Source organism: Tenacibaculum sp. TB-53, assembly GCF_059716285.2.
In genome coordinates this window covers 954,215-1,011,885 of the sequence record NZ_CM202790.1, presented here as the reverse complement: position 1 = coordinate 1,011,885, position 57,671 = coordinate 954,215, and the positions used below count along the sequence as shown (strand labels likewise).

Below are 57,671 nucleotides of genomic sequence, written 5' to 3'. Positions count from 1 at the left end.
AACGATAGGTTAAAGGAAACTTTTAACGAGTTTACTTTGAGTAAGCAAAGAGAGTTTATCAATTATATTTCTGAAGCAAAAAGAGTAGCGACCAAAGAAAAACGGCTTGAAAAAATAATTCCGATGATACTAAACGGTATAGGACTGTATGATAAGTATAAAAATTGTTAGTTAATTGTAATCTTATCAATTGTAGCAGTTGAGTCACAACGTATAACATATAAGTCAATGTGACTTAAGCTATCTTTTCCAATTATAAAGTACTCTGCACAAGGTTTTAAACGAGGTTTGCTTTTTCCAAAATCTACATCTCCATTATTTAAAATAGTAGAAATGGTAGTAGTATCAATCTTTGAAGTAGCTAATATTTGCTGAGCGTTATCAGAAAACAAACGCTTTTTTATTCTAATAGTCTTTAAAGTACGAGCATCCATTCCATAATCGAAAGAAACATCTTTACCTTTCCAAATAAAAAGAACGACTAAACTACCTAAGGCAATCCCTATTAAATAATAACCAACACGTTTTAACCACTGCATAATTTAAAAATTGAAGTGCAAAAGTAAGTAAAATTGAACTATAAAATCAATAAATTAATATCTCTATAAGGAAGGTCAAACCAGTCCGCTACAGTTTTATTAGTTAAGATTCCATGGTAAAAATACATGCCATTACGTAAACTTTTATCAAAGCGAGCCGCATTTTCAAAACCTCCTTCTTCAGCTATTTCTAGGAGGTAAGGAGTGAAAATATTACTAATAGATACAGAAGCTGTTCTAGAATATCTAGAAGGAATATTAGGCACACAATAATGTATTACCCCATGGTTGGAAAAAGTGGGTTTACTATGTGTGGTAACTTGAGAAGTTTCAAAACAGCCACCTCTATCAATGCTAACATCAACAATAACAGCACCATCTTTCATTTGTTCAATCATTTCTTCAGTAACAACCACAGGAGAGCGGTCTTTTCCTCTAATAGCTCCTATAGCAACATCACAGCGCATTAAAGCTTTTTGTAGGGTTTTAGGCTGAATTGTTGACGTATAAATAGGTGCTTGTACACATGATTGCAAATTACGAAGTTTTGTTATTGAGTTGTCAAAAACTTTAACTCTTGCACCCAGTCCAATTGCTGTTTTAGCTGCAAATTCTCCAACAGTTCCTGCACCTAAAATAACTACATCAGTTGGAGGAACTCCTCCTATATTTCCTAGTAATAAACCATTTCCTCCATTAGAAGCAGTCATAAGCTCAGCTGCAATGTGCATAGAGGCAATTCCGGCAATTTCACTTAGTGATTTTACTATAGGAAATACACCGTGTTCATCTTTAATATAGTCAAAAGCAATTGCTGTTACTCTTTTTTTAGCAAGAGCTTCAAAGTATTTTTTGTTTTGTGTTTTTAATTGTAGAGCAGAAATTAAAACCGTTTGAGGGTTTAACATCTGAATTTCTTCTAAAGACGGTGGTTCTACTTTTAGTACAATATTACAAGCAAAAGCTTCTTTGATATCGTAGGATATTTTTGCACCAGCATCAGAATATTCTTGGTCACTATAATTAGCTCCTTCACCAGCACCAGTTTCAATTACAATTCTATGTCCGTGAGCTACTAATGCAGCTACAGCATCAGGAGATAAACTAATTCTTTTTTCTTCAAAATGAGTTTCTTTTGGTAACCCTATAAATAAATCTCCTTTCTGCTTTTTAATTTCAAGCATTTCGGTTTGTGGCATTAACTGCTCTTTGGTAAAAGGTGAAATAGAACCCATCTAAATTTAGTTAGTTTTTAATTGAATGTTTCGTTGCCCGTTTTCTAGCAAGCTAATTGATATTGAAACAGTATCTAAAGGTAGTAAATTTTTAACATTTTCAGGCCATTCAACTAAACACCAGTTATTGCTGTATAAATAGTCTTCAACCCCCATATCATAAGCTTCTTCTTCGTCTTCAATACGGTAAAAATCAAAATGATATACTGTTTCGTTTGAGTTGGTTTTATACTCGTTTACCAAAGAAAAAGTAGGAGAATGGGCAATGTCTTCTACACCCAAAACTTTACATATTTCTTTAATTAATGTCGTTTTACCAACTCCCATTTCTCCATAAAAAAGTAATATTTTATGTTGGGAAGTAGCAATGATTTCTTTAGCTACAGCTGTCAACTCGCTAAGTGAATAATTTCTGTTCATAAGTAGCAAAAATAATGAAGTAATGTTTGTTAATAAAATTTACTTTTTCACTATTTTGGATTATAAACAGCACAAGGAATAATCATTTCTTCGAGTGAAACTCCTCCATGTTGATAAGTATTTTTATAATACTTTACAAAGTGATTATAATTGTTTGGATAAGCAAAAAACAGATCTTCTTTTGTAAATATAAAAGGGCTATTAATAGCTATTGAGGGTAAGAAAATATCTTTTGGATTTTTAACCGCATATACATCTTTATCTTCATAGCTCAAACTTCTACCAGTTTTATATCGTAAGTTAGAACTGATGTTTTTATCACCAATAACTTTGGTAGGATGTTTACAATTTATAGTACCATGATCGGTTGTAATTATTAACTTTTGTCCTAATTTTTGTGCTTTTTGAATAATCTCATAAAGAGGCGAGTTTTTAAACCAGCTCACTGTTAAAGAACGATACGCTTTATCATCACCAGCAAGTTCTTTAATAACTTCCATTTCAGTTTTGGCATGCGAAAGCATATCAACAAAGTTATAAACTACAGTAGTAAGATCATTTTGTCGTGTTCCATTGTAGCTGTCAGCTAAGTCCTTCCCACTTTTTAAAGAAACTATTTTGTAATATTCATGTGTAATATTTAGACCTAAACGTTTTATTTGTTCATCTAAAAAATTAGCCTCAAATAAATTTTTTCCCCCATCATCAGTATCATTTTTCCAATAGTTTGGATGTCTTTTTTCCATTTCAGAAGGCATTAACCCAGAAAATATAGCATTACGTGCATATTGAGTCGCTGTGGGTAATATACTATAATAAGAGTATTCTTCTTCTTTCTTGAAATAATTATTAATAAAAGGTTCTAAAACTCTGTATTGGTCATAACGGAGGTTATCAATCACTACCCATAAAACTCCCTGGCTTTTGGATAAATTAGGGACTATATAATCTTTAAATAAAGTGTGCGAAAATGTGGGTTTATCATCTCCTGTTAACCAATGTTGGTAATGCTTTTTAATGAACTTAAAAAATTGTGAGTTGGCTTCAGATTTCTGAGATTCTAAAATCTCTAACATCCCCGTGTCGTTGATGTTTTCCAGCTCAAGTTCCCAATGAACTAATTTTTTATAAAGTTCAGCCCATTCCTCATAAGAATTAACCATAGCTAAATCCATCGAAATTTTTCTAAACTCTTGTTGGTAACTAGATGTTGTTTTTTCTGAAACTAAGCGAGAGTGGTCTAAATTCTTTTTTAAACTCAATAGTATTTGATTTGGGTTTACTGGCTTGATTAAGTAATCAGCAATTTTTGAACCAATAGCTTCTTCCATAAGATACTCTTCTTCACTTTTAGTAATCATAACAATAGGAAGGTTTGTATTCTTCTGTTTGATTTCTGAAAGTGCTTCTAATCCAGTAATACCTGGCATGTTTTCATCTAAAAAAACAATATCAAAATTATTTTCACTAACCAAGTCAATAGCGTCTGTACCATTGGTGCAGGTTGTAACTTTGTAATCTTTTTTTTCTAAAAAAAGTATATGTGGTTTTAATAAATCTATTTCATCATCTACCCAAAGAATATGTATGTTTCTCATCATAATTTTCAATTTATTTACTACCTAAATAACGCCTAAAAGCTGTTTTGTTGTGTTTTTAAAAGCTAAAAATACGTTAATTAAACGCTGGTTAATTTGGTTTTGTAGATAAATTATGATTTTTTTGTTTAAAATTCAAGGATTTATACATTTTGAAGAAATCAAAAACCAACAAACTAAAGATAATTAACGATCCTATTTATGGGTTTATCTCCATACCAAATTCTCTAATATTTGATATTATCGAGCACAAATATTTTCAAAGGCTACGTAGAGTTACACAAATGGGCTTGTCAAACTTGGTTTATCCTGGAGCTAACCACACACGTTTTCATCACGCAATAGGCTGCATGCATTTAATGCAAAAAGCGGTACATGTATTGCGAATGAAGAACGTTGAAATTTCAGAAGAAGAAGCAAATGCTTTATATATAGCTATTTTGTTACATGATATAGGTCATGGAGCATACTCACATGCCTTAGAGCATAGCATTGTGAATGGAATAACTCACGAAGAAATTTCATTAAAATTTATGAAAGTCTTGAATGATGAGTTTGATGGGAAGTTAAGTTTAGCTATTCAAGTATTTGAAGGGAAACACCCACGTAAGTTTTTATACCAATTAATATCAAGTCAATTAGATATTGACCGATTGGATTATTTAAAAAGAGATAGTTTTTTTACCGGAGTAGCAGAAGGAAACATTTCATCAGATCGTTTAATAGCAATGATGAATGTGGTGGATAATGAATTGGTTATTGAACAAAAAGGAATTTATTCGGTAGAAAAATTTGTTATTGCGCGACGCCTAATGTATTGGCAAGTTTATTTACATAAAACAGGTTTAGTAGCTGAAAACCTTTTGGTAAGCATATTAAAGAGAGCAAAGGAGTTAGCAACAAAAGGAGTAGAGTTACCTTCTAGTAGAGCACTCAAGTACTTCTTGTATAATCCGATAAATAAAGAAAATTTCTCAAATGCAACATTAGAAATATTTTCAGAGTTAGACGATTATGATGTTTTATCAGCAATAAAAGAATGGAAGAATCATGAAGATTTTATATTATCTACATTAGCAACAAAAATTATAGACAGAAGTTTGTTAAAGATTGAAATTCAGGAAAAACCATTTACTGAGGAGCATATTGAAAAGAGGCGTAGAAAGCTCAGAAAATTTGTAGACTTAAGTGAACAAGAGCTCGAATATTTTGTTTTTTCAAATGAAATAAAACATCAAGCATATAATACAAAGAAACCAATTAAAATTTATACAAAAAAAGGGAAGTTAAAAGACATAGCAAAGGCTTCTGATCAGCTAAATCTTAAAGCATTAACAAAACCTGTAGTAAAATATTACCTGTGCTATCCTAAGAAAATAAAGTAGGTGAATACATAGAAACAAACTCTAATCAAGAAGTATTTGAACAAAAATAATTACTTTTGCAGATAATGAAATTTACAGCAAAACAAATAGCCGATATTTTAGAAGGAGAGATTGATGGAAATCCAGGAGCTGAAGTATCCACACTTTCTAAGATAGAAGAAGGCAAGCAAGGTTCTTTAACCTTTTTATCAAACCCAAAATATAACTCATATATATATACAACCAAAGCATCGGTAGCTATTGTAAATAAAAGTTTTATTCCTGAAAAGGAAATAGAAACTACTTTGATTAAAGTAGAAGATGCGTATAAAGCATTTTCAAAACTTCTGGAGTTTTACAATGAGGTAAAGAATAATAAGCAAGGAAGAGAAAATCCTCATTTTATTGCTGAATCAGCTACTATTGGAGATAACGAGTACATTGGAGCTTATGCTTATGTTGGAGAAAATGTGGTTTTAGGTAATAATGTTAAAATTTATCCTAATTCTTATATAGGCGATAATGTTACTATTGGCGATAATACAGTTGTTTTTGCAGGAGTAAAAATTTACTCTGAAACCGTTGTAGGTGATAATTGTAAGATACATTCAGGAACAGTTATTGGAGCAGATGGTTTTGGATTTGTACCAGATGAAAATGGAGAATATAAAGCAATTCCACAAATAGGAAACGTTATTATAGAAGATAATGTAGATGTTGGGTCTAATTCAACTATTGATAGAGCTACTCTTGGATCTACAATAATTAGAAAAGGAGTAAAATTAGATAACCAAATTCAGATAGCTCATAATGTAGAGATTGGTAAAAATACCGTGATAGCTTCTCAAACAGGGATTGCAGGATCAACTAAAATAGGAGAAAACTGTATGATTGGAGGTCAAGTAGGTATTGTTGGTCATATCACTATTGGAAACAATGTGAAGATCCAAGCCCAATCAGGGATAGGAAAAAGTTTAAAAGATGAAGAAGTAGTACAAGGTTCTCCAGCATTTGGATATTCAGACTACAGTAAGTCATATGTACACTTTAAAAACTTACCAAAATTAGCAACTACAATACATAAAATAGAAAAAGAGTTGAATGCTCAAAAAATAAAAAATGAGTAAGAAACAAAAAACAATACAAAACGAAGTTACGTTATCAGGTGTTGGATTGCACACTGGTAATGAAGTTACAATGGTTTTTAAACCAGCTCCAGAAAATCATGGATTTGCTTTTAAGCGAGTAGATTTAGAAGGGGAACCCGTGATAGAAGCAAAAGCTGATTATGTAACAAATACGCAAAGAGGAACAAACCTTGAAAAAAATGGCGTTCAAATACAAACATCTGAACACGTTTTAGCTGCTGCTGTTGGTTTAGACATCGATAATTTGCTTATTGAAATTAATGCTTCTGAACCTCCAATAATGGACGGATCGTCTAAATTTTTTATAGAAGCTCTAGAAGAAGCTGGAATTGTTGAGCAAGAAGCAGAAATTGAAGAGTATGTGGTAAAAGAAGTTATTTCATATAAAGATGAAGTAACAGGAAGTGAAATTATTTTAATGCCTTCAGATGAATACCAAGTAACTACTATGGTAGATTTTGGAACTAAGATTTTAGGTACTCAAAATGCCACATTAAATACAATTTCAGACTTTAAAGAAGAAATTTCAGCGGCAAGAACATTTAGCTTCTTACACGAAATTGAAATGTTGTTAGAAAATGATTTAATTAAAGGTGGAGATTTGAATAACGCTATTGTCTATGTTGACAAAGAGTTGTCTGACAGTACAATGGAAAAGTTAAAAAAAGCCTTTAATAAAGACAACATAACAGTAAAGCCTAACGGAGTTTTAGACAACTTAACATTACATTGGGCTAATGAAGCTGCACGTCATAAATTGTTAGACGTTATTGGTGATTTAGCTTTAACAGGTACTCGAATTAAAGGTAAAGTAATTGCTAACAAACCAGGACATTCCGTAAACACTGCTTTTGCTAAGAAATTAGCTAAAATCATTAAAAAGGAAAAAAGAAACAATGTTCCTTCTTATGATTTAAACCAACCACCATTAATGGATATCCATAAAATAATGGATATTTTACCTCACAGACCACCATTTTTATTGATTGATAGAATTATTGAATTATCAGACAAGCATGTGGTAGGTATGAAAAATGTAACAATGAATGAAAATTTTTTTGTTGGACATTTCCCTGGAGCACCAGTTATGCCAGGAGTTCTTCAAGTGGAGGCTATGGCACAATGTGGAGGAGTTTTAGTATTAAATACAGTTCCTGACCCAGAAAACTATTTAACATACTTCATGAAAATGGATAATGTTAAATTCAAGCAAAAAGTATTACCAGGAGATACATTAATATTTAAAAGTGAATTAATAACTCCAATAAGAAGAGGTATTGCTCATATGCAAGCTTATGCATACGCTAATGGAAAATTAGTATGTGAAGCAGAGCTTATGGCACAAATTTCAAAAGTAAAATAATATGAATCAACCACTTGCGTACGTTCACCCTCAAGCAAAAATAGCTAGGAATGTAGTTATTGAACCTTTTACAACTATTCATGCAAATGTAGAAATTGGATCAGGAACATGGATAGGTTCTAATGTAACTATCATGGAAGGTGCACGCATCGGTAAAAATTGTCGAATTTTTCCAGGAGCTGTAATTTCAGCAATCCCTCAAGATTTAAAGTATAATGATGAGGATACGACTGTAGAAATAGGAGATAATGTAACCATAAGAGAGTGTGTAACCATTAATAGAGGAACACTTGATAGAATGAGAACAGTTATTGGTGATAACTGTTTAATAATGGCTTACTGTCATATTGCGCACGATTGTAAAGTGGGAGATAATTGTATCTTTTCAAATAATTCAACATTAGCAGGACATGTAACTGTTGGTGATAATGTAGTGTTAGCAGGTATGGTGGCAGTACATCAATTTGCTTCTGTAGGTAATCATGCCTTTGTAACAGGTGGATCCTTGGTACGTAAAGATGTTCCTCCTTATGTAAAAGCAGCAAGAGAACCTTTATCATACGTGGGGATCAATTCTGTAGGATTAAGAAGAAGAGGATTTAGCACTGAAAAAATAAGAGAAATTCAAGACGTTTACCGTATATTGTTTCAAAAAAATTATAATAATACTCAGGCTATAGATATTATAGAGGCTGAAATGGAAGCAACTTCAGAAAGAGATGAGATTATTCAGTTTATCAAAGATTCGCATCGTGGAATCATGAAAGGATATTTTAAAGCAAATTAATTATTAAAATTGCACTTAAAGAGCAATACTATAAAGATCAAAATAAATGGCATCAACATCAGATATTAAAAAAGGTTTATGTATAAAGTATAATCACGACATATTCAAAATTATTGAGTTTTTACATGTAAAGCCAGGAAAAGGACCTGCTTTTGTTCGTACGAAACTTAAAAGCGTTACCTCCGGAAAAGTAATTGATAATACCTTTTCTGCAGGACATAAAATTGATGACGTTCGTGTAGAAACACATAAGTTTCAGTATTTATACCCTGAAGGAGATCTATATCACTTCATGAATACGGAAGATTATAACCAAATTACACTTCAAAAATCAGTATTAGATGCTCCAGATTTAATGAAAGAAGGAGAAGTTGTTACTGTTTTGATTAATACTGAAGATGGAATGCCGTTATCAGTAGAAATGCCTTCTCATGTTATTTTAGAGGTAACTCATACTGAACCAGGTGTAAAAGGTAATACTGCAACAAATGCAACTAAACCAGCAACTGTTGAAACAGGAGCAAGAATTAATGTTCCTTTATTTATAAATGAAGGAGATAAAATAAAAATAGATACAGAAAAAGGAGCTTACACAGAGCGTATCAAAGAATAAATATACTATTATTATTCCCGCTTTGGCGGGAATTTCTTTTTAAAGATGAAATTTAAACAGCCTCAAACCTTAGAGCAGATTGCTACTTTACTAAATGTAAAGTTTGTAGGAAAAAATAGTTTACCTATAACAGGAATTAATGAAATTCATGTAGTAGAAAAAGGAGATATAGTCTTTGTAGATCATCCAAAATACTACGATAAAGCATTAAATTCAGCTGCTACAACAATACTAATAAATAAAAAAGTAGATTGCCCTGAAGGTAAATCATTATTAATCTCTGAAGATCCTTTTAGAGATTTTAATAAAATAACAAAATATTTCAACCCTTTTATAGCTTCAAAAAGTAGTATTGCTGAATCTGCTATTATAGGAGAAAAAACTGTTATACAACCAAACGTTTTCATAGGAGAAAACGTAAAAATTGGAAAAAATTGTTTAATACATGCAAATGTGTCAATTAACAATAACTGTATAATAGGAGATAATGTAACAATCCATGCCAATACAGTTTTAGGAGCAGATGCATTCTATTATAAAAACAGACCAGAAGGTTTTGATAAACTAATTTCTGGAGGTAGAGTAGTACTTGAAGATAATGTAGATTTAGGAGCTTCTTGTACAATTGATAGAGGTGTAACCGGAGATACTTTAATAGGTGCTGGATCAAAAATAGATAATCAAGTTCATATAGGTCATGATACAGTAATAGGTAAAAAGTGTTTAATAGCAGCTCAAACAGGTATTGCAGGATGTACTGTTATTGAAGATGAAGTAACTATTTGGGGACAAGTAGGAATTGTTAGTGGCTTAACTATAGAAAAAGGAACCGTTTTAATGGCACAAACAGGTGTGATGAAATCTTTAAAAAAGGGAGTCTATTTTGGTACACCTCAAAAAGAATACCGTCAAAAAATGCGTGAAGTAATTTATTTAAAAAACGAAACTAATAAACAAAAAAAGTAACGTAAAATTAATTGTGAAAACACAATTAAAAAGTTATTTTTGTCTGTCTTAAAAAAATAATAAAAAGCAAACCAATGAGTGTTTTAGTAAATAAAGATTCAAAAATTATAGTTCAAGGTTTTACAGGTAGCGAAGGAACTTTCCACGCTGGCCAAATGATCGATTACGGAACAAACGTAGTTGGAGGTGTAACACCAGGTAAAGGAGGTCAAGAGCATTTAGGAAAGCCAGTTTTTAATACAGTTGATGAGGCTGTACAAAAAGCAGGAGCTGATACCTCTATTATTTTTGTACCACCAGCATTTGCTGCTGATGCTATTATGGAAGCTGCTGAAGCAGGAATTAAAGTAATTATTTGTATTACTGAAGGAATTCCTACTGCTGACATGGTAAAAGTAAAAGCTTACATTGATAAGTTAGATTGTACTTTAGTAGGACCTAACTGTCCAGGAGTAATTACTCCAGAAGAAGCTAAAGTAGGAATTATGCCAGGATTTATCTTCAAAAAAGGTAAAGTAGGTATTGTTTCTAAATCAGGAACTTTAACGTATGAAGCTGCTGATCAAGTTGTAAAACAAGGTTACGGAATTACTACAGCTATTGGTATTGGTGGAGATCCAATTATTGGAACTACTACTAAAGAAGCTGTTGAGTTATTAATGAATGATGATGAAACTGAAGCAATCGTAATGATTGGTGAGATTGGAGGTAATTTAGAAGCGGAAGCTGCTAGATGGATTAAGGCTGATGGAAATCGTAAACCAGTTGTTGGTTTCATCGCAGGTCAAACTGCTCCAGCTGGTAGAACAATGGGACATGCAGGTGCTATTGTTGGTGGTGCAGATGATACAGCACAAGCTAAAATGAAGATTTTAGCTGAAAATGGAGTACACGTTGTAGAGTCTCCTGCTAAAATTGGAGAAATGGTAGCTAAGGTTTTAGCTTAATAAACATATACATATTAGAATAGATTCCCGTTTATAACGGGAATTTATTTTTATATTTGACCCTATTAAAACAACTAATAAATGAAACTTTTAGAAAATAAAACAGCAATTATTACAGGAGCTACTAGAGGAATTGGTAGAGGAATTGCATTAGAGTTTGCAAACCAAGGGTGTAATGTTGCATTTACTTATAGTTCTTCTGTGGAAGCAGCAACTGCTTTAGAAAATGAATTAAAAGAATTAGGGGTAAACGCTAAAGGATATCAATCTAATGCGGCAAAGTTTGATGCAGCTCAAGAGTTGGCAAAAAATGTTTTAGCAGAATTCGGAACTATTGATGTATTAGTAAACAACGCAGGTATTACAAAAGATAATTTATTAATGCGTATTTCTGAAGAAGATTTTGATAAAGTAATCGAAGTAAATTTAAAATCAGTTTTCAATTTAACAAAAGCAGTGATTCGTCCGATGATGAAGCAACGTGCAGGCTCAATTATTAATATGAGTTCTGTAGTTGGATTAAAAGGAAATGCAGGTCAAGCAAATTATGCAGCTTCAAAAGCAGGAATTTTAGGGTTCTCAAAATCTGTAGCTTTAGAGTTAGGTTCTCGTAATATTCGTAGTAACGTTGTAGCTCCCGGTTTTATTGAAACTGAAATGACTGCAAAATTAGATGAAAAAGTAGTTGAAGGTTGGAGAAATGAAATTCCTTTAAAAAGAGGTGGTACTCCAGAAGATATTGCAAACGCTTGTGTATTCTTAGCATCTGATATGAGTTCATATATTACTGGCCAAACATTATCAGTTGACGGAGGAATGTTAACATAAGATTTGACTTAAATATAAAAAGTAAAAAAGCCTGTATTATTTTTATAATACAGGCTTTTTCTATTTTAATGGGTTGATTTGCTTGTAAGCGGGCAAGCACGAGGGATTTGCCCTGGGGGACAATTTCTATAAACTCAACTTAAAGAGGATATAAGTTTTAGGGGGAGTTTATTTTTTAATGACTCATAAAATTCAAACGATTTTTTGGGGGATACAAATACTGAGGGGTTATTTGAATTTTACAATTCATTAAATTCTTTTGGGATTATAAGGGAATCATTTATGCGATCATTTTTTTTTGTAATCTTCAAAGGTTCCATCATCGTATAGAACTAAAATATTTTTAATTTCTCTAAAAGCGGCTGATTCTTTTGGTTTCATAGTACTCTCTGAGAATTTCGTATTTGATTTTTTTTCGGGTTCTTGGTCAAATACTACATTTTCAGTAAACAGAGAAGGAGCTTCATTTTTCTCTATATTTATCTCTTTCTCTTGATTTTTTACATTTGGAGGAAAACTGCCTTTACCATACACTAACCAATTTAGATCAACTTCATCAAAAGCCGTTTCAACTTTTATAATAAAATCTAAGCTCGGTTTATTTCTTCCTGATAATAGGTGAGAAATGCTAGATCTTGGAACATCAATTTTATCAGCAAAGCTTGACGCTGATAAATTGTAATAGTCTAATATCTGTTTTAATCTTTCAATCATTTGTTTACTTATGTAAACATTAGGAATTGTTTACGATTGTAAATATATATTGTTTTATAAATGTAGACAAGAAAAATTTAATATTTCTTCAAAATAATTCAAAACAAGGCGATTAAATACTTTAACAAATAACGTTTAAATTACTGTAAAACAATGTTTTAAGGGTTAGGTATAGAGAAAATTTATTCTTTTGTTAAATATCTTTATTTACATTTGTAATTAAACTAATTATTTGTTTTGTTAAGTTTATAAATGTAAAAATCTCTTTTTTTTAATAAATATAATGTGTTTAAATAACCATTTATCCTTATTTAACTGACTTAAACATCAAATAAGCAACTTTAAGGTTAATAATAATGACTCTTCAGAAGTAATAGTTTAAATAAATATAAATAAGGCTATAACCTTTATAATACTTCAATAATTACTTTAAATTACTTATGAGTTTAATTATATCCTTTCAAAGTGCTTATATAAATTTATTATGTACTTAGAAATAGAAGTTAAATAAGAAGAATATTACAAATGTTACCATAATTAGACAGTTAACAAGTGTAAACTACATGTTTTGTTGTTTACTTTTGTAAAAAAAAGAAAGCACCCTGTTTACAGAGTGCTTTTTGTAGTTGAGAATGTAGTATTCTACTTATTTTTTATTTTCTATCCATTTTCTTGCATTAACAAAAGCTTCTAACCAAGGTGAAACTTCATCTTTTCTGTCTTGTGGATAGTTAGCCCAGTTCCATTGGAAAGTAGAACGTTCAATATGTGGCATAGTTACTAAATGACGACCAGTCTTATCACATAGCATTGCTGTGTTATAATCTGAACCGTTTGGATTGTTAGGATATCCTTCATATGCATACTTAGCAACAATATTATAATTATCTTCAGTTTCAGGTAAATTGAACTTTCCTTCTCCGTGAGAAATCCAAACTCCTAATTCTGTTCCAGCCAAACTAGATAACATTACTGAATTATTTTCCTGAACTTTTACAGATGTAAATGAACTTTCGTGCTTTTTAGAATCGTTGTGTAACATCTTACCATGTTCGTTATGTTCTGGATTGATTAATTCTAACTCCATAAACAATTGACACCCGTTACAAATACCAACAGAAAGTGTATCTTCTCTGTTAAAGAAGTTTTTCAAAGCAGTGTTCGCTTTTTCATTATATAAAAATGCTCCAGCCCATCCTTTAGCAGAACCCAAAACATCTGAATTAGAAAAACCTCCAACAGCTCCAATAAATTGAATATCTTCTAAAGTTTCACGACCAGAAATTAAATCAGTCATGTGAACATCCTTCACATCAAAACCAGCTAAATACATAGCATTTGCCATTTCACGTTCCGAGTTTGAACCCTTTTCACGAATAATAGCAGCTTTAGGTCTGTTAGTTACAGTACCCACAGTATCAGTAAGTTTTCCAGTAAAATGCGTTGGGAATGTATATTTTAATGGTTGGTTCTTATAATTATCAAAACGATCTTTAGCTAAATCATTAGCTGTTTGTTTTTGATCCAATAAATAAGAAGTCTTATACCAAGTATCTCTTAATTCAGCAATTGATAAAGCAAAAATATCAGAACCATTCTTAATATTTAAACGATCAGACTCAGTTACCGAACCAATTTTAAAAAAGTCAATGTTATTATCAGCTAAAGTTTGTTCTACAGAAGCGTCGGTTGCTTGGAAAATAATTCCTGAATTTTCAGCAAATAACAACTTGATACTATCAGCTTCATTTAAAGCAGATAAATCTAAGTTCGCACCTATGTTTACATCTGCAAAACACAATTCTAATAAAGTAGTAATCAATCCTCCAGATGCAACATCGTGACCAGCAACGATTTTTCCTTCTTTAATTAAATTTTGTAAAACATTAAATGCTGATTTAAAGAACTCATTATTAGTAATTGTAGGAGCAGAGTTTCCTAACTTATTTACTATCTGTGCAAATGAACTTCCTCCTAATTTAAAATCATCTTGCGATAAATTGATGTAATAGATATCTCCTTTGTTTGGTTGTAAAACAGGTTCTACTACTTTAGTAATATCATTACAGTTAGCCGCAGCTGAAATAACAACAGTTCCTGGAGAAATTACTTCTTCATTAGGATATTTTTGTTTCATTGATAAAGAATCTTTTCCTGTTGGAACATTGATTCCTAAATCGATTGAAAAATCCGAAATAGCCTTCACAGCTTTGTATAAGCGAGCATCTTCACCTTCATTTTTACAAGGCCACATCCAGTTTGCTGATAATGAAACCGATTGTAAACCATCTTTTAAAGGTGCCCAAACAATATTCGTTAATGCTTCAGCAATTGAGTTTTTACTTCCAGCTACAGGATCAATCAATCCAGAAATAGGAGAGTGCCCAATCGTAGTAGCAATACCTTCTTTACCTTTATAATCTAGCGCCATTACACCGACATTGTTCAATGGAATTTGTAAAGAACCAACACATTGTTGCTTCGCTACTTTTCCCCCAACACAACGGTCAACTTTATTAGTCAACCAATCTTTACAAGCAACAGCTTCTAATTGTAAAACTTGTTCTAAATATTGAGTAAAGTTTTCCTTAGAATACTCAACATCAGCATAATTACGATTAACTGTATTATCAGTCATAATCGTTTTAGGAGAACTACCAAACATATCTTCTAAAGCTAAATCCATTGGTTTATTTCCGTTGGTTTTAGATTCAAAAGTAAAACGGTGATCCCCGGTAACATCACCTACCGTGTACATTGGTGAACGCTCACGTTCAGCTATCTTATTAAGGGTGTCGATATGCTTTTCAGCAATTACTAATCCCATACGCTCTTGAGATTCATTACCAATAATCTCTTTATCAGATAGGGTAGGGTCTCCAACAGGTAATTTATCTAAGTTGATTTTTCCACCAGTATCTTCCACTAATTCAGATAAACAGTTTAAGTGTCCACCAGCTCCGTGATCGTGAATAGAAACGATAAAGTTTTCATCACTTTCTACCATACCACGAACCGCATTGGCAGCACGTTTTTGCATTTCAGGATTTGAACGCTGAATTGCGTTTAACTCAATTCCTGTTGAAAACTCTCCAGTATCAGCAGAAGAAACCGCAGCTCCTCCCATACCAATACGGTAATTTTCACCACCTAAAATTACTATTTTATCTCCTTCTTGTGGAGTATCTTTTAATGCTTGTTCTTTTTTACCATATCCGATACCACCTGCTTGCATAATTACTTTATCGAAACCAAGTTTGCGAGCATCTTCTTCATGTTCAAAAGTAAGAACAGAACCACAGATTAATGGCTGACCAAATTTATTACCGAAATCAGAAGCTCCGTTAGAAGCTTTGATTAAAATATCCATAGGAGTTTGGTATAACCACTTACGTTCGTCCATTCCTTTTTCCCAAGGACGATTTTCTTCTAAACGAGAGTAAGAAGTCATATAAACAGCTGTTCCTGCTAATGGCAACGATCCTTTTCCTCCAGCTAATCTATCACGAATTTCACCTCCTGAACCTGTTGCAGCACCATTGAAAGGCTCAACAGTAGTAGGGAAGTTGTGTGTTTCAGCTTTTAATGAAATAACAGATTCAAATTCTTTTGTTTCGTAAAAGTCTGGTTTATCTGCGCTTTTAGGAGCAAATTGCTCTACTTTTGGACCTTTAACAAAAGCAACATTGTCTTTATAAGCAGATACAATATCGTTAGGGTTTTGCTTAGAGGTTTCTTTAATTAACTTGAATAAAGAAGTTGGCATTTCTTCACCATCAATAACAAAAGTACCGTTGAAAATTTTATGACGGCAGTGTTCTGAATTTACTTGAGAAAATCCAAATACTTCAGAATCGGTTAATTTTCTTCCAATTTTGGTAGCTACTTCTTCTAAATACCCAATTTCTTCATCGCTCAACGCCAATCCTTCTTGCTCGTTATAAGTAGCAATATCATCAATTTCTAAAATTGGTTCAGGTTGAATATCAATGGTAAAAGTTTCTTGGTTTAATCCATCAAATTTTTGAGAAATCATTGGGTCGAAGTCAGAAAAATCATTAGCTACTGCATCAAATTCTTCAATTCTGATAATTCCAGAAATTCCCATATTTTGAGTAATTTCAACAGCGTTGGTACTCCAAGGAGTAATCATAGCTGCTCTAGGGCCAACAAAAAAGGCGTCAAGAGACGCCGCGTTTATTTTCGGTTGGTTGCCAAATAACCAAGTTAACTTCGAAATTGTTTCAGATGTTAATTCTTCTGTTGTTTGAACAGCAAAAACCTTGCTGTTTACGTTTCCAAAGAAATGAATCATTGTTAGTTGTGTTTGTGTATGTTTTTGAAAGGTGTAAATTTAATTCTTTTGGATGAAATAAAAGCATAAAAAAAGCAGCAAAATTTTGCTGCTTTTTTCGTTTAAAGATTAAGATGATTAATATTTTTTAAAAAATCACTTTCATAATACATTTCTTGTTCAAAACGATTTTTTTGTAAATTATCTATCACCTGTATATTGGAAGGTTTTTGAGCTTTTGAAGCTATACCTTTTATGTTATCTAAAACAGATTTTAATAAAATTTCGTTTTCATTTCCAAATGGTAAAAAATTATCCCAACTGGCAAATTCATTAATATCTATATCTGCAGCAAAACCGTTAACATAATCACTTTGATTTAACTTGTTAAATATTTGGAAAGTAATAGGTTGCATAGCCATTTTGTGAGTAGTATTAGCTTTGCTTTTATCGGTGTAATCTGTAGTTGGAGAATCATATAACGTAATAGATCCAACATTTTTACCATAGGTAGTTTTACCAACAGTAACCACATCAATATAAGGTCTTAAGCCATTTATTATCATTTCACTAGCAGAAGCTGTATTACTTGAAGTTATAACATAAATTTTAGAAAGCCCTGTGAGTCTATTTAAAGGAATATCTTGACCTTCTAAGTAATTTCCATCAGAGTCATACTGAAAAATACCATTTAAAAAAGGTAATAAAAAGCTTCTGTCAGTATGTTTTTTGTTATAAATAGTTTTAGCAAAAACATCTTGCTCTGCAGCTCCTTCACCGTAAATCATACTGGCTAAGTATCCACAAGTTAATACAGAGCCACCTCCATTGTATCTAAAGTCTAATATTAACTCTTGTATTCCTTCTGCTTTAAAATTAGCAAAGGCATTATTAAGTTCTTTATCGTAAGATGACCTAAACCCATTGTAAACTAAGTAACCTACTTTTTTACCATTTATATTATTAAAAATTTTAGCTAGCTGTATAGCATTATCATTAACTTCTCTTTTAGTTAAAGTTATTTTTGATTTTTCAGTAACTCCATCATTTTCACCTAAAATAAATTCGGCAGTTTCATTATAGTAATTTTTTATAAGTGCATCGAAGTTGGTTGTAGTAAATTTTTGACCATCTATACCAATTATAATATCACCTCTTTTTAATCCTTTTTCTGAAGCTGGTGAATTCTCAGATACTTTAGTTACTAATAAGATAATATTGGTATCATTAATTTTTATGGACGTAGGTCTAAAGCCAAAACTAGTACTAGTACCTTGAAAAGCCTTTTCTTGTTCAATATAGTCTTCAATAAACCAAGAGAACTTATCTACTTCTTGATATTTATACAGTAAGCTTTTAAATAAATCGTTTGGAGTACCGTATGAGTTTAAGTAAGTATAATACTCATTTATATTATCATCTTTACTATCTGCTAAATTAGGAATATCTTCTTGCCAATTGTACCATGAGTTCATGGCTTTCCATACAAAATTATTTACTTTATTGTTTAGTTTAACTTCATCTACTGGTTCAGCTAGTTTATCATCTTTACTACAACTTAAAAGAATTGTAAACATAAAGGATAGTAATATGATTTTTTTCATTATTTAAAGTAATTATATATTAATTTATAAACAATATAACATATAAAATATCACTTACCCTATTTTTTTTACAAAAAAATTAATTTTTATCAGGTATTCTGTTTCTTTCTATTTTACCTTTTTTTACTGTTTTATAGTTTTCGTAACAATTTAAAACAGCTTCAATTAATTGTAGATCACTGGCTTTTTTTATAAAGTATTCAGAATAGTTACAGTCAGATAATAGCTTATTTAACTCAGCCCTATCCATTTCAAGATATTCCATCATAACTTCACGATCAAATTTACCAGCTAACATTTTACGCAAATCGTCTTCTTTTTTAAGCTTCTTTAATTTTTTAAGCTGTTTAGGTTTGCTTCCGAATAGGTTATATACCAAATCAACCGGATTTAAGAGTTTAGCAATAGGAGAGGAAATTTTTTGAGGCCTTCCAACTTCATACGTTTGTGGCAATCCATTAATATGTATTCTAGTAAAACGATCTTTTGGAACTTGTTTTATATCTACCTCTAAAACACCAATTAGTTCAGTTGACTTAATTACAACTTCTTTTACCTCTTCTGGCTTTTCCTCTAAAGATATAACAACTTCATTTCCTTTTAAAAGATCATTAGTAACTTTTAGTTTAATAGAAGCATAACCTAAATAAGAAACTAGAACGGTATCGTTTGCTTGAGCAACAAGGTCAAAGAGCCCATTTTCATTAGTAATAGTACCTACTACGCTATTAAGATTTAAAATATGAGCCGCACTTAAAGGTTTTTTAGATTCTGAATCTATTATTTGCCCTTTTAATTTGTCTTGTGCCTGAATAGATGATATACTAAATACTATTGCTATTAGGAAGAATAATTGTTTTTGCATAAGGCGAAAATAAGAATAATAGGCTTTACACTCGTTAATAATATGTGAAATTAATCCCTCTACATATAATCATTTCAAGCTATGATAATAGATTATATTAAATAGGAGAGGAGGGTGACTCTTTTTCGTTAGAATAAAGTAGTGACAAAAATATGTATGGAATGGAAACAATTAGTTAAAATCTAATTCAAAGAAGAATACTTTTTTATATATTCTTTTGGGCTCATTCCTACCTTTTTTTTAAAAACTCTAGTGAAATATTGAGGATATTCAAATCCCAGCTTATATGCCGTTTCAGATATTGAAAAATTTGGATTCAACAATAAACTTTTAGCTTCATCAACTAAAAATAAATTGATTTGATCTACAGCTGTCTTTCCTGTCTCAGCTTTTATAGTGTCACTCATATAACGATGACTTACATTTAATTGTGTAGCCATCCAATCTAAAGTAGGGATTCCCTCTTCAGCAAATAAGTTTTGTTCAAAATAGGTGTTTAATATATCTTTAAATTTGGTAATTAAAATCTTGTTATTATCAGTTCTATTTAAAAACTGTCTTTTGTAAAATCTATCAGCATACTTTAATAAAGTTTCTAATTGAGAAATAATGATTTCTTTGCTAAACTCATCATGATTATTATAATATTCGGCTTTAATACTCTTGAAAATATTTTTTACTATCTCTTCTTCTTTAGGTGATAGATGAAGTGCTTCGTTTACATTGTAATTAAAGAAATTATAGGTCTTGATTTTTTCATAAATATCAAGGCTTTGTATATAATTTTTATGAAATGCTATATGATAACTCTCTGAACTAAACACCAAATCTTTAAATATTAAAGTTTGGTTTGGCGCTGTAAACAACATTGTTCCTTTAGTACAATCATATTTAGTACGTCCATAAGAGAGTTCCCCTGAAATAATGTTCTTTAGGCTGATACCATAAAACTGGCAATTTATTTCTACAGGTTCGTCAAAAGCATAAGCTTCACAACTCTCATATTCATCTTCTTCTAATTCAGTATGGATAATACTAAATAAAGGATTTTCAGGCATTTTTAAACTAAAATGGTCGTGGAATTCTGTTATGGAATTGAAGTTAAGACTTGACATTTTCATGATTTCTGTACTTTGTAAATCTACGATTTATTATTAATATTCATTCCACCAGCTGGAATCACTGTTTTCGATATTATTTATGGTAAATGTTTGGCCAATTCTTGGTGCTACCAAAGGTATGTTTAGTTCATTTGCTTTTTTAGTAACACGTTCAATTGGGTCTGTCCAAGAGTGTAATGCCAGTTTAAAACCTGCCCAATGAATTGGCATTATTTTTTTTGCTTGTAAATCTACGCCTGCTTGCGCAGTTTGCTCTGGAAGCATATGTATGTCTTGCCATTGCTCATCGTACTGTCCGCATTCTAGCATTGCAAAATCGAATGGTCCATATTTGTTGCCGATTTCTGTAAAGTGTTCACCATAACCACTATCTCCACTAAAAAAGATGTTATCAGTTGGTGTTTTGATTATCCATGAACTCCATAAAGTACTCTGATGATTATTCATTTTTCTACCAGAGAAATGTTGAGATGGTGTACAGATAAATTGCAAACCTTTATATGTTGTTTCTCCCCACCAATCAAGTTCCGTAATTTTTTCTTCGCAAATTCCCCAAGCTTTTAAATGCACTCCAACGGCTAGTGGAACAAAATAGTGTTCTACTTTTGATTTTAGCTTTTCAATACTTTCATAATCTAAATGATCGTAATGGTCGTGGGAAATGACTACAGCATCTATTTTAGGTAATTTCTCAATTTCTAGAGGTATCTCTTTATTAAAACGATTTTCGCCTAAAAAGCTCATTGGTGCAGCTACTTTACCAAACATTGGGTCAATTAGAATGTTTTTTCCTTGTGTTTGCATTAAGAAAGCCGAATGCCCATACCAAATGAAGCGTGTGTCACCTTTATAATCAGCAACATTTATCGAATCTATTTTTTGAACGTGTAAGTCTTGCTTTGGTCTTCCGTTTTTAACTTTGGTAGTAAAGAATTTCCAAGATAATTTTACCATATCATTAAACCCTAAATTTTGCGGAACGTTTGCATCCTTATTACGGAATTTGCCATTTTCGTATTGTTTAGAACTAGTATAAGATTGGTAATCTTTTTTTGTGACGTCGCCACCGAAAGAAGGATAAAATTTGACAATCAAAACGTAAGCAACTATCAAAATACCAATAAGTGATAAGAGGGTAATCAACATTTTTTTTATAATTTTTTGTATACTATTTTTCATAGACTTTTGGGAATAAGTTCTAAAGTAGACGCTTCATGTTTTTTTGTGTCAAAAGTCAATCGCATTACTGGATAAATCAATCCTAATAATTTTAGATATGCTTTATTTACTTTAGGGTTTATTTCTTCTAAATCCGTAGGAATAACACCATCAATATCTACAACTGTGTTACCAGTTTTCATAGTACCTTCAGGATGCTTTAAAAAAGCATGATGCCAGCTTCGTTTTCCGAACTTATACTGACGTACAAAAAAACGTCCTTCAATTGCGACGATAGTGATATCAATAAAACGATGATTACCACATTTAATTTGATGTACTTTCTGTCCTTTCACTAGTATTTCTAGTTCTTGTATTTTCATATTGAAAAGCTTAAGACGTTATTAATCGATTAGGAGTTTAATACTTGTAAAAATTCTATCTAAATTATTTATTAAAAAATTCTGCTACAGCATCTGTTGATGCTTTTACAGCTTCAGGCTTATAATAAAAATCTACATGAGTAAACTCATCAAATGCTAATGTTGTGTTATCATTAGTAAGTTTTGCTATAAATTGGGTAGAGCAGGGGGCAGTAGATGCATTGGTACTATATATTACTAAACTTGGTTGTACAATTTTATCTGCATAAGCCTCTCCAATAGAAATTAAAGACTGCATGGCTTGGTCTGCAATATGTATGTTTGAAGCATTTTTAACAGTTCCAGGGCCTTTTTCACCGTTTTTTCCATAGTAATTATACGTTTCTTCTGCCATTACTGGGTAAGCGGCAGTAGTAACAAACTCTTCTTTAGTCATTTCATCATCTAATCCAAATGGAGCATAATAATCAGGTTCTCTAGTTTCGTACTGTTTTTGCATAGAATCATTAGCAGCTGCAATCATAGGATCTGTAACTTCTCTACCTAACCATTGAAAACCATCTGCTGCCATCATACCAGAAACCATTGCTATTTTCTTAATTCTATGGTCTGTAACTGCTGCTGATGCAATGATAGAACCACCCTGACAAACACCTAGTCCTTCAATCTCTTCTATAAAAGGAAGTGTACCGAGATAAGATACTGCATCCCAAGTATTTTCTATTAATCTAAACATGTATCTAGATTTTTTATATTCTCCTGGTAATGCTGGAGAATCTCCCATTCCTAAATAATCAAATCCCAAAAAAACAAACCCTCTTTTTGCCATTTCTGGTCCATAGGTTGCCATAATCTGTCCTTTAACTTGTGGAAACGGACTAGCACTTACTATGGCTTTGTACTTCTTGTTTGAATCAAATCCTTTAGGTAGGTAAAGATCTCCTGCTAATTCTACTCCAAATGACGTGAATGTCACACTATTTTTTCCTGCTTTTAAATTGTTCATCGTTTTTATTTTTTAGTCGATATTGTGTTATCTGTTATACTTTTTTGCTCTAGATTCTGCTTATAGCAACTGTACAGCTATAGAATTAATTACAATGCAAATTTATAGCCGTATTATCCTACAATACTTATACATTTTGGTATCAGACTTACACATTTTGGTTAAAACAATTTATTGCAAGAAGAAATTTCTCAAGGTATTAATGGTTAAATAATCTAATTTCTATTTTACATAATATTAATTATAATACATTTTGAATTATGTAAATAGAATGACGAAGTGTTTTTTATTTAATTGTAGGTATGTTTTATAGTATCTACAAATTTGTTACAGTCATTTTACGACACTGTAATTTTATTCATATCCACATGTAGATAACCTGTAACAATCTTTTTTATAAGTGTTTAATATTCGTTGAAGTTTCTGAAACATATAAACATTCTGTTTGTCTGAAATATGTAAAATTAAGAAAATATTTGTTACGACTATAAACTTGTTGAAATCCACAGCTTATTTTGTCTAAACTTTTTGAATTATATTTTTAAATATTATGTTAAATATAATTCTTATATCTTCGTCTAAAAACTATTTAAAAGTAAAAGAATTTAGAAGTTAGGTTTTAGATATAAACAAATTATATGTTTTTTATACCTAACTTCTAAAATTCTAATTTTGTCAATGTAATTATTTATTAGCTACAAATATTTCCCTTAACTGTTTAATTACATTTCCGTTTCCAGTAACTGTAATTTCTCCAATCTTATCAGCAATTTTTTCTACATACTCCATTTCTTTTAACTTAAACAACATTTCGTTGTCTTCCATTAATTTAGCAGTATTTAATAAGCTTCTCGTTGAGGCTGTTTCTTCTCTTCTGGTAATAATATTAGCTTGGGCTTTCTTTTGTGCTACCAATACCTGATTCATGATTTCTTTCATTTCTCCTGGTAAAATAACATCTCTAATTCCGCAACCTTGAATTACTACACCTAATTTTTCAGCATTCGCTTTTGTTTCTTCAAAAACTGCTTTTGACACATCTTCTTTGTTAGCTAATAATTCATCTAATGTGTAGTGCCCTACATATTTTCTCAATGCTAACTGCATGTTTACATATAATTGTTTTTCATAGTCTTTGTTAGCCAATAACGCTTTTTCAATATCAGTTACTTTGTACTGCGTATAAAAGTTAATTCTAACATTTGCTTTGTCTTTAGTTAACAATTCCTGACCTGCAATTTCTAATTGTAATTGTCTGTTGTCTACTTTCGCTATTTTAATAGTTGTTTCATTTTTCCAAAACCTATACGTCCCTCCTACCAATGTTTTTTGGTAGGTATCATTCACTAACAACACCGCTTTTTCGTAGGCAGCAACTTCAAAAGTTCTAACATATTTGTTTACCTCATAATTATTGAATAAAGAGGCATCAACTTTTTCAGTAATCTCAATCTTGCTTATATCTATTCTTTGAAAGGTTCTAGTAATAAACCCTTTCCAGAAAACATGTCTTCCAGCATTTAAAACTCTTTTAAAGTTATTATTTTCGTACATGAAAACTAACTCATTGTCTTGTACTTCAACAATCTCTAACATTGCTGCTAAAGTTGCGTCTTGTAACAACACTTCTAAAGCTACTGATATATAAAAATCTTTTGTTAAATCGTATACTGCCATTGTTTGATTAAACCCTAACCAATGTGTACCCGCTTTAATTACCTTTATGTAATCTCCTTTTTTAAATACTAATCCTACTTTTCCTTGATTAATTGTTATTCTTTTCATAATCTTTTTGTTTTTAATTGTTTATACGTTGTTTTTCTCACCATAGAGAAATTTGTTTGTTTTTGTAAAAAGTACTGAATGTTAATGCTTATAAGCCCACGGAAATAATAAGATTACATAGCTTTTGTATTGTTGTTTACTACATGGGTTATACTAATTGATACTATAACTGACATACTAAATTTCAATACATTGTTTATGTAATGGTTATTATTTCAAAGTACGTTTATAAGTGTTTATTTAAAAACTCATTAAACATTCAACACTTTAGGTTCATCAGTTTTACAAGATGATGAGCTTTCCTAAATAATCTACGTTAACAGCGTAGTGCTCTACCAACTGAGCTACAAAACTCCCTTTAGAAGTTTTGACAGGACTCGAACCTGTGCAAAAAAACAGACGTGACAGGTCTGAATTCACTAGAGCTTAAATCTAGCGCGTCTACCATTCCGCCATACCCTTTCGGATAGTGGGATTCGAACCCACACGAATTTTCTCTATTGCTTTAACCGGACTTAGCTACATAACTTTCATTATGGCAGGATTCGAACCTGCGTACATAGAGTGCGATTATTTTTTGGTGAATAATCAAAACCTTCAAGACTAGTTGCATATACAATTCTAATACAAATACTGTAAGAGTGTATACAATGGTGCTATACAGAAACACGCAACAAGACTTGCTTGATATTTTTATTTATAATATGTAAATGAACTTTTATAACTACCTCATTATACCCTTTGTTATAATGAGGCTTTTCATAGCAATTTTTATCTCACAGCAAACATCTTTTTCATAATTACGCTGCAAATATTACACTGTATTGCGCAATGTTTTTGCGTACTAAAAATTATTTTTGATTTTTCTTAATTTTTTTCTTCTTTTTCTTAGGAAGTTTATCCTCTACACGTTCTATATGTTCTCTTACAGTTCGCATATAGTCACTATTATACGTGTGTTTCTTAGCAAGTTTTAAAGTTTGTAATGATTTTTTATACGCTTCTTTCTGTTCATATAATTGGGCTTTACCAGTATATAAAATAGCTTTATCGGAACCTTTTACGGTTAATGCGAAATCAATGAATCGTTCAGCTTCCTCATAGTCTTCATTCCATAATAACACATTGATGTAATGTGGATATACGTTAAAAGCATACATATTTTCTGCTAAAGCCTCTGTATAATACAGTTTTGCTTTTTCAAAATCACCTAGGTGCTCTGCATAAATGCGTCCCATTAAGCACAACGCTACTACATTTTTTTCTTCATACGCCAAAGCGTATGTTAATGCCTCCATTGTTTCTTCTAATTCATAAGGAAAAGCATCTAATGCTTTAAATATGTAATTGTTTGCTAATGTTTTCATCTTATTATAATTGTTTACGCAACTCACTTTTTAATTGATTACGCGTTGTTTTAAATCTTTTTTTGTTCTTTTTAACTTTAAAATCAGTTCCAACAAATACTTTTACTGGATTTCCTCTTTCTAAGTCTAAATGGTTTTCCCATTCTTTTTTTATGGTGTTTTGTAATTGATTTATATTATGATTTCCTATCAAGGTTTTTAAACGTTGTACAGCTATTTTTTTATTCTGATGCTGTGAACGACTTTCTGAAACCAATACTTGAATTCCTGTTGTGCTATGTTTTGCTCGTACAGCAGAACTTACTTTATTTACATGTTGTCCACCAGGTCCAGAACTTCTAATTGCCTGAAACTCGATGTCTTTTTCTTGTATGGTTAACTCATTATTATATTCCAATTCAAAACAACCTATAAACCAGTTTTTCCGTTTATGGTATTTTCTAAAGGTTGATTTACCTATCCATTGAATAGTACCCAACCAATCTTTTAAAAATAAAGACAGGTTATTTCCTTTGAGTTGAATACTTACTGATTGTATGGTTCCATTCTCTATTCCATTTTCTTTATGAAGAATGTCATACGTTATCTTATGTTCTACTACAGATTTTATAAATGCTTTTAGCACTTTTGCTACTACCCAGCAGCATTCCGAAGGTCCACGCCCCGCTGTAAATTGTATTATTTTTATGTCCATTTTAATTTTCTATTCCTGTCATTACGAGTGAAACAAAGCAATCTGTTAATCGGTAAACAGATTGCTTCAGTTGTTATCTCTTTCAGAATAACGATTCTCTTATTTATCCATTCGTACAATTTTCGGTGTAAAAGTCCCTAATACTTCAACTAACTCTTGTTGATTAGCCATTACTTTTTTGATATTTTTATACGCCATAGGTGCTTCATCTACTCCACCTCCAATAAGCGTAACTTCATTCATTTTTAACTGATGTTTAATATCACTTTTGGTAAATTTCTCTTTACACTTCCTTCTTGAATGTTTTCTTCCTGCTCCGTGTGATGCTGATTGTAAACTATTTTGGTTTCCTAAACCTCGAACAATGTATCCTGGTGCAGTCATAGAACCTGGAATTATACCCAATGCTCCTTTATTAGCGGGTGTTGCTCCTTTTCTATGTACAATACGCTCAATTCCGTTTACTTGTTCTTTCCACGCAAAATTGTGATGGTTTTCAATGATTGCTAAAGATTTTACACCTAGTAATTTCGCTATTCGTTTGTGAATATTATCATGACATGCTTTGGCATAATCACCTGCTAAATTCATTGCTAGCCAATATTCTTGTCCGTCATGCGTATCTAAATCTAACCATGCTAAATGTTGTACGTTTTTAGGTAACGGACATTGTTTACTCGCTAAATAGGTATAGTGTTTTGCAATGTTTGCTCCCAACCCACGTGATCCGCTATGCGTTAACAATCCCACATACTCTCCTACAGGCACATTAAATTCATTGTGTTCATCTGTTATAGTTACCATTCCGAACTCCACAAAGTGATTTCCACCTCCAGAAGTTCCTAATTGATTATATGCTTTTACTTTTAACCGTTTTAGTAAGGGGATGTCTTGGAACTCATTCCGTTCAAAAATTTCATGGTCTTGTTTTTTATCATGTGTTTCATACATTCCAAACTTGGTATGTTCTTTCAAGATATTTTCTAATTGATGTTGCTTCCCTTTTAAATAAGAAGCTTTCATCGGAAAAATACTCAATGCCATTCTACAGCCAATATCTACTCCTACCCCATACGGAATTACTGCATTTTCAGTAGCAAGCACGCCACCTATGGGTAATCCGTACCCTGAATGTGCATCAGGCATTAAAGCTCCTTGTACCGCAATTGGTAATTTTAAAGCATCGTACAACTGAAACTTAGCTTGCTCATCAATTTCATTTTCTCCATAAATAGAAAACGGAGCTCTTGTATTTCGTAATTCATGCATTTTAATTTCAACAGGCTTGGTTAAACCTTCAGCAACTTTACCCCAAATAGCATTTCCTTGATATTTTTCTGGATAAAGCAATACATTTTTTGCTTCTTCTAAAATGCGTTCTTTCTTTTCTTTTTTTCTATATCGGTTAATTTGCCCTAAGGCAATATTTATACTATTGTTTTTTGGAAAGCCTAATTTGATTAGATCTTTTCCTTTTAGTTTATTTCCCATGTTGAGACATTATAAGGTTGGGCACCAATTTTCTAATTAGTGCTTTGTATCAATATTTTTCTCTTAGCTTCGGAAATTGAAAACTATACGGAAATGTGTAGCATAAAAAATCCGAAACGTTATTGAGGCTTCGGATTTTTTATATACAGGTTATTATTATTTCTATGTATGAAGAAAATCGCGAAGCATGTGTACAAAAGAACCTGGTTCTTTTACTGTACTTATGTTTAATTGATATTTGAACATGCTTACTTCGTTTTTAAAAATTATTATTTTGTTGTTGAGTATGTTTATACTTGAACTGCGCTCCGTATAAAAATTACTGGTGCAAAGATGTGAGCCTTTTTTGAATTACACAAGTTTAAAACGGTTTTATTTTACTTAAAATCAAACACTTACACTAAAATAAAGATATAAGTATCTTATCCGAATTTCTTCAGACTAGTAACCTGTTGGTTGTAAGCTATGTAGCATTTTACATGTAACTTTCAAAGACTTGAAGTTTTTTATAAAAAAAAGCGTCCAAATTATATAATTTGGACGCTTTTAGTGATTTTATACTACAATAACCTTATTGATAACTCCATAAAAATCGCTTTTGAGCGTCCGATATGTGTATAAATTGCATTGGCATAGGTTAAATTTCGTTTAATTAATTTATAAAATATGGAGAACCTTCATTCTCTTTTTTTTTCTTTCTTAAAATGCCTATGGCATTGGTAATATCTCTACTACTATTCCATATACATTCTTAGTCCATCCGTTTATTCTTCCATGATTGTTTCCTATTTGTAACCCTCTTTTATTGTTTTTTCCTTTTACAAGGTGCGTAAAACAGTTTCCACGAACTTTGCAATACACAATATCACCAACCTTACAATCTTCCCAGTTTATTGGTTTTAGTTTTACTGGTTGTTTAGATTTTAAAATAGGCAACATAGAATTACCTGGCTCTTTTGAAATAATGGTTTCTCCATTATTTAATTTTTGAATTTTCCAATTCATTAGTATCATATTTTATAAATTATGTAAAACACTATTGCCTTACATATCTCATAAAATTACCAAGCCATTTCAATGAACTGCTGCAAATATGATATTTTTAGTTGGTTTTACCTATTAGATTGATTTTAAATTAAGTATTACTAGTTTAATCTACTCCTAAAGCTTGTTTAAATAAATCGATACTCTTTCTTATTAAACTTTTGTTTTCATCTAGTTTTACTTCTTTTATAACATTATTTTGTTTTAATACCTTATCATCATTTTTTACTTCTATTTCGCAATTTAAAAATCCATACCAATCTTCATTTTCTTTGAATGAATTAAATTTTGAAATGACTTTTTCTGAAAATAATTTTGCTCTATCTATTACCTGCTCATTTGTTAATGAATAATAATAGAAACCATCCCCTAAAATATTGTCATTTAACATATAAAATTCAAATAATATATCGTATTGATATTCAGTTTGTGAATTTAAACCTGATAATGAATTAATTGCACTTAAAACAACCTCATTTTCATTAGACCTTGATAGTGTCAAACATAAAGAATACACTTCTAAACTTAATAGTTCTTTCTCAGAGCTGTTATCTTTTATAAGGTTTAATAACCTTCTTCTATAATCATTAGATTTATAATTAATATTTATAAAGTCAAATAGTAAATCTTTACTATTGAATTCGTTATTTTCTACCAGTTTGTATAAAAAGCTTTCAAAAACTTCTATGTCAATTTTATCTACCAAAAGCTGATATGCCTTTTGTTTTAACTTTTGAGTTATTTTTCTTTCCATTATTTTTTAATTAATTGTTCTTGATTTTTTAAAAATCACCATAAAACACTTGTAAACAAGGAAGTTTTAATTCCTTTCTCCATAAATCAACCACTTGATTTCTATCATCTAAAACAAACTCAATAAAATACTTATGCTCTATTTTTCTTTTAAATACCTCTTCTTTAATAATCGCATCTTTCCTATTATCTTTTGATTTACGCATCCATAGTGTGTCATAAGCTATTTCATGTTTTTTTAACCAAGACTCTGTTTCTGGTTGATATTTAGCTTCTCTACCTGATAAAAGAAGTATTTTATATCCTAATTGTTGGTAATTCTTTACTAAATTAACGATAGGCACATTAGGTAAATCTTGTTCACACCTACTTCCATCAAAAGGACTTCTGTTATGTATCAAAGATAAAGTTCCGTCTAAATCACAAATAATAGCTTTTGGTAAAGCTTCATCTTGATTTCTATATTCATTTTTTAGTTTTTTCATTTTTCTGCGGTTTAAATATTTTTATGTTCATAGCAATTTTCCCACTTAAACGACTTCTTTTTCTTAATCACACTGCAAATATTTTATTGTATTACGCAATCTTTTTGCGTACCAAAAAAGAATTTATCATTTTTACTAAAAAATTATAAAATGGCTTCTAATAAAAATGCCCTAATTCGATACAAAACAATTGATCAATGCCTTCGAAACACAATGCGTACTTGGACTTTGAATGATTTAATTGATGCTTGTTCTGATGCCTTATACGAATACGAAGGAAAAGATATTTATGTGAGTAAGAGAACGGTTCAGTTAGATATTCAATTGATGCGTAGTGATAAATTAGGGTATAATGCTCCGATTGAAGTCTATCAACGAAAATATTACCGTTATGCAGAAGAAGGATATTCTATTATGAATATTCCTGTGACTGAAAACGATGTAAAGGTGATGAATGATGCCATTCAAGTATTACGTCAGTTTAAAGACTTTTCTTTATTCAAAGAAATGGATGGAGTGCTACAACGTTTAGAAGATTCGGTATATTCTTCTCAAAAAAATAATAGAGCTATCATTCATCTAGATAAAAATGAGCAACTTAAAGGCTTGTTATTTATAGATCCTTTATACAATGCCATACAGCAAAAAAAAGTATTAAAAGTAAATTATCAGTCGTTTAAAGCAGAAAAAGCCAGTACAATAACCTTGCACCCACAATTATTAAAGGAGTTTAATAATAGATGGTTTTTATTAGCACTCGTAAAGGGTAAAGAAACAACCTTAGCTTTAGATCGTATAAATTCTGTAGCGGAAGTTGAAAACACAACCTATATAGACAAAGCAATTAATGGTGATGTTTATTATAAAGATGTTGTAGGTGTCACAGTTTCAAATACGAAACCACAGCGTATTGCTTTTTGGGTAGATAAAGCAAATACTCCTTATGTACTCACGAAACCTTTTCATAAATCTCAACGATTGATAAAATATACAGATGACGGTGCTATCTTTAATATTTTAGTTATTCCTAATTATGAATTGGAACGTTTAATTTTGGGCTTTGGTGATAGTATAGAAGTGTTAAAACCTGAAAAACTTAGAAAAAGAATGATTCAGAAACTAGAAAACTCTCTAAACAGATACGCTATTAAAAAGCAGACACAACTGTAGCTTTATTCTTTAGTACAAAAAAGCGAACTTTTAATCCGAATATATTATTTAGTTTTTTAATTATCAGAAGGATAGCCATTTGGCAAATGGCAGTACCAATCGGTAATAGGGTCTGTATTAAATTTAGATTTGGTAAATACATATATTGCCGCAGAGAAAAACTTAACAATTTTATTCCCTTTTCCTGAGGAATTATTACCAACTAAAAAAGTCTAAGTAATACTACGGTTAATTAATAAAAAAACTTAAGTGTTAGACCCTATTAAATTAAAGATAAGAACTTATATTTGTGAAAAACAAAATTAATTGCTTATCTATTTTATTCAAATACTTGTTTTTTCTTCATTAATACTACTTTCTTTTATCATGCTTTCAAACCCATTGAGAGTAAATAAAAAAGCTAATATTTGGTTTGGGATAACTTTATTTTTATGGTCTAGTTTTTGGTTAGAAGAAATTGTTTTGCTAACAAAGGCAGAACCTTTTGGTCATTTTTTTAACTTAGTAATTTCATTTATACAATTTTTCACCCCTATACTACTATATATCAGTGTTTTGTTTTTTTCTAATCCTAATTATAGTTTTACGTTTAAAGACAGCACTGTATTTATTATACCAATAGTTTATTTAATTGCAATTATTTATGATTACATCTCGATTATTAATTATCAGTTTTTATTAGTAACATTAATACTTGTTAATGCGATTATATTTACTACAAAATCGTTTTTAAGACTTCGTATTCATCAGCGAAAAATAACTTTGTTTTCATCTAATACTGATGAAATTAATTTGAAATGGTTAGAAAATATTATTCTTGTAATTATGGTTCTAGTTTTAATTATAAGTGTTTTTAACCTTGTTTATATTGGACTACCCTTAAACCTATACCTAAACATTATTACGTTAGGTGTTGTCTTGTTTATGACTTACAACTCCTTAAAACAAAAAGAAATTTTTCCGACTAACCAAAAACACCGTGAAGATATTATTGCTATAGAGAATGATGATGATGATGAAATTGATACTAATAAACGAAAAATTATTAAAGACAAAGAGCTTGTTATATTAAAAGCTAAATTAAATGCTTTGATGAAAACTAAACATTTGTATTTAGATAACAACATTAATTTGGCTTCTTTAGCGGAAGAAATGCAAATAACATCGCACCAATTATCATATGTTATTAATAATGGATTTAATCAAAATTTCTATCAGTTTATCAATAGTTATCGTATAGAAAAAGCTAAAAAATTATTAATGGATAAATCTTCTGAAAAACTATCTATATTAGGTATTGCATTTGAGTCTGGTTTTAGTTCTAAAACTGCTTTTAATACTACATTTAAAAAGCTTACAAATCAAACACCTTCGGAATTTAAAAAACAAAGTTCTAGTTTATAAAACAGAACAATACGAGTGTTTAAATCATTGATTGCAAGTGGTTTGAATTCCTGTCCTCATTTATAAACAAGGGCATTTTAAATCATCTCTTGTTCTAATTTTGTTTACATATTTTAAAAAAGACAAATGAAAGAATATACAGATAATACGTTTGCAGTTATTACAGGAGCAAGTCAAGGGTTAGGAAAAGCTTTTGCATTAGAATTGGCCAAAAGAAAACACAATCTCATTTTAATTAGTCTTCCTAAACAAAATTTAAATAAACTGGCTAACCTAATTGAAACATACTACAATGTTAAAGTAGCCTATTATGAAACTGATTTTTCTTCAGATGCTAACCTTAAATCATTAACTAGTTATTTAAAGGAAAAATACGCTATTAATATTCTAATTAATAATGCTGGTACTGGTGGAACAAAAAAAATAGAAGACGTTTCTCTTAATTATATTAATAATATAATTCAAGTCAATATAAAAGCAATAACAATACTTACACATCAATTACTTCCTAATTTAAAAGAGCAAAAAAAATCATATATTTTAAATGTATCAAGCATTGCTGCTTTTTCCCCTCTAGGTTATAAAACAGTTTATCCTGCTTCAAAAGCTTTTGTTCACTCATTTTCATTAGGTCTTTCAGAAGAGCTAAAAAACACTAATGTTTCTGTTAGTGTTATAAACCCTGGAGCTATGAAAACAAATCCAGAAATTACTGCAAGAATAAAAAAACAAGGCTTTTTAGGTAAATTAACCTTGTTAGATCCAAAAAAGGTTGCTAAGTATTCAATAAAAAAAATGTTTAAACGAAAAGCTTTTATAGTTATAAACCCAATGAGTTGGTTTATTTCTATTCTTTTACCTAATTGGATAAAAATACCTATGATGACAAGTATAATAAAAAGAGAAGCTTAAAAATGAAACGAATTTTTATTACTGGAGTTAATGGTTTATTAGGTACTAATTTATGTCATGAACTTTTACAACAAGGTTATTTTGTTATTGGTCTTACCAGAAAAAAACAAAACTATAAAGGAAAAGAACATAAACACTTAAAATTAATTGAAGGTGATTTATTTATAGACTTTACTTCTTTATTAAATAAAGTTGACGTAGTAATACATGTTGCTGCAACAACTAGTCAAAATTTATTGAGGTATTCTGATTATAAGAAAATAAACTGTAATACTACTATACAACTATACAATGCTGCTATAATATGTAATGTTAAACGTTTTATTTTTGTTAGTACTGCCAATACTTTAGGGTATGGTTCTTTGCAAAAACCGGGGGCTGAAAATAATAAAATGAGTAAACTTTTTAAACAATCATATTATGCGAAAAGTAAACTTGAAGCTGAGAGGTACTTGTTAAAAAATAACCATAAGATAAAAACAGCTATCGTAAATCCTACTTTTATGTTAGGAGCTTACGATACTAAACCTAGTTCGGGGAAAATAATATACATGGGATGGAAAAAGAAAGTAATATTTTATCCTCCAGGAGGAAAAAACTTTGTACATGTAAAAGATGTTGCTAATGGCATTATAAAAGTACTAACTACAAATTCTTTTGGAGAGAAGTATTTACTAGCAAACGAGAACCTTAGTTATAAAGATTTTTTTAATAAACTTAACAAAGTAACTAATCAATTACCTTTGATGGTTCAAATCCCTAAGTTTATACTTATTATGATAGGTTATTTTGGAGATGTTCTCCGAAGTATGGGTATAAAAACTTCTTTAAGTTTAACGAATATGCGTACTTTATGTATAAACAACTTTTTTTCTAATACTAAGTCAGTAAGAGATTTAAAGATTGAATATCTACCCATTAATAAGGCTATAGATGATGCTATTCTCTATTTTTCCAAAATCAAAAACAATTAAGAAAAAAGGCTTTAGTTTATAAACTAAAGCCTTTTTCTTATATCCTATATTAAACAATTTTTAACAAATATAGTCCATAGTGGTAGGTCTGTAACAACATACCTTTACTCCATCTTGATAAATAAAAGAACCATCTCCTCCACATTCTTTAGGAAAAGGAAAAGGTCCTCCTCCTTTAATATTTTTTAATGTTGTTTTTGTTAATTCTTGAGATCCTTTTACGTTTAAAATTACTTTTTTCATTATAAAGTATTTTGGGGGTTATAAATATTATTTTGTTTTCCGAAAATAACCTTTAAAAAAGAGTTTACTATAAAAAAAAACATATTTTTAGTAAGGAAAAACCATATTTTTTTTGAATTACTTTTCCATAAGAACTTCTAACTTATATAAATACGGGAGCTAATAGTCCTTTAAATGTAGTATCTTCTGAGAGCTTTAATTTCTACTGCCATAATGGTAATTAGAATAGCTAAAACACCATCGTTAAATGCTTCTTAATCTGCCTGTTTTCATATGTTTTTTGTTTATTACACTATTAACTCCTCCCAAAACGTCTTTGTTCTGGTAAGAGGATTCGTTCAGTTTCGTTTTGTACAGAAGGAAACTTATTATTTTTCCAGTTTTCTTTAGCTTGCTCTATCAATTCTTTATTAGAAGCCACAAAATTCCACTCTATAAAGCGTTCTTCTGGAAATGGCTCTCCTCCAAAAATATAAACAGTAGAATTTGCTGTAATTTCAAAAGAACACAAGGTACTGTCTTTTGCTACTAATAATTTTTTGGACTCATAAGTATGTCCATCACTAATAATACTTCCTTCTAAGATATATAAGGCACTTTCACCAAACAAATGTTCTCCTATAGTAATTGTTTTCTTCTCACTCGATTTAATTTCTATAAAAAACAGTGGACTATATACTGGAACAGGAGATTGCTTTCCAAACGCTTTTCCTGCGATGAGCTTAAACTGAACTCCTCCATCTTCCCAATTAGGAATTTCATTTTCGGAAACATGTGTAAAAGAAGGTTCACATTGCTCTTCACTTAAAGGTAAAGCTACCCATATTTGTAACCCATGAAGCTTCTTAGTTGAATTCCTTAATCTTTTAGGAGTTCTTTCTGTATGTACTACTCCTTTTCCTGCTGTCATCCAATTTACAGCTCCTGGAGTTATTTCTATTTCAGTTCCGATACTATCACGGTGTACTATAGCTCCTTCAAACAAAAAAGTAAGAGTTGATATACCTATGTGAGGATGCATATCAACATCTAAATTATCATTTTCGGTAAGTTTTACTGGTCCCATATGGTCGATAAAAATAAAAGGACCTACCATTCGTTTTTGCCGAAATGGCAACAAGCGACCTACTAGAAAATTACCAATATTTGCTGCTCGCTCTTCAATTATTAGTTTCGTGTTAGACATTTTTATACCTATTAAGGATTTAATCAAAAAAAGCAACTCTAAACCGAAGAGTTGCCTTTTAAAGTTATTGTTAATCTTCTAAATAACCAAACTTTCCAGTATTGAAGTCTTGAAATGCTTCTATTAACTCTTGTTTAGTATTCATTACAAACGGACCGTGTGCCGCAATAGGTTCGTTTAAAGGCTCTCCGCTTAATACTAAAATTATAGCATCTTCTAAAGCCTCTAAAGTAAAAGTATCTCCGTCATTTTTGAATAATGCAAAGTAATCCTCTAAAATATTGTTTGATTCATTCACTTTAACACTACCTTCAACTGATAAAATAGCAGTAGTATAGTTTTTAGGAAAGGTTAACTGTGTTTTTATTCCTTTCTTCAACTTTACATTAAACATATTTACAGGCGAAAATGTAAATGCAGGTCCTTTATTTCCTTTATACTCTCCTGCAATTACCTCTATTTCTCCTCCTCCATCTGCTAAAGGTATTTTAGCCATTTCTGCATTAGCAATTGCTTGATATTTTGGCGAACTCATTTTATCCTTAGCCGGTAAATTTACCCATAATTGTACCATTTGAAACTCTCCTCCTGTTTTACTCCATTCGGTTTCATGAAACTCTTTGTGTAAAACTCCTGAAGCCGCTGTCATCCATTGTACGTCTCCTTCACCTATAATTCCACCTCCACCTGCACTATCACCATGCTCAACACGTCCTTTATAGGCAATCGTTACGGTTTCAAAACCTCTGTGCGGATGTACTCCCACTCCTTTTGGTTTATCTGTTGGAGGAAAATTATATTTTGAATTATAATCTAACATAATAAATGGATCCATACGTTGCATCGTTGAGCTTCCTGGAATAAAATTATGAACTCTAAATCCATCTCCAACAAAATGTGGAGTTCCAGGTTTTACTATCTTTTCTATACTTCTTGTTTTCATTTTAACTTCCTTTCTTTAATTAATTTAAACTAGCGGCTAATTCCATTTCAAATGAATTATCAAAATAATTACGTTGTATTTCTGGTTTATTTTTAGACCAATACCCTTGTTTAACTCTTTCTGAAAGCGCTGTTTCATCTTTGTATTCAACAATAATTGCTTCAGGAAATAATACTGTAATAATCTTTTGCAGTTTGGTTTTTTCTACCTCTTTAGTGTCTTTAGAAATAGCTAAAACCTTATATATTTGTTGATGTAATTTTTCAATGGCTGTTTCGACATCAGGAACAGTTGAAACTTGCCAATTCAAAATTTTGGGTTTTGTTGTATTTTTTGTTACAACTAATGTTTTTAAATGTCTCATGATAAATCCTTTTTTACCCATTAAATGGGATTAATTATTCGATGCTTAACATCGAAATTAATTGAGTTTACTTTTTTGAAATATTAAGTGAGTTAATCTCCACTTTTTATTTCACTGTAAAATTACGGCAACAAAAAAAGGTATGCATTGATCTATGGTAAGAACGAATTACGATTATCTAACAACCGTAAATCAACAATCATAACTCGTATCTTAATTATTTGGTTTGAAGTTTTCTTCAGCAAGTGATTTACGAACACGACTCAAGCTTTCTGGAGTTATTCCTAAGTAAGAAGCAGTCATCCATTGCGGAACTCGTAACATAATATCTGGATACATCTTTACAAAATCTAAATAACGTCTTTTTGCTGAAGCTCCAAGTAGTTGACTAATACGTTTGTATAATTGACGAATATGTTTTTGTAACAAATGCTCATTTTTTCTTCTAAAATCAGTATTTATTTCTGATACTTTATTAATAAAGCCTTCATCTAACATTACAACGTGTGTATCTTCAACAGCATCAATATAATAAGTAGACGGTTCTTGAAAGTATACACTACCTCTATCGCTCACAATCCAATTCTCAGTAGCAAACTGTAAAATATTTTCTTTTCCCTCTTCATTTAGGGCATATAAACGTAACAAACCTTTTTCTACAAAAAAGAAATGTGAACACACATCTCCTTCTTTTAATAAAAAATCACTTTTAGAAACGTTTTTTAAAGAAATAAACGATTGTATTTGAAGGTAATCATCTTCTGATAATCCTCCTTTTTCAATAAGATACTTTTTAAAGTTAGGTAGCTCCATACATTGTTGTAATAAGCTACTAAAAATACAGTATTTTATACAATATTCTACTTTTCTTCTGAAGTTTTAAGTACTTTACCTCTATATCTAATTGAGTTTTTCTGTGTACTATTTACATAGATAGTACTCGATAAGCTAGGATATACTCTAACTATAACATTATAGTTTTCAGTTGATGTATTTTTATCCTTTATTTTAAAACTAATTTTGTAACTATTCTCTTTATCTTCTGATACAACTAAATCTTCAGGAGTTCCTTCAAATTCAATTCCAATATCTGTACTTCCATAAGAACCTCCCATTTGTCGCTCTCCAAAATATGGTAAATAGGCTGCAACAGTATCTTTTTTCATTTTGAAAAAATTACTATTTCCTACTAAATTAATGTTTCCTGCGTTACTTCCTATAGGTAACAAACCTGCATTAGCTATTTGTGCCATTGCATATGTAACCATTGGTTCAGCCCATTCTGCTTCTATTTCAAAAGTTTTACTTTCTATAAGAGCGTTTATGTTATCTATTTCTGCTTGAGTTATATTTTTGGAAGAGGCACAACTAAGCAGTATAAAAATCATACTAATTAAAAAAACAAACCTTTTCATATCTTACTGTTTTTAAACCTTCTACAAGATACTTAAATATTATAAATTTTTCAAGCTAATAAGAGTATTTAACGTTTGTTTTACTCTTTATTAGGTACAGAGAACAGATCCGGTTTTGCTCCTTTAATATCTCTATAAAAATCATAAAAATGATTCATATCAGCGTTCATATCATCTGTTAAGTAATAAGGAGGCGCTATAATAATTTGCTTATTTTCAAAATCGAAAGCAAACATTACCACAGGAATATTAGCACCTTTAGCAATATAATAAAACCCCGTTTTCCATGAGGTTACTTTAGCACGAGTTCCTTCAGGAGATAACGCTAGACGAAATTCATCATGCTGATTAAATACAGACACAATTGCATCTACTTTATTAGTGCTTTTGCTCCTATCAACAGGAGCCCCTCCTAATGCTCTAAAAATAAAACCAAAAGGGGGTTTAAATAACGAAGCCTTACCTATAAAGTTAATTTTTACGCCAATAGTGTTTCTAGCCAAAATAGCAATCGGAAAGTCTTTCCAACTGGTATGTGGAGCTCCAATAACAACGTATTTTTTTAAATTTCTTGGAAAATCTCCAACTACCTTCCAGCCTAAAACTTTGTGAAATATAAATTTAGATATCATTTACTAGGTATAAAGGTCAATGATACGGTTTTCCCTACAAAAATCAAATAATTTTAACCTATCTTGTCCTATATTTGTTCACTTAATAACCTTTTATTTATTCTAATGAATACCACTCTCTTACTTATTTTAACTGCTACTAGCACCTTACTAATTGGGTTTGTTATTGGAAACTTACTCTCTAAATTGAAGTTTAAACAACAAACTTCTGACTTAGAAAAAGAGATTGTAACCCTACAAAATCATCAAGCTAATTTTGATATTCAGAAAAAAGAAAAGGAAGAATCATTTTCTCAACAAAAGGAAGACTTTTTAAGTAGATTAGACGAAAAAACTAAAGAAAATAGTGAATTACGTCGTGAAAAAGAGTTTACAGCTCTTGAATTAGCTAGAAAAAATGAAGAATTAAAAAACGTTCAATTAAAACTTCAAGAAAATAAAGAAGAAATAGAAAAGCTACAAGATAAGTTTACCAAAGAGTTTGAAAACTTAGCGAACAAAATTCTAGATGAAAAATCGAATAAGTTTACTGAGCAGAACAAGAAAAATATTAAGGATATTTTAAATCCACTTCAAGAAAAAATCCAAACTTTTGAAAAGAAGGTTGAAGACACTCAAAAAGAAAGTATTTCGATGCATTCTGCTTTAAAAGAGCAATTATTAGGGTTAAAAGAGTTAAATGCTCAAATGAGCAAGGAAACATTAAACTTAACTAAAGCTTTAAAAGGTGATAGCAAAACCCAAGGAAATTGGGGAGAATTAGTATTAGAACGTGTTTTAGAAAAATCTGGCTTAGAAAAAGACAGAGAATACTTTGTGCAACAATCTTTTACCAATGATGAGGGTAAACGTATCATGCCCGATGTCGTAATTCACTTACCTGATAACAAAAAAATGGTGGTTGATTCTAAAGTATCTTTAACTGCCTATGAACAGTATGTAAATAGTGAAGACGATATTGTAAAAGAGCGTTTTGCAAAAGAACATGTTAACTCATTAAAGCGACATGTTGAGCAGCTTTCAGAAAAAAAGTATGAGGATATTTATAAAATAGAGTCTCCTGATTTTGTACTACTGTTTGTACCAATAGAACCAGCTTTTGCTGTAGCTTTAAATGAAGACAATACTTTATATAATAAAGCTTTTGAAAGAAATATTGTTATTGTTACTCCAACTACTTTATTAGCTACCTTACGTACTATTGATACCATGTGGAATAATGAAAAGCAACAACGTAATGCTTTAGAGATTGCACGACAAGCAGGTGCTTTATACGATAAATTTCATGGGCTGTTAGCTGATTTGGTTAATATTGGAAAGAAAATAGACGGTACTAAAGCCGATTATGCCGCAGCTATGAATAAGTTGGTAGAAGGTCGTGGAAACTTAATTACAAGTGTAGAAAAATTAAAGAAAATGGGAGCGAAAGCTAAAAAAGCACTTCCTGAAAAAATTCTCGAACGAGCTCAAGATAATGACGAATAAAAAAATAGGTACTCTGGTAAGAGTACCTATTTTTTTTACCTTTAATTTTCTACTGTTTTTATTGATTTTTCAAAACACTTATTTCTTGAGGTGTAAGAGCTTTCTTTAATAAGATTAATTCGTCTATTGAGCCTATAAAGTTGTTAAGACCAGAAATAACACATGGTGAGTGTCCTACTTTAAACTTAGCAGTATTATCTATGCTCACAATTCCATCAGGAAGACTCCATGGAGTACTTACTTTTTCTTTTCCATTTATATAAATAGTCGTTTTTCTAGTAGAATTATCTTTCACGATAACTACATGAGTCCATTTAGTTGGGCTCACATTTTCTAAATCAGTTGTTGCAGAACCATTTAAATCTGTCATAACATTGTCTGATCTCATTTCAACAGTTAATTCATTCGAACCTTTTTTATACGCTACTTGAATAAAGTCTCCTTTTCTACAGGCTTCTCTTTTAGATAAAATAGTAAAAGTAGCATCATGTAAGTTTGTAGGAACCTTGAACCAAAAACTCATAGAAAAGGATTCATTTTTAAAAGGAATAGCAGCAGGAAAACTAATTTCTGCTGAAGTTGTTGTGCTTTTATAAGCACTAGAGTTGTTTCCTTTTCTGTCTTGAGTAGCATCAAAGTCTTTTACAATCCCATCATACGAGTTTTTGTTATCATTTGCTGAATCATTGAAAGGGTAATAAGCTATTAGATTGTTGTCTTTTAATAAATTTTCAAAAGGAGTAACTTCTTTTACAGGTAAATTTTCTTCATCTTTTGAACAAGCCCCAATAAGTAAGCTTACACACACTAAAACTGTGTAAATTTTTTTCATTTTTTTATTGTTTAAAATTAACTATATCGAATATAGTTTTACGACCTATAAAAAAACGAAATGGCTTTATGAGCAGTATAAAAAACTTTATAAAGAGTAAAAACAAAACCTGGGTTAGGTATATAAAAAAAGGTTGTCTTTCAAGACAACCTTTTTTTATAAGGACATTGTTATATTACATAATAAACAAGCGTCTGTTATGCATTAAATCATATACCTTCTCTCCTACTGTTTCTAGTACTTCTTCGTTCTCAGCATTCATTAATGCTTCGTCTATTAAATCAACAATTACCTGCATATCTTCTTCTTTCAAACCACGTGTAGTAACTGCAGCAGTACCAACACGAATACCAGAAGTAACAAATGGTGATTCTGTATCAAAAGGAACCATATTTTTGTTTACAGTTATTTCTGCTTTTCCTAAAGCTTCTTCAGCAGCTTTACCTGTAATCTTTTTGTTACGTAAATCAATTAACATACAATGGTTGTCTGTACCTCCAGAAATAATTTCATATCCTTTCTCTACAAAAGCTTTGGCCATTGCTTGTGCGTTTTCTTTTACTTGAATTTGATATTCCAAGAACTCATCTGTTAAAGCTTCACCAAAAGCAACTGCTTTTGCTGCAATAACATGTTCTAATGGTCCACCTTGGTTTCCTGGGAATACCGCAGAGTTAATCAATGTAGACATTTTCTTTAATTTTCCTGATTTTAATTTTAATCCGAACGGATTTTCAAAATCTTTTCCAATCATAATCATTCCTCCACGAGGTCCACGTAATGTTTTATGAGTTGTTGTAGTAACTATATGACAGTGTGGTAGTGGATCAGATAAAATACCCTTTGCTATTAATCCTGCTGGATGTGAAATATCAGCCATTAAAATAGCTCCAACACTATCAGCAACTTCTCTAAACTTTTTAAAATCAATATCACGAGAATACGCTGAAGCTCCAGCAATGATTAACTTAGGTTTGTGCTCTTTTGCTTGTTGTTCTAAATGATCATAATCGATATATCCAGTTTCTTTTACCACTCCGTAGAACACAGGATTGTATAATTTTCCTGAAAAATTAACTGGTGAACCGTGTGTTAAATGACCTCCATGAGATAAGTCAAAACCTAAAATAGTATCTCCTGGTTGTAAACAAGCTGCAAAGACCGCAGTATTTGCCTGACTTCCAGAGTGTGGCTGTACATTTACATACTCAGCTCCAAATAATTCTTTAGCTCTATCAATCGCAATTTGCTCAACGATATCTACCACTTCACACCCTCCGTAATAACGTTTACCTGGGTATCCTTCAGCATATTTATTTGTTAAAACTGATCCTTGAGCTTCCATTACTTGGTCACTCACAAAATTTTCAGAAGCAATCAATTCTAAACCATTTAATTGTCGTTCTTTTTCCTCTTGAATTAAATCAAATATTTGATGATCTTTTTGCATGTTGTTTGTTTTGTTGCGTAAAGTAGCCAAATGTACTAAAATTTATGTATCCTTTTTTAAGGATTTTTAAAGAAGTTTACGCTAAAATACTTTCACATTTTTTTTACTCATCTTTTTGGGGTAAATTGAAAAAAATATGTAGGTTTGATGAAAATATAACAAAAACGATAAATGGAAATAACTGCTAATAACCCGAATAGAAAATCTTGGTTAACTGTAGCTGAAAACTCAGATTTTCCTATTCAAAATATACCTTTTGGGGTTTTTTTAACTAAAGATGATATCATAACAATTGGTACAAGAATTGGTGATTATGCGATTGATTTAGGTGCTTTACATCAATTAGGATATTTTGATGGAATTCCTTTAACAGATGATATCTTCTTACAAGACACCTTAAATGATTTTATTGCAGACGGACGTAAAACATGGCGTTTAGTTCGTAATAGGATTGCTGATATTTTTGATGTAAAAAACAGTAAGCTAAGAGATAATGCTGAGCACAAAGACAAAATAATCTTTAGAATGGATGAAGTAGAAATGCAACTTCCTGTCGCTGTAGGAGATTATACCGATTTTTATGCTAGTAAAGAACATGCAACGAATGTAGGGAGCTTATTTAGAGATCCTGAAAATGCCTTACTTCCAAACTGGTTACAAATTCCTATTGGCTATCACGGAAGAAGTTCTTCTATCGTGCCATCTGGTACTCCAATTCGTCGTCCTATAGGGCAACAGCGTCCTAATGAAGGAGAAACTACACCTAATTTTGGACCTTCTAAATTATTAGATTTTGAATTAGAAATGGCTTTTATTACTACAGTTGCTAACGACTTAGGAGACAGAATACCTATTGAAGAAGCAGAAGATTATATCTTCGGACTGGTATTGTTTAACGACTGGTCTGCTCGTGACATTCAAGCTTGGGAATATGTTCCATTAGGACCTTTCTTAGGAAAGAATTTTGCTTCAACAATTTCTCCTTGGATTGTAACCTTAGATGCACTAGAGCCTTTTAGAGTAGATAATCCTAAACAAGTATATGAACCTTTACCTTATTTAAAGAAAGAAGGAAAAGATAGTTACGATATTAATTTACAAATGGCTATTCAACCAGAAGGTAAAGAAGAAACTGTAGTGTGTAATTCTAACTTTAAATACATGTATTGGACTATGGTACAACAATTAACACATCATACAGTAAATGGGTGTCCTGTAAATGCAGGTGATATGATGGGTAGTGGTACTATTTCTGGTCCTACTCAAGATAGCTTTGGTTCAATGTTAGAATTAACTTGGAGAGGTAAGAACCCTGTTAAATTAAACGACGGTAGCGAACGTAAATTTATAAATGATAACGATACTGTTATTATGCGTGGTTATTGTAAAAATGAAAAAATTCGCATTGGTTTTGGTGAATGCTCAGGTAAAATTTTACCAGCTAAGTAAATACTTATCATTACTAATAATATAAGCATAAAAAAATCCAGTTCAAAAGAACTGGATTTTTTATTTTTATTCATCTTCAGGTGGTGGATGTCCATGAATTTGCTCATATACTTCATCAAAATTATTTCGTAAATAACTATTTAATTTTTTACGATAGTCATCTTGTAACCAATCAATGAAATTATGAGTACTCTTTGAGATACATTTTGAGTATCTAAAAATTCTATCATCAATATCTCCTCCCAACATTTTTGCTAATATCAATGCATCAAAAACATCTTCACTATTTTCAACACACATTTTTGCATGATGTTCTATTGATTTTTCCAGTACTCTTTTTGAAGACTCTCCTCCTTGAATAGTGTCTCTGTATACTTTTTTAACATCAAAATAAAGGTCTTCAGAATTAGCAAACTCTGCTTTAACATCTGCTGGTAACTCATATTTAAAGTCACTTTCTATTTCTTCATCAGATAATAAATTGTCTAGATAGAAATTAGGTGCCCTAAACATTTTTTGCCAATCTAAATCGGCACCCCAAGGTCCAAAACGATGGAAGTTGTTTCCTAAATCAATTACATTAAATTCTGATTTTCCAGGTAAAATACGAGAACCACGACCAATCATTTGGTAATATAATGTTAACGATTTCGTTGCTCTATTAAGAATAATTGATTGTACAGAAGGTTCATCAAACCCTGTTGTTAAGATACTTACCGAAGTAATTATAGCATTAGGTGTTTTATGAAACCATTTTAAGATAAAATCACGTTCCTTCTTAGTGTTAGTGTTGTCTAAATGTGCAATTGGGTACCCAGCTCTTTTAAACGTATCATATACATGCAACGATGTATTAATACCATTGTTAAAAATTAAGGTTTTTGTTCCTTTAGCCCGTTCTTCATAAGCTTGTAAAAGCTTTGAAAGCATATCTGTATTTGTATATAAATCTTCAGATGATTTTACAGTATAATCACCATTAGCCCCTACTTCTAACGAAGTTAAACCTACATTATAAGAATAAATATTGGCTTTTGCCAAATATTCATTTTGAATTAAGGCCCCAATACTCTCCCCATCAATAAGCTCATCATAATTATCCTTCATAGGAAGCTTAATGTTTGAACTTAAAGGAGTTGCAGTTACACCCAGTATAAAAGACTTATCAAAGAACTTAAATAGTTTAGTAAAAGAATTGTAATGTGCCTCATCAATAATTACTAAACCTACATCTGAAATATCTAACATATCGTCATTCAAACGATTGTTTAACGTTTCAACCATAGCTACAAAGCAATCAAACTCATTTTGATCGTCTAAACTTGCTTTACTATCTATAATTTTATTTACAACACCAAACTCTTTAAGCATTTTTGCTGTTTGTTTACACAGCTCTATTCGGTGTGTCATAATCAATACTTTCTTTTGATAATGTTTTAAGTATTGACGTGTAATTTCAGAGAAAATAACGGTCTTTCCTCCTCCTGTAGGTAGTTGATAAAGTAAATGGTAATTTTCGGGGGCATTCTCAAAACTTTTGAAAATTTTGTGCAATGCTTCTTTTTGATAATCGTATAGATTTTTTCCTTTCTTTGGTTGTGAAGTTGCTGTTTCGTTACTCAAATCTCTATTAATTTTGAAATACGCAAAAATACGAGGTATTTAAGGAAATCCCATTAAAAATGGCATCTTTTTTAGATTTTTTTCAAATCAATACGAGCAATATCGTAATGAGAAGCATGCGAAATTACTTCTCCATTTTTAACTACCAACAACTGAGGAGATTGATGTAAAACCTGAAATGTATACCCTATTTCATTAGAAACATCTCTATAGCTAAGTAAGTCAAGATAATACACTTTAAAATCTTTTAATTCCTCATCAAAACTGTTTACAAAACGTTTAATTACCATACTACTAATTCCACACCTTGTTGAGTGTTTAAAAATAGCAATTGGTTGTTTATTCGATAATTCTTTTATTTCCTTTATTTGCTCTACCGATGTTAATGGAGTCCAGTTAATAAATGACTCTTTTCCTTCTTCATTTTTGTCTTTTCTTCCAAAAATAGTGTTTAATACTCCCATTAAGTTCTTATTTTAATAACATTATTGTTCTTAATTATCATCCTACCAGTCAAAAAGTCATAAAAAATTTATTTTTAAAGACAAAATGTCTCTTGTTTTAAAAAAAAATCAATTGGTATTGAATTTGACTTTTATAGAGAAAAATAAAAACGATATGAATTTTAACAATTATACAATAAAATCACAAGAAACCATACAACAAGCGCAACAATTAGCGCAAAGTTATGGTAACAACCTTATAGAAAATGAACACATCTTCAAAGCTTTATTTTTAGTCGACGAAAATGTACTTCCTTTCATTTTAAAGAAACTCAATATAAATGTAACTGTTATACAACAAATATTAGATAAGCAATTAGAAAGTTTTTCTAAAGTTACTGGTGCTGACTTAATGCTTTCTCGTGAAGCTAATAAAACATTAAATGAAGCATCTATTATTGCTAAGAAAATGAACGATGAATATGTTTCTATTGAGCATTTAATTTTAGCTATTTTTAAATCTAAAAGTCAAATAGCACAAGTTTTAAAAGATCAAGGTGTTTCAGAAAAAAGTTTAAAAGCAGCAATTGAAGAATTACGCAAAGGAAATCGTGTGACCTCACAAAGTGCCGAAGAAACTTATAATTCTTTAAATAAATATGCTAAAAACTTAAATCAGTTAGCACAAGACGGAAAATTAGATCCTGTAATTGGTCGTGATGAAGAAATTAGACGTTTATTACAAATTTTATCACGTAGAACTAAAAACAACCCAATTCTAGTTGGGGAGCCTGGTACAGGTAAAACTGCAATAGCTGAAGGTTTAGCACACAGAATCATTCGTGGTGACGTTCCTGAAAACCTTAAAGAAAAACAAATTTTTTCTTTAGACATGGGAGCACTAATTGCTGGAGCTAAATATAAAGGTGAATTTGAAGAACGTTTAAAATCTGTAGTAAAAGAAGTAACAAAGTCTGAAGGAGACATCGTATTATTTATTGATGAAATTCACACTTTAGTAGGTGCTGGTGGTGGTCAAGGTGCAATGGATGCTGCTAATATTTTAAAACCTGCTTTAGCACGTGGAGAATTAAGAGCTATTGGAGCTACTACTCTAGATGAATATCAAAAATACTTTGAAAAAGACAAAGCTTTAGAACGTCGTTTTCAAAAAGTGATGGTAGATGAACCAGATACAGAAAGTGCTATTTCTATTTTACGTGGTATTAAAGATAAATATGAAACACACCATAAGGTTCGAATAAAAGACGAAGCCATTATTGGAGCCGTAGAATTATCCCAACGTTATATTACCAATCGTTTTTTACCAGATAAAGCGATTGACTTAATGGATGAAGCTGCTTCTAAATTACGTATGGAAATCAATTCTAAACCAGAAGAATTAGATGTACTAGATCGTAAAATAATGCAGTTAGAAATTGAAATTGAAGCCATTAAACGTGAAAACGATGAAACTAAGTTAAAATCTTTAAATGCCGATTTAGCTAATTTAAAGGAAGAGCGTAATGAAATCAATGCCAAGTGGCAATCTGAAAAAAGTGTTGTAGATACTATTCAGAACTTAAAAACTGATATAGAAAACTATAAACACGAAGCTGAAAAAGCTGAGCGCAATGGTGATTATGGTAAAGTAGCTGAATTACGTTATGGTAAAATTAAAGAAGCACAAGAAGAGCTAGATAAACAACAAGATATTTTAGCAAATCAACAAGGAAACTCTTTAATTAAAGAAGAAGTAACCTATGATGATATTGCTGAAGTTGTAGCTAAATGGACCGGAGTTCCTGTTACTAAAATGTTACAATCTGAGCGTGAGAAGTTGTTAAAACTAGAAGATGAACTACATAAACGTGTTGTTGGTCAAGAAGAAGCTATTGAAGCAGTTTCTGATGCTGTACGCCGTTCTAGGTCAGGATTACAGAACCCTGACAAACCTATTGGTTCTTTCTTGTTCCTGGGAACAACTGGAGTCGGTAAAACTGAGTTAGCCAAAGCTCTTGCTGAATATTTATTTGATGATGAAAATGCCATGACACGTATTGATATGAGTGAATATCAAGAACGACATTCAGTAAGCAGATTGGTTGGTGCACCTCCTGGGTATGTTGGATATGATGAAGGCGGACAACTAACTGAAGCTGTTAGAAGAAAACCGTATTCAGTTGTATTATTAGATGAGATTGAAAAAGCACATCCTGATACTTTTAATATTTTATTACAAGTACTAGATGAAGGTAGGTTAACGGATAATAAAGGACGTATTGCTGATTTTAAAAATACCATAATTATTATGACCTCCAATATGGGCAGCCACATTATTCAAGAGAAATTTGATAATATGAAGGGAGACATTGATACTACTATAGATTTAGCTAAAACAGAAGTTTTAGGTTTATTAAAACAATCTGTAAGACCTGAATTTTTGAATAGAATTGACGATATTATCATGTTCACTCCATTATCAGAGAATAATATTAAAGAAATTGTAAAACTACAATTGAATAATGTTAAAAAGATGATTGCGCAACAAAACATTATTTTTGACGCTACAGATGAGGCTATCAATTACTTAGCTACAAAGGGATACCAACCTGAGTTTGGCGCGCGTCCTGTAAAACGTGTTATTCAAAAAGAAGTTTTAAATCAGTTATCTAAAGAAATTTTATCTGGACAAGTAACTACTGATAGTATTATTTTACTAGATGCTTTTGATGATGAGCTGGTATTTAGAAATCAATCGGATTTAGTTAATAACTAATTTTGAATAAAAAAAGGGAGTTTTTAACTCCCTTTTTTTTAATTTACTACAATATTATTTAGTACGATTTCAGAAACTTTTTTTAGTTTACCTTCTTCATAAAGTTTATCAATAATATAAAAGTCAATACCATCTTTTAAAGGTTTATAGTTATTATAATCAACAAAACGAATTCCGTTTATTATTTTTTCCTCTTTTATATCTCTAAAACGTACTCCTCCTCCATTTGTATGATATTTATACGCTAAATAATCTAGTTGAAAGTTATCTTTAGCAAACCAATATATAAATACATCATCAAAATCATCTCCTCCACCTTCTTCTGAAAATGTTATTCTAATTTTATAATACTCTTTTCCTTTAACTTTAACTGATTCTAATAGCTTTTTTTGAACAGCTTTATCATTCAATCCAAAAGGTAAAACTGAAAAATAGTGAACTGAGTTTACAGAGTTTCTATAACGATTTTCATCTTTTTCCGTTAGCTCAACTAAGCTATCATTTACAAAACGCTCAAAATTGTCATTTGACAACACATCTTTTATTCTTACCGAGTCATTTTTTATAGTTCTAACTAATTTAAAAGCACCGTTATTTCTAACTGCTTTATAATTATTTTTTCTGAAATCAAAGGAAATTGTAGCATCTCCAATTTCGTTCAACCTAGAGTATGCTATTGACTTATCAATTATTTCTTGGGCAGTAAATTTTGGTTTACAAGAAACTATTGATAAAAATAATAAAATGTATAAATATCTCATAAAATGTTGTTTATTTTAGTCATTATAATTATAAACAAATTTACAAGTATTCATTAATTTTACTTGTTAAGTTTAACATAAAAAAAGAGCTACAATTAAGTAGCTCTATAAAAGGAATTAAAATTTATTGGTTTAAAACCTCATACCTACTCCAAAACCAATAAGTAACGGGTTTATGTCTACTTCTGCTGGTACTGTCGCTACACCTGCATTTACAGAAACATCTGTACTTAATCCTATATATTTTGCATCTACGTTTAAAAACCAAGTATCGTCTAAATCGTAATCAAAACCTAACTGAAGTGCATACCCAAAACTATTTTCATAATCTACATCAACCACTGCTCCTGGATTAGCATCGTAAAAAATAGTATAGTTAACACCTGCCCCAACATAAGGTTTAAAATCACTTATATTAAAATGGTATTGTAGCGTTAATGTTGGAGGTAATAACCAAACATCACCTAAATTAACATTTCCCAAGGCTGTGTTTACTGCTTTTACATCGTGATTAGTTGTTCCTAAAATTAATTCAGCTGCTATATTTTGAGTAAAATAGTAAGTAAAGTCTAATTCTGGAATAAAATTTTTACCTATTTCAACATCTCCTCCAATAGTACCAATTGTTGCAGATTCATTTGGTAAAACACTTACCCATCTAAAACGAGCTTGCCATTTTTTAAAATCATTTGTCTTAGCATTTTCTTGAGCATTTACATTACTAAAAAACAATGTTCCTAATACAATACTTAATATAATTTTTTTCATGATTATAAGTTTTAATTTTGAGCAAAATTACACTCCACACTTCCCTAAAAACATGACTTAAATCATAGCTTAATAATTTTATTTAACAACTTAAAATTATAGTTATATTTGTGTTTTATTTTATGCAAAAAAAAATTAACATACAGAATAAAAAGGCTCGTTTTGAATACGAGATACTTGATAAATACACAGCAGGAATTCAGCTCACAGGTACTGAAATAAAATCAATACGACAAAGCAAAGCTCGAATTACTGAGAGCTTTTGCGAGTTTAACGATAAAGGAGAGCTTTTTGTTGTAAATATGTACATCGAAGAGTATGCCTTTGGGCATCATTACAACCATAATCCCAAAAGTGAGCGCCGTTTACTACTTAATAAACGTGAATTAAAAAAACTTGAAAAGGAAGTTGAAGCTAAAGGTAATACAATTGTTCCTTTGCGTTTATTCATTAACGAAAGTGGTTGGGCTAAATTAGATATTGCTCTAGCTAAAGGAAAGAAAATCCATGATAAAAGACAAAATATTAAAGATCGTGATAATAAACGTGATTTAGCCAGAATAAAAAAGGCTTTTAACTAAATGAATGATACTTTCTTAAATATCATACAGTGGAAAAAAATTATATATTTTATTTTTATTTTATTTCTATTTAAGTATTCTTTTTTATATGGTTATGGTTTTGAAACAACTCTCTCTTTTTTTGATCTTGGTTTACTATCTATTTCAAGTGCTTTCTTATTAGCTTCTGGTTACTTAACTAGCTTTTTTTTTAGAAACAAACAAAAAAAAACCAGACTCCCTTTAAATAAGATAAAAAAAGTATCTATTTTATTAATGATATTTGGAATTTTAGTAGGCTTAATTGTATCACTAAAGGTAAATAAAATATGGTATGGTCTTATTTTTATAATTTGTCCAATAGTTGTACACCTATATTCAAAAAACAATATCCAGAAAACCTTTTTTAGTAACATTGTTACTTCTTTTTTAAAACCTTTTGCCTTACTTATGCTTTGCTGGTTTGATTTCCCATTAAACTTATCTATAGAACAATGGGAATTATTTTATAACCTCCAGTTGATAACCATAGGTTACGTAATTATTTCTTTTCTTAGCAATATGGTCATAGAAATAATTATTGATATTATTAACGTAAACCATGACAATATAAATAAACAAAATACCCTACCTGTTTTACTTGGTAGAAAAAGGGCTAAAGATATTGCCTTGATGCTTTCGTTTATAGCTTGTTTATTTGTGTTTTCTGTTGCTGTTGCCTTTTTAAAAAATAAATTTATTTTTTCAACTATTATGCTGCTAGGAATACTCCCTGAACTATATTTTATATATAAACTAATGTTAGCTTCAGAAAGCAAAGACTATAATAATTTATTAAAAATAAGCTATATAAGTTTTTTTCTTGCTCTTTTAAGTGTTCCTACTATATCTTATTATATTAAATATGTTATCAACTAAATTATCACAGTATTCTATTATTCTTGCCTCAAGCTCTCCGAGAAGACAAGAACTTATTAAAAGCTTAAATATTCCTTTTACTGTTAAAATCAAAGATATAGAAGAAATTTATCCTGAGGAATTGCAGCAAACAGAAATAACTGACTTTTTGGCTGATTTAAAAGCTATTCCTTTTAAAAAAGATTTAAAAGAAAATGAGTTATTAATAACATCAGACACCATTGTATGGATAAATAATGAAGCCTTAGGAAAACCTAAAAATTACAATGAGGCGTTCCAAATGCTTAAAAAACTATCTAACACTACACATAAAGTTATTACCTCTATATGTATTACTAACAAATCATTTCAAAAAACTGTGAATGACACCACTATAGTCAGTTTTAAAGAACTTTTAGACGATGAAATTGATTACTATATAAAAACGTACCAACCGTTTGATAAAGCGGGAGCCTATGGTATTCAAGAATGGATTGGTAAAATAGGAATAACAAAAATTGAAGGAAGCTATTTTAATGTTATGGGGTTTCCTGTTCATAAACTTTACAAAGAATTATCAAAATTGTAGCTTTACATCTATATAAAAGATTATTTTTGATGCGTATTTACACAACACAAACTGATGAAAAAATATACTTATACTGAAAAAAAAGATACCCGTTCTGGGTTTGGTGATGGTTTAACAGAATTAGGACAGAAAAACCCTAATGTTGTAGCTTTATGTGCTGATTTAACAGGTTCATTAAAAATGAATGAGTTTGCTAAAAATCACCCTGAACGTTTTTATCAAGTAGGAATTGCCGAGGCAAATATGATCGGAATTGCTGCTGGATTAACTATTGGAGGAAAAATTCCTTTTACTGGTACATTTGCTAACTTTTCAACTGGTAGAGTTTATGATCAAATTCGTCAATCAGTTGCTTATTCTGATAAGAATGTGAAAATTTGTGCTTCTCACGCAGGGTTAACTTTAGGTGAAGACGGAGCGACACACCAAATTTTAGAAGACATTGGATTAATGAAAATGTTACCAGGTATGACTGTTATAAATACTTGTGATTACAGCCAAACCAAAGCTGCTACTTTAGCTATTGCAGAACATGAAGGTCCTGTATATTTACGTTTTGGGCGTCCAAAAGTACCAGTATTTATGACCGATCAACCTTTTGAAATAGGAAAAGCAATTCAACTTACTGAAGGTAATGATGTTACTATTGTTGCTACAGGTCACTTAGTATGGGAAGCTTTACAAGCTGCTGAACAATTAGAAGTTAAAGGTATTTCTGCTGAAGTAATAAACATTCATACTATTAAGCCATTAGATGAAGAAGCTATCTTAAAATCTGTTGCTAAAACAGGCTGTGTAGTTACTGCTGAAGAGCATAACAAATATGGAGGCTTAGGAGAAAGTGTAGCTCGTTGTTTAGCTACCAACGCCCCTACTCCACAAGAGTTTGTTGCTGTAAACGATAGTTTTGGTGAATCTGCTACTCCAAATCAGTTAATGAAAAAATATGGTTTAAATGACGAAGCTATAGTAAAAGCAGTTGAAAAAGTTATTTCTAGAAAATAAAAAACATAAACAACTAAACAATAAATACATCACTTTTAAGGTTTAAAGTGATGTATTTTTTTATATAAAAGTAAATATTTAACTCAATTATAATAGTGTAAATTAAAAACAAATGAAAAAAGCAATTTTTATCTTATGTCTTCTAATTGGAGGCTCACAGTTAGCACAAAGCCAAATACAAGGAGGTATTAAAGGAGGTATTAACTACAATTCTGACTCTTTTTCTGATGTAAAAAATGATGTCTTTGATGGGGCCAAAAGTAAAACAGGTTTTCATGCTGGTGCTTGGTTACGTATAAAATTACCAGCTACTGGTTTATATATTAGACCTGAATTGGTATATACACAATTGAATAATAATGTTGTTTATTATCCTGAAGGAAAATCAAACAACTCAACAAATAACCAGAATATCTCTTATGAAATTCAAAAAATAGATATTCCTGTTTTATTAGGTTTAAACTTTTTAAAAGTAGGACATGTTTTTGCTGGACCATCTTTTCAATATATTTTAGACTCTGATTTTAACTTTAAAGATCTTAAACAAGTAAATTCTGACGGTTTTTCAGTTGGTTTACAGTTAGGAGCTGGTGTTGAACTTGGTAAATTGGGATTAGATGTACGTTGGGAAAGAGCTTTGTCTGATACTGAGTCTAAATTTGTAGATAACAATATTAGTGAAAACGTAAATTTTGATACTCGTATAAACCAAATTATTATAGGTTTATCATATAGGTTCTAACTTTTTAAATTTTAAACATAAAAAAAACCGAAGTCTAAGACTTCGGTTTTTTTTATGTTTACTTTTTGACCTTAAAAAATATCCCTGTTTAGATAATCTGGTATCGTAGGCTTATTTGGATCACTAAAATCGTTAGCTGGGTTTCCATCTCCATTTTTATCCTCGTCTTTTGATAAAACTCCATCTCCATCATCATCTGTATCTAAGTAATTAGGAATATTATCTCCATCAGTATCATCATTTCTAGGGTTTCCATCTCCATCTAAATCTTCTAATATAGAAGGTACTCCATCTCTATCATGATCTGTATCTTCTACAAAGTCGAATAAATCAATATAAAAGATCAACTGAGAATTGGCAGGTATTCCTCCATTTACCGAATTTCTATAAGCTAAGCCTGAAGGAACAATCAAAATTCCTTTTCCAAATTTATCATAAGAAATAGGCTCTCCTTGACTAGATGTATTAATACCTGCTTTAAAGTTTGGAATTCCTAAAGTCCACCCTCTAATAGGCGTAGGAGCATCGAACTGACTTCCTGATAATGTCAAATTCCACCAAATTGGAGTAGTTCCTGTTTGACTTAACTCTAGTTGATCTACTTTAGTTGTATACCATACTTGATAGTTAGTTAGAACAGAGTCTAACTCTGTAGGGTTACCTTTCGGAGATTGTCCTTCTTCTATGACTAAATGATATAAATCATATTCAATATCGTTTTCTGTATGTGTCTTTTTTATTAACCTACTATCTTCTGATAATGGTGTTTTACCAGCAATTATAGGTTTTATAGAATCTATTGTATCATCAAAATAATAATTCTTTAAAAATTTTGCTATCGAATCTTTATCTTTCAAAGCTTGAGCTTCATGGTCAAAATTGTCAACTAAAGAGTTGCTATCACTTCCACAAGCATACAAAAGAGTACCTATAATGGCTGTATAAAATACATGTTTAAATTTTATCATTTAATTCTGAAATTTTAACGCGCAATTTACCATTTTTATACCTTTGTAAAAAATGAAACGATAAAAATTAACTTTTTATATGAGAATTGACAAATATTTGTGGTGTATTCGCTTGTTTAAAACCCGTAGTATTGCCACAGATGCTTGTAAAAAAGGGCATGTTAAAATAGAAGGCACTAACCTAAAGCCATCAAAAGAAATATTTGGTAACGAAGAAATAACTATTCGAAAAAATCAAATTAATTACAAAATAAAGGTGTTAGATATTCCACCCAATCGAGTTGGAGCTAAATTGGTTGATTTATATAGAAAAGACATAACCCCTAAAGAAGAGTTTGAAAAAACTGAGTTATTAAAATACGCTAAAGATTATTATCGTAAAAAAGGAACAGGGCGCCCTACCAAAAAAGATCGTCGTGATATTGATGATTATTATGAAGATTCTAATAAAAATGATGTTAATTTGTAAACCAAAACTAAGTTAAAGTTAACTAACTATGACAGCCTTAAATAATATCATTTTAAATAATACTCAAGTTGAACAAAAAATTCGTCGAATTGCTTTTCAAATTTACGAAAGCAATAGCGACGAAAAAGAAATTATTATAGCTGGTATTGCTGATAATGGATATTTTTTAGCAGAAAAAATTTCGACTATTTTAAGTGACATCTCTCCTTTATCAATAACTTTATGCAAAGTTTCTATCGATAAAAAAAATCCTATCAGTCCAATTACTACTTCTATTAAGAGTGAAGAATATCAAAATAAAGCATTAGTTTTAGTAGATGATGTTTTAAATTCAGGAACAACTTTAATATATGGTGTAAAGCATTTTTTAGAAGTTCCTTTAAAAAGATTTAAAACAGCTGTATTAGTTAATAGAAATCATAAAAAGTATCCTGTAAAAGCTGATTTTAAAGGAATTTCTTTATCAACTTCTATTAAAGAACATGTAGTTGTAGAGTTTAAGGTTAATGAAACAATTGCTTACTTAACTTAGTAATTTTTCTAACTCCTCTACTGTTTCATGTATGCTTTTATTATCAACTATTAATTTATATGTTGCTTTATTATAAAAGTAGCTTCTTTCAAACAAGTGCTTAGCAACAAACTCTGACAACTCGTCTTTGTTTAGGCGAGCTACCAGTGGGCGTTTACTTTTTTCGTTCGTTAGCCTATCTACAATGGTAGTGATATTTGTTTTTAAATATACAGATTTCACATCATTAACACTTAATAATACATCCATATTCCCTGCATAACAAGGAGTACCGCCTCCTAAAGACAAAATAAATTTGTTTTGTTTCTCTAAAAGTTCTTTTAGGTATACGTGTTCTTGTTTCCTAAAATAGATTTCTCCATTATTTTCAAAAATCTCAGAAACTGTTTTACCTTCCTTTTCCTCTATATATTCATCTAAATCTATAAACGGAATTTGCATTTTTTCGGCTAAAACTCGTCCAACAGTCGATTTTCCGCTCGCCATATACCCTAATAATACAAT

General features: G+C 30.7%; 57 protein-coding genes and 1 pseudogene (2 of these 58 running past the window's edge). 23 read left to right on the top strand and 35 right to left on the bottom strand.

What is annotated here, in order from left to right; all coding sequences use genetic code 11:
* A protein-coding gene (locus AC3VJB_RS04605) for a YdeI/OmpD-associated family protein (protein ID WP_497666814.1) crosses the window boundary here: on the top strand, nt 1-171 show its 3' end. It extends 423 nt beyond the left edge of the window; only the last 171 of its 594 coding nucleotides appear in the window; the start codon falls outside the window, past its left edge; its stop codon occupies nt 169-171.
* On the opposite strand, the gene AC3VJB_RS04600 is transcribed toward AC3VJB_RS04605, so the two are convergent.
* From AC3VJB_RS04600 to porX, 4 genes are read right to left on the bottom strand one after another with little or no spacing between them, the layout of a single operon-like run.
* Complete coding sequence (locus tag AC3VJB_RS04600; protein WP_497666813.1) at nt 168-539, bottom strand: DUF4258 domain-containing protein; 372 nt, start codon at nt 537-539, stop codon at nt 168-170. The two genes, AC3VJB_RS04605 and AC3VJB_RS04600, sit on opposite strands and share 4 nt — an antisense overlap.
* A gap of 38 nt (nt 540-577) precedes the next feature.
* The gene (locus AC3VJB_RS04595) at nt 578-1,774 is read right to left on the bottom strand and encodes an alanine dehydrogenase (protein WP_047788753.1); all 1,197 of its coding nucleotides are present in this window, start codon (nt 1,772-1,774) and stop codon (nt 578-580) included.
* Nucleotides 1,775-1,780: 6 nt separating this feature from the next.
* Complete coding sequence (tsaE, locus tag AC3VJB_RS04590; RefSeq protein WP_159491043.1) at nt 1,781-2,194, bottom strand: tRNA (adenosine(37)-N6)-threonylcarbamoyltransferase complex ATPase subunit type 1 TsaE; 414 nt, start codon at nt 2,192-2,194, stop codon at nt 1,781-1,783.
* A 50-nt stretch (nt 2,195-2,244) separates the two neighbouring features.
* Nucleotides 2,245-3,792 (bottom strand): T9SS response regulator signal transducer PorX, encoded by a 1,548-nt coding sequence (gene porX, locus AC3VJB_RS04585; RefSeq protein WP_159491107.1) that lies wholly within the window; start codon nt 3,790-3,792, stop codon nt 2,245-2,247.
* Nucleotides 3,793-3,944: 152 nt separating this feature from the next.
* Between porX and AC3VJB_RS04580 the strand changes: the two genes are divergently transcribed.
* The 8 genes from AC3VJB_RS04580 to fabG all read left to right on the top strand — a co-directional run bounded on the left by AC3VJB_RS04580 (nt 3,945) and on the right by fabG (nt 11,808).
* Nucleotides 3,945-5,177, top strand: coding sequence for an HD domain-containing protein (locus AC3VJB_RS04580; protein WP_437824702.1), 1,233 nt, complete (start codon nt 3,945-3,947; stop codon nt 5,175-5,177).
* Nucleotides 5,178-5,242: 65 nt separating this feature from the next.
* Nucleotides 5,243-6,283 (top strand): UDP-3-O-(3-hydroxymyristoyl)glucosamine N-acyltransferase, encoded by a 1,041-nt coding sequence (lpxD, locus tag AC3VJB_RS04575; RefSeq protein WP_047788756.1) that lies wholly within the window; start codon nt 5,243-5,245, stop codon nt 6,281-6,283.
* Complete coding sequence (locus AC3VJB_RS04570; RefSeq protein ID WP_167713800.1) at nt 6,276-7,667, top strand: bifunctional UDP-3-O-[3-hydroxymyristoyl] N-acetylglucosamine deacetylase/3-hydroxyacyl-ACP dehydratase; 1,392 nt, start codon at nt 6,276-6,278, stop codon at nt 7,665-7,667. Before lpxD ends, AC3VJB_RS04570 begins: the two co-directional genes overlap by 8 nt.
* 1 nt (nt 7,668) lies before the next feature.
* The gene (lpxA, locus tag AC3VJB_RS04565) at nt 7,669-8,454 is read left to right on the top strand and encodes an acyl-ACP--UDP-N-acetylglucosamine O-acyltransferase (RefSeq protein WP_047788758.1); all 786 of its coding nucleotides are present in this window, start codon (nt 7,669-7,671) and stop codon (nt 8,452-8,454) included.
* A 46-nt stretch (nt 8,455-8,500) separates the two neighbouring features.
* Nucleotides 8,501-9,067: an elongation factor P gene (gene efp / locus AC3VJB_RS04560; RefSeq protein ID WP_047788759.1), complete on the top strand. Its 567-nt coding sequence runs from the start codon at nt 8,501-8,503 to the stop codon at nt 9,065-9,067.
* Nucleotides 9,068-9,112: 45 nt separating this feature from the next.
* On the top strand, nt 9,113-10,033 hold the full coding sequence (locus AC3VJB_RS04555; RefSeq protein WP_437824700.1) for a UDP-3-O-(3-hydroxymyristoyl)glucosamine N-acyltransferase: 921 nt from the start codon (nt 9,113-9,115) through the stop codon (nt 10,031-10,033).
* A 74-nt stretch (nt 10,034-10,107) separates the two neighbouring features.
* A complete protein-coding gene (gene sucD / locus AC3VJB_RS04550) occupies nt 10,108-10,980 on the top strand; it encodes a succinate--CoA ligase subunit alpha (RefSeq protein ID WP_047788761.1) in 873 nt (290 codons plus the stop codon).
* A gap of 81 nt (nt 10,981-11,061) precedes the next feature.
* Entirely contained in the window at nt 11,062-11,808 is a 747-nt protein-coding gene (gene fabG / locus AC3VJB_RS04545; RefSeq protein ID WP_437824697.1) for a 3-oxoacyl-[acyl-carrier-protein] reductase, read from the top strand.
* A gap of 288 nt (nt 11,809-12,096) precedes the next feature.
* Here fabG and AC3VJB_RS04540 read toward each other — a convergent pair whose 3' ends face one another.
* From AC3VJB_RS04540 to AC3VJB_RS04470, 15 genes are all read right to left on the bottom strand, one after another.
* Complete coding sequence (locus AC3VJB_RS04540) at nt 12,097-12,522, bottom strand: helix-turn-helix domain-containing protein (protein WP_073183984.1); 426 nt, start codon at nt 12,520-12,522, stop codon at nt 12,097-12,099.
* 646 nt (nt 12,523-13,168) lie between these two features.
* Nucleotides 13,169-16,837, bottom strand: coding sequence for a phosphoribosylformylglycinamidine synthase (purL, locus tag AC3VJB_RS04535; protein ID WP_497666812.1), 3,669 nt, complete (start codon nt 16,835-16,837; stop codon nt 13,169-13,171).
* 101 nt (nt 16,838-16,938) lie between these two features.
* Nucleotides 16,939-18,420, bottom strand: coding sequence for a GFO_1087 family putative carboxy terminal peptidase (locus tag AC3VJB_RS04530; RefSeq protein ID WP_167713803.1), 1,482 nt, complete (start codon nt 18,418-18,420; stop codon nt 16,939-16,941).
* A 79-nt stretch (nt 18,421-18,499) separates the two neighbouring features.
* A complete protein-coding gene (locus AC3VJB_RS04525; protein WP_159614974.1) occupies nt 18,500-19,285 on the bottom strand; it encodes a carboxypeptidase-like regulatory domain-containing protein in 786 nt (261 codons plus the stop codon).
* A 182-nt stretch (nt 19,286-19,467) separates the two neighbouring features.
* Nucleotides 19,468-20,400, bottom strand: a complete 933-nt coding sequence (locus AC3VJB_RS04520) for a helix-turn-helix domain-containing protein (protein WP_281979255.1) — start codon at nt 20,398-20,400, stop codon at nt 19,468-19,470.
* 39 nt (nt 20,401-20,439) lie between these two features.
* Nucleotides 20,440-21,552, bottom strand: coding sequence for an MBL fold metallo-hydrolase (locus AC3VJB_RS04515; protein WP_497666811.1), 1,113 nt, complete (start codon nt 21,550-21,552; stop codon nt 20,440-20,442).
* Nucleotides 21,553-21,581: 29 nt separating this feature from the next.
* Nucleotides 21,582-21,947, bottom strand: coding sequence for a hypothetical protein (locus AC3VJB_RS04510; protein ID WP_497666810.1), 366 nt, complete (start codon nt 21,945-21,947; stop codon nt 21,582-21,584).
* Between the two features lie 64 nt (nt 21,948-22,011).
* The gene (locus AC3VJB_RS04505; protein WP_497666809.1) at nt 22,012-22,953 is read right to left on the bottom strand and encodes an alpha/beta hydrolase; all 942 of its coding nucleotides are present in this window, start codon (nt 22,951-22,953) and stop codon (nt 22,012-22,014) included.
* Between the two features lie 684 nt (nt 22,954-23,637).
* Nucleotides 23,638-24,738, bottom strand: a complete 1,101-nt coding sequence (locus AC3VJB_RS04500; RefSeq protein WP_167713815.1) for a slipin family protein — start codon at nt 24,736-24,738, stop codon at nt 23,638-23,640.
* Between the two features lie 851 nt (nt 24,739-25,589).
* Nucleotides 25,590-26,105, bottom strand: a complete 516-nt coding sequence (locus AC3VJB_RS04495; protein ID WP_394421044.1) for a tetratricopeptide repeat protein — start codon at nt 26,103-26,105, stop codon at nt 25,590-25,592.
* Between the two features lie 4 nt (nt 26,106-26,109).
* The gene (gene prfH, locus AC3VJB_RS04490; RefSeq protein ID WP_497666808.1) at nt 26,110-26,799 is read right to left on the bottom strand and encodes a peptide chain release factor H; all 690 of its coding nucleotides are present in this window, start codon (nt 26,797-26,799) and stop codon (nt 26,110-26,112) included.
* Nucleotides 26,800-26,898: 99 nt separating this feature from the next.
* Nucleotides 26,899-28,290, bottom strand: a complete 1,392-nt coding sequence (locus tag AC3VJB_RS04485; RefSeq protein ID WP_497666807.1) for an RtcB family protein — start codon at nt 28,288-28,290, stop codon at nt 26,899-26,901.
* Nucleotides 28,291-28,998: 708 nt separating this feature from the next.
* On the bottom strand, nt 28,999-29,295 hold the full coding sequence (locus AC3VJB_RS04480) for a S26 family signal peptidase (protein WP_208857159.1): 297 nt from the start codon (nt 29,293-29,295) through the stop codon (nt 28,999-29,001).
* Nucleotides 29,296-29,440: 145 nt separating this feature from the next.
* Nucleotides 29,441-30,088 carry a hypothetical protein gene (locus AC3VJB_RS04475; protein WP_073184004.1) on the bottom strand — a complete coding sequence of 216 codons (648 nt, stop codon included), beginning with the start codon at nt 30,086-30,088 and terminating at the stop codon, nt 29,441-29,443.
* 28 nt (nt 30,089-30,116) lie between these two features.
* Nucleotides 30,117-30,572, bottom strand: a complete 456-nt coding sequence (locus AC3VJB_RS04470) for a phosphatase domain-containing protein (protein ID WP_125064364.1) — start codon at nt 30,570-30,572, stop codon at nt 30,117-30,119.
* A gap of 150 nt (nt 30,573-30,722) precedes the next feature.
* Between AC3VJB_RS04470 and AC3VJB_RS04465 the strand changes: the two genes are divergently transcribed.
* From AC3VJB_RS04465 to AC3VJB_RS04450, 4 genes are all read left to right on the top strand, one after another.
* A complete protein-coding gene (locus AC3VJB_RS04465) occupies nt 30,723-31,742 on the top strand; it encodes a helix-turn-helix transcriptional regulator (RefSeq protein WP_437824678.1) in 1,020 nt (339 codons plus the stop codon).
* A gap of 381 nt (nt 31,743-32,123) precedes the next feature.
* The gene (locus tag AC3VJB_RS04460; RefSeq protein WP_349264792.1) at nt 32,124-33,146 is read left to right on the top strand and encodes a helix-turn-helix domain-containing protein; all 1,023 of its coding nucleotides are present in this window, start codon (nt 32,124-32,126) and stop codon (nt 33,144-33,146) included.
* A 126-nt stretch (nt 33,147-33,272) separates the two neighbouring features.
* On the top strand, nt 33,273-34,058 hold the full coding sequence (locus AC3VJB_RS04455) for an SDR family NAD(P)-dependent oxidoreductase (RefSeq protein ID WP_047788792.1): 786 nt from the start codon (nt 33,273-33,275) through the stop codon (nt 34,056-34,058).
* Nucleotides 34,059-34,060: 2 nt separating this feature from the next.
* The gene (locus tag AC3VJB_RS04450; RefSeq protein ID WP_437824675.1) at nt 34,061-35,032 is read left to right on the top strand and encodes an NAD-dependent epimerase/dehydratase family protein; all 972 of its coding nucleotides are present in this window, start codon (nt 34,061-34,063) and stop codon (nt 35,030-35,032) included.
* A gap of 60 nt (nt 35,033-35,092) precedes the next feature.
* Here the strand turns inward: AC3VJB_RS04450 and AC3VJB_RS04445 are convergent, their stop codons facing one another.
* From AC3VJB_RS04445 to AC3VJB_RS04410, 8 genes and pseudogenes are all read right to left on the bottom strand, one after another.
* Nucleotides 35,093-35,275, bottom strand: coding sequence for a hypothetical protein (locus AC3VJB_RS04445; RefSeq protein WP_437824673.1), 183 nt, complete (start codon nt 35,273-35,275; stop codon nt 35,093-35,095).
* Nucleotides 35,276-35,445: 170 nt separating this feature from the next.
* A pseudogene (locus AC3VJB_RS04440) lies at nt 35,446-35,526 on the bottom strand (hypothetical protein); the annotation flags it as partial.
* Between the two features lie 44 nt (nt 35,527-35,570).
* Nucleotides 35,571-36,461: a pirin family protein gene (locus tag AC3VJB_RS04435; RefSeq protein WP_437824671.1), complete on the bottom strand. Its 891-nt coding sequence runs from the start codon at nt 36,459-36,461 to the stop codon at nt 35,571-35,573.
* A gap of 70 nt (nt 36,462-36,531) precedes the next feature.
* On the bottom strand, nt 36,532-37,404 hold the full coding sequence (locus tag AC3VJB_RS04430; RefSeq protein ID WP_159614959.1) for a pirin family protein: 873 nt from the start codon (nt 37,402-37,404) through the stop codon (nt 36,532-36,534).
* A 19-nt stretch (nt 37,405-37,423) separates the two neighbouring features.
* The gene (locus tag AC3VJB_RS04425; protein ID WP_437824669.1) at nt 37,424-37,768 is read right to left on the bottom strand and encodes a hypothetical protein; all 345 of its coding nucleotides are present in this window, start codon (nt 37,766-37,768) and stop codon (nt 37,424-37,426) included.
* Between the two features lie 213 nt (nt 37,769-37,981).
* Nucleotides 37,982-38,581: a Crp/Fnr family transcriptional regulator gene (locus AC3VJB_RS04420; protein WP_497666806.1), complete on the bottom strand. Its 600-nt coding sequence runs from the start codon at nt 38,579-38,581 to the stop codon at nt 37,982-37,984.
* A gap of 47 nt (nt 38,582-38,628) precedes the next feature.
* Nucleotides 38,629-39,183, bottom strand: coding sequence for a DUF4251 domain-containing protein (locus AC3VJB_RS04415; RefSeq protein WP_159614961.1), 555 nt, complete (start codon nt 39,181-39,183; stop codon nt 38,629-38,631).
* A gap of 80 nt (nt 39,184-39,263) precedes the next feature.
* On the bottom strand, nt 39,264-39,815 hold the full coding sequence (locus AC3VJB_RS04410) for a 1-acyl-sn-glycerol-3-phosphate acyltransferase (protein WP_073184021.1): 552 nt from the start codon (nt 39,813-39,815) through the stop codon (nt 39,264-39,266).
* 105 nt (nt 39,816-39,920) lie between these two features.
* Here AC3VJB_RS04410 and AC3VJB_RS04405 point away from each other — a divergent pair, with 105 nt between their 5' ends.
* Nucleotides 39,921-41,300, top strand: a complete 1,380-nt coding sequence (locus AC3VJB_RS04405; RefSeq protein WP_047788801.1) for a DNA recombination protein RmuC — start codon at nt 39,921-39,923, stop codon at nt 41,298-41,300.
* A gap of 58 nt (nt 41,301-41,358) precedes the next feature.
* On the opposite strand, the gene AC3VJB_RS04400 is transcribed toward AC3VJB_RS04405, so the two are convergent.
* Nucleotides 41,359-42,132: a LamG domain-containing protein gene (locus tag AC3VJB_RS04400; RefSeq protein ID WP_497666805.1), complete on the bottom strand. Its 774-nt coding sequence runs from the start codon at nt 42,130-42,132 to the stop codon at nt 41,359-41,361.
* Nucleotides 42,133-42,307: 175 nt separating this feature from the next.
* The gene (gene glyA, locus AC3VJB_RS04395; protein ID WP_047788803.1) at nt 42,308-43,582 is read right to left on the bottom strand and encodes a serine hydroxymethyltransferase; all 1,275 of its coding nucleotides are present in this window, start codon (nt 43,580-43,582) and stop codon (nt 42,308-42,310) included.
* A gap of 171 nt (nt 43,583-43,753) precedes the next feature.
* On the opposite strand from glyA, the gene fahA reads away from it, so the two are divergent.
* On the top strand, nt 43,754-45,031 hold the full coding sequence (fahA, locus tag AC3VJB_RS04390) for a fumarylacetoacetase (RefSeq protein ID WP_047788804.1): 1,278 nt from the start codon (nt 43,754-43,756) through the stop codon (nt 45,029-45,031).
* 66 nt (nt 45,032-45,097) lie between these two features.
* Here fahA and AC3VJB_RS04385 read toward each other — a convergent pair whose 3' ends face one another.
* Entirely contained in the window at nt 45,098-46,654 is a 1,557-nt protein-coding gene (locus AC3VJB_RS04385) for a DEAD/DEAH box helicase (RefSeq protein ID WP_047788805.1), read from the bottom strand.
* A 71-nt stretch (nt 46,655-46,725) separates the two neighbouring features.
* A complete protein-coding gene (ytxJ, locus tag AC3VJB_RS04380) occupies nt 46,726-47,118 on the bottom strand; it encodes a bacillithiol system redox-active protein YtxJ (RefSeq protein WP_047788806.1) in 393 nt (130 codons plus the stop codon).
* A gap of 154 nt (nt 47,119-47,272) precedes the next feature.
* Between ytxJ and clpB the strand changes: the two genes are divergently transcribed.
* The gene (gene clpB / locus AC3VJB_RS04375) at nt 47,273-49,876 is read left to right on the top strand and encodes an ATP-dependent chaperone ClpB (RefSeq protein ID WP_047788925.1); all 2,604 of its coding nucleotides are present in this window, start codon (nt 47,273-47,275) and stop codon (nt 49,874-49,876) included.
* A 38-nt stretch (nt 49,877-49,914) separates the two neighbouring features.
* Here clpB and AC3VJB_RS04370 read toward each other — a convergent pair whose 3' ends face one another.
* Together AC3VJB_RS04370 and AC3VJB_RS04365 are read right to left on the bottom strand one after the other, a co-directional pair.
* Nucleotides 49,915-50,637, bottom strand: coding sequence for a DUF6503 family protein (locus AC3VJB_RS04370; protein ID WP_047788807.1), 723 nt, complete (start codon nt 50,635-50,637; stop codon nt 49,915-49,917).
* A gap of 132 nt (nt 50,638-50,769) precedes the next feature.
* Nucleotides 50,770-51,405, bottom strand: a complete 636-nt coding sequence (locus AC3VJB_RS04365; protein WP_073184027.1) for an OmpW/AlkL family protein — start codon at nt 51,403-51,405, stop codon at nt 50,770-50,772.
* A gap of 122 nt (nt 51,406-51,527) precedes the next feature.
* On the opposite strand from AC3VJB_RS04365, the gene smpB reads away from it, so the two are divergent.
* The 5 genes from smpB (at nt 51,528) to AC3VJB_RS04340 (ending at nt 55,198) form a co-directional block, all read left to right on the top strand.
* Nucleotides 51,528-51,986: an SsrA-binding protein SmpB gene (gene smpB, locus AC3VJB_RS04360; protein ID WP_073184029.1), complete on the top strand. Its 459-nt coding sequence runs from the start codon at nt 51,528-51,530 to the stop codon at nt 51,984-51,986.
* Between the two features lie 255 nt (nt 51,987-52,241).
* Nucleotides 52,242-52,883: a UbiA prenyltransferase family protein gene (locus AC3VJB_RS04355; RefSeq protein WP_497666804.1), complete on the top strand. Its 642-nt coding sequence runs from the start codon at nt 52,242-52,244 to the stop codon at nt 52,881-52,883.
* Nucleotides 52,870-53,451 (top strand): Maf-like protein, encoded by a 582-nt coding sequence (locus tag AC3VJB_RS04350; RefSeq protein WP_159614969.1) that lies wholly within the window; start codon nt 52,870-52,872, stop codon nt 53,449-53,451. Before AC3VJB_RS04355 ends, AC3VJB_RS04350 begins: the two co-directional genes overlap by 14 nt.
* Nucleotides 53,452-53,505: 54 nt before the next feature.
* Nucleotides 53,506-54,456: a transketolase family protein gene (locus tag AC3VJB_RS04345; protein WP_239179700.1), complete on the top strand. Its 951-nt coding sequence runs from the start codon at nt 53,506-53,508 to the stop codon at nt 54,454-54,456.
* 112 nt (nt 54,457-54,568) lie between these two features.
* Nucleotides 54,569-55,198 carry a porin family protein gene (locus AC3VJB_RS04340; RefSeq protein ID WP_497666803.1) on the top strand — a complete coding sequence of 210 codons (630 nt, stop codon included), beginning with the start codon at nt 54,569-54,571 and terminating at the stop codon, nt 55,196-55,198.
* Between the two features lie 71 nt (nt 55,199-55,269).
* Here the strand turns inward: AC3VJB_RS04340 and AC3VJB_RS04335 are convergent, their stop codons facing one another.
* The gene (locus tag AC3VJB_RS04335; RefSeq protein WP_047788814.1) at nt 55,270-56,166 is read right to left on the bottom strand and encodes an FKBP-type peptidyl-prolyl cis-trans isomerase; all 897 of its coding nucleotides are present in this window, start codon (nt 56,164-56,166) and stop codon (nt 55,270-55,272) included.
* 79 nt (nt 56,167-56,245) lie between these two features.
* On the opposite strand from AC3VJB_RS04335, the gene hslR reads away from it, so the two are divergent.
* Together hslR and AC3VJB_RS04325 are read left to right on the top strand one after the other, a co-directional pair.
* Nucleotides 56,246-56,635 carry an Hsp15 family ribosome-associated heat shock protein gene (gene hslR, locus AC3VJB_RS04330; RefSeq protein WP_047788815.1) on the top strand — a complete coding sequence of 130 codons (390 nt, stop codon included), beginning with the start codon at nt 56,246-56,248 and terminating at the stop codon, nt 56,633-56,635.
* A 28-nt stretch (nt 56,636-56,663) separates the two neighbouring features.
* Nucleotides 56,664-57,167 carry a phosphoribosyltransferase domain-containing protein gene (locus tag AC3VJB_RS04325; protein ID WP_073184038.1) on the top strand — a complete coding sequence of 168 codons (504 nt, stop codon included), beginning with the start codon at nt 56,664-56,666 and terminating at the stop codon, nt 57,165-57,167.
* Here AC3VJB_RS04325 and AC3VJB_RS04320 read toward each other — a convergent pair.
* Nucleotides 57,159-57,671: the 3' portion of a shikimate kinase gene (locus AC3VJB_RS04320; RefSeq protein ID WP_047788817.1), read on the bottom strand. Its footprint extends 6 nt past the window's final position; 513 of the gene's 519 nt are visible here — the last part of the coding sequence; its start codon lies off the right edge, out of view — the gene reads right to left on this strand; it ends in the stop codon at nt 57,159-57,161. The two genes, AC3VJB_RS04325 and AC3VJB_RS04320, sit on opposite strands and share 9 nt — an antisense overlap.

Bases quoted from the DNA above. Each gene is read 5' to 3' on its own strand.
- AC3VJB_RS04415 (WP_159614961.1), bottom strand. From the start codon at position 39,183: ATGAAAAGGTTTGTTTTTTTAATTAGTATGATTTTTATACTGCTTAGT.
- AC3VJB_RS04470 (WP_125064364.1), bottom strand. From the start codon at position 30,572: ATGAAAAAACTAAAAAATGAATATAGAAATCAAGATGAAGCTTTACCA.
- AC3VJB_RS04365 (WP_073184027.1), bottom strand. From the start codon at position 51,405: ATGAAAAAAATTATATTAAGTATTGTATTAGGAACATTGTTTTTTAGT.
- AC3VJB_RS04325 (WP_073184038.1), top strand. From the start codon at position 56,664: ATGACAGCCTTAAATAATATCATTTTAAATAATACTCAAGTTGAACAA.
- AC3VJB_RS04525 (WP_159614974.1), bottom strand. From the start codon at position 19,285: ATGCAAAAACAATTATTCTTCCTAATAGCAATAGTATTTAGTATATCA.
- AC3VJB_RS04505 (WP_497666809.1), bottom strand. From the start codon at position 22,953: ATGAACAATTTAAAAGCAGGAAAAAATAGTGTGACATTCACGTCATTT.
- AC3VJB_RS04485 (WP_497666807.1), bottom strand. From the start codon at position 28,290: ATGGGAAATAAACTAAAAGGAAAAGATCTAATCAAATTAGGCTTTCCA.
- ytxJ (WP_047788806.1), bottom strand. From the start codon at position 47,118: ATGGGAGTATTAAACACTATTTTTGGAAGAAAAGACAAAAATGAAGAA.
- glyA (WP_047788803.1), bottom strand. From the start codon at position 43,582: ATGCAAAAAGATCATCAAATATTTGATTTAATTCAAGAGGAAAAAGAA.
- AC3VJB_RS04480 (WP_208857159.1), bottom strand. From the start codon at position 29,295: ATGAATTGGAAAATTCAAAAATTAAATAATGGAGAAACCATTATTTCA.
- AC3VJB_RS04410 (WP_073184021.1), bottom strand. From the start codon at position 39,815: ATGATATCTAAATTTATATTTCACAAAGTTTTAGGCTGGAAGGTAGTT.
- AC3VJB_RS04420 (WP_497666806.1), bottom strand. From the start codon at position 38,581: ATGGAGCTACCTAACTTTAAAAAGTATCTTATTGAAAAAGGAGGATTA.
- AC3VJB_RS04335 (WP_047788814.1), bottom strand. From the start codon at position 56,166: ATGATAAAATTTAAACATGTATTTTATACAGCCATTATAGGTACTCTT.
- AC3VJB_RS04600 (WP_497666813.1), bottom strand. From the start codon at position 539: ATGCAGTGGTTAAAACGTGTTGGTTATTATTTAATAGGGATTGCCTTA.
- AC3VJB_RS04515 (WP_497666811.1), bottom strand. From the start codon at position 21,552: ATGTTGATTACCCTCTTATCACTTATTGGTATTTTGATAGTTGCTTAC.
- AC3VJB_RS04555 (WP_437824700.1), top strand. From the start codon at position 9,113: ATGAAATTTAAACAGCCTCAAACCTTAGAGCAGATTGCTACTTTACTA.
- AC3VJB_RS04355 (WP_497666804.1), top strand. From the start codon at position 52,242: ATGATATTTGGAATTTTAGTAGGCTTAATTGTATCACTAAAGGTAAAT.
- AC3VJB_RS04520 (WP_281979255.1), bottom strand. From the start codon at position 20,400: ATGTCAAGTCTTAACTTCAATTCCATAACAGAATTCCACGACCATTTT.
- smpB (WP_073184029.1), top strand. From the start codon at position 51,528: ATGCAAAAAAAAATTAACATACAGAATAAAAAGGCTCGTTTTGAATAC.
- efp (WP_047788759.1), top strand. From the start codon at position 8,501: ATGGCATCAACATCAGATATTAAAAAAGGTTTATGTATAAAGTATAAT.
- AC3VJB_RS04345 (WP_239179700.1), top strand. From the start codon at position 53,506: ATGAAAAAATATACTTATACTGAAAAAAAAGATACCCGTTCTGGGTTT.
- AC3VJB_RS04465 (WP_437824678.1), top strand. From the start codon at position 30,723: ATGGCTTCTAATAAAAATGCCCTAATTCGATACAAAACAATTGATCAA.
- AC3VJB_RS04540 (WP_073183984.1), bottom strand. From the start codon at position 12,522: ATGATTGAAAGATTAAAACAGATATTAGACTATTACAATTTATCAGCG.
- AC3VJB_RS04500 (WP_167713815.1), bottom strand. From the start codon at position 24,738: ATGAAAAGAATAACAATTAATCAAGGAAAAGTAGGATTAGTATTTAAA.
- AC3VJB_RS04425 (WP_437824669.1), bottom strand. From the start codon at position 37,768: ATGAGACATTTAAAAACATTAGTTGTAACAAAAAATACAACAAAACCC.
- AC3VJB_RS04405 (WP_047788801.1), top strand. From the start codon at position 39,921: ATGAATACCACTCTCTTACTTATTTTAACTGCTACTAGCACCTTACTA.
- clpB (WP_047788925.1), top strand. From the start codon at position 47,273: ATGAATTTTAACAATTATACAATAAAATCACAAGAAACCATACAACAA.
- AC3VJB_RS04450 (WP_437824675.1), top strand. From the start codon at position 34,061: ATGAAACGAATTTTTATTACTGGAGTTAATGGTTTATTAGGTACTAAT.
- fahA (WP_047788804.1), top strand. From the start codon at position 43,754: ATGGAAATAACTGCTAATAACCCGAATAGAAAATCTTGGTTAACTGTA.
- AC3VJB_RS04340 (WP_497666803.1), top strand. From the start codon at position 54,569: ATGAAAAAAGCAATTTTTATCTTATGTCTTCTAATTGGAGGCTCACAG.
- hslR (WP_047788815.1), top strand. From the start codon at position 56,246: ATGAGAATTGACAAATATTTGTGGTGTATTCGCTTGTTTAAAACCCGT.
- AC3VJB_RS04595 (WP_047788753.1), bottom strand. From the start codon at position 1,774: ATGGGTTCTATTTCACCTTTTACCAAAGAGCAGTTAATGCCACAAACC.
- lpxD (WP_047788756.1), top strand. From the start codon at position 5,243: ATGAAATTTACAGCAAAACAAATAGCCGATATTTTAGAAGGAGAGATT.
- porX (WP_159491107.1), bottom strand. From the start codon at position 3,792: ATGAGAAACATACATATTCTTTGGGTAGATGATGAAATAGATTTATTA.
- AC3VJB_RS04495 (WP_394421044.1), bottom strand. From the start codon at position 26,105: ATGAAAACATTAGCAAACAATTACATATTTAAAGCATTAGATGCTTTT.
- fabG (WP_437824697.1), top strand. From the start codon at position 11,062: ATGAAACTTTTAGAAAATAAAACAGCAATTATTACAGGAGCTACTAGA.
- AC3VJB_RS04445 (WP_437824673.1), bottom strand. From the start codon at position 35,275: ATGAAAAAAGTAATTTTAAACGTAAAAGGATCTCAAGAATTAACAAAA.
- AC3VJB_RS04430 (WP_159614959.1), bottom strand. From the start codon at position 37,404: ATGAAAACAAGAAGTATAGAAAAGATAGTAAAACCTGGAACTCCACAT.
- prfH (WP_497666808.1), bottom strand. From the start codon at position 26,799: ATGGACATAAAAATAATACAATTTACAGCGGGGCGTGGACCTTCGGAA.
- purL (WP_497666812.1), bottom strand. From the start codon at position 16,837: ATGATTCATTTCTTTGGAAACGTAAACAGCAAGGTTTTTGCTGTTCAA.
- sucD (WP_047788761.1), top strand. From the start codon at position 10,108: ATGAGTGTTTTAGTAAATAAAGATTCAAAAATTATAGTTCAAGGTTTT.
- AC3VJB_RS04475 (WP_073184004.1), bottom strand. From the start codon at position 30,088: ATGGAAAGAAAAATAACTCAAAAGTTAAAACAAAAGGCATATCAGCTT.
- AC3VJB_RS04570 (WP_167713800.1), top strand. From the start codon at position 6,276: ATGAGTAAGAAACAAAAAACAATACAAAACGAAGTTACGTTATCAGGT.
- AC3VJB_RS04510 (WP_497666810.1), bottom strand. From the start codon at position 21,947: ATGAAAATACAAGAACTAGAAATACTAGTGAAAGGACAGAAAGTACAT.
- AC3VJB_RS04370 (WP_047788807.1), bottom strand. From the start codon at position 50,637: ATGAGATATTTATACATTTTATTATTTTTATCAATAGTTTCTTGTAAA.
- AC3VJB_RS04455 (WP_047788792.1), top strand. From the start codon at position 33,273: ATGAAAGAATATACAGATAATACGTTTGCAGTTATTACAGGAGCAAGT.
- tsaE (WP_159491043.1), bottom strand. From the start codon at position 2,194: ATGAACAGAAATTATTCACTTAGCGAGTTGACAGCTGTAGCTAAAGAA.
- AC3VJB_RS04435 (WP_437824671.1), bottom strand. From the start codon at position 36,461: ATGTCTAACACGAAACTAATAATTGAAGAGCGAGCAGCAAATATTGGT.
- AC3VJB_RS04350 (WP_159614969.1), top strand. From the start codon at position 52,870: ATGTTATCAACTAAATTATCACAGTATTCTATTATTCTTGCCTCAAGC.
- AC3VJB_RS04530 (WP_167713803.1), bottom strand. From the start codon at position 18,420: ATGAAAAAAATCATATTACTATCCTTTATGTTTACAATTCTTTTAAGT.
- AC3VJB_RS04400 (WP_497666805.1), bottom strand. From the start codon at position 42,132: ATGAAAAAAATTTACACAGTTTTAGTGTGTGTAAGCTTACTTATTGGG.
- lpxA (WP_047788758.1), top strand. From the start codon at position 7,669: ATGAATCAACCACTTGCGTACGTTCACCCTCAAGCAAAAATAGCTAGG.